We start from the raw sequence: 55,226 nt of genomic DNA, 5'->3' as shown, positions 1-55,226 counted from the left end.
TGCCGTCGATGACGCCGCGCTCGGTCAGGTATTCGACGATCCCTTGCGCATCTTTCTCCGCGAGTTCGTACGACACGTCGCGTTCGCTGCGCAGTTCCACCGTGACGGAAATCGCGCCGTTCGGGATCGGGAAGCGGTCGCCGAAGCGGTTGCGCAGGTCCGACCAGCAGAAGCTGTGGATCTCGTCGAACGGATTGCCGACCGAATTCAGCGCGAGCAGCGATGCCTGCGCGTCGAGATAGCGCGCCAGCGGCTCGACGTCTTCCCACAGGTCGGGGTTCGTGTAGAGGTGCATCACCGCGTCGCTGTCGCAATGCAGGTCGAGCACGATGTCCGCATCGAACGACAGCTTCTGCAGTGCGAGACGCTGCGAGTCGAGCTCGGTGCGCGGCTTCTGTTCGTGGAGCGCTTCGCGCATCGCGGCGCGTACCGCGGCGACGTTGCGCTGCGCGTCGTTCGTCAGGTGACCTTCGATGCGCGGCAGCACGAGCGCCGCGAGATCGTAGAAATTGCGGTTGAAATTCTGCATCGAGCCGAGCTCGAAGCGGCCGAGATGGTCGCCGAACACGTGCTGCGACAGGCCGATCGGGTTCGGCACGGGCACGATCACGACTTCGCCGCGCAGCTTGCCGGCCGTCTCGAGCGCGGCGATCTTGCGGCGCAGCAGCGCGGCGACCAGCATGCCCGGCAGTTCGTCCGCGTGCAGCGACGACTGGATGTAGACCTTCTTGCCGCCGCGCGGGCCGTAGTGGAAGCTCGTAATCTGGCGTTCGGTGCCGACGGCGGGGGAAATCAGCGGATGGGTCTGCGTTTGCATGATGAGGAGAGTGCGGCGCAGCCGCGAGGGATCCGGTATGCGTGGAAGATCGATTGTACGTTGCCTGCGTCGAACCGATCAAACCGCGCCCCGAACCCGCTCTTTTCCTTTTCGAATCATCAGGTTGGCGCGTAAAAAATAACGCCGTGGCGGCGCCTGCGCCAGGCGCTCTGCGCCATGTCCGCCCGCATGCGGGCAAAAAAAACGGGCTCCTTGCGGAGCCCGTCTGCGCGGACGCGAAGCGCGCCGTTACGCGCGATTACTTGCCGTAGACGTCGAAATCGAAGTACTTCTTCGCGATCTTGTCGTACGTGCCGTCCTTGCGCATGCCGGCGATCGCGCTGTCGATCTGCTGCTTCAGGTCGGTGTCTTCCTTGCGCAGGCCGATGCCGGCGCCGTTGCCGAGCGTCTTCGGATCGTCGATGTCCTTGCCGGCGAAATCGAAGTTCGCGCCGCGCGGCGTCTTCAGGAAGCCGATCTCAGCCTGTACCGCGTCCTGCAGCGCGCCGTCCAGACGGCCCGAGATCAGGTCGGCGTAGACCTGGTCCTGGTTCTGGTAAGGCACGACGTTCACGCCCTTCGGCGCCCAGTACGTCTTCGCGTAGGTTTCCTGAATCGTGCCCTGCTCGACACCGACCGACTTGCCCTTCAGCGATTCGGCCGTCGGCTGCAGGCCCGTGCCCTTCTTCGTGACGAGGCGCGTCGGCGTGTTGAACAGCTTCGACGAGAACGCGATCTGTTCCTGACGTGCCGGCGTCATCGACATCGACGACAGCACGCCGTCGAACTTGCGGGCCTTCAGCGCCGGGATCATCCCGTCGAAGTCGTTTTCGATCCACACGCACTTCGCGTGCATGCGGCGGCAGATTTCGTTGCCGAGATCGACGTCGAAGCCGACTACCTTGCCGCTTGCATCTTTCGATTCGAAAGGCGGGTAGCTCGCGTCGACGCCGAAGCGCACAGTCGTCCATTCCTTCGCGTAGGCGCTGCCGGCCGACACGGCGAGCACGGCAACGGTCACAGCCGCAAGAATCTTTTTCACTCGGTGACTCCTCGTTTTGTTCGATGGGTGCGCGGTTGTGCCGCGCCGTAAGCCTTCGGCCCGGCGCGGTTTCGCGTCGGACTGTCCGTTTCGCCTGCCCGATGCGGGCGCGCGACGTGCGCAAGATTATCAAGACAAAATCCCGGCGGGGCGCCTAGGACATGCCCCGATACCCGGACCCGACGGCCGTGCGGACCTGCGCGGCCGTTTCAGACGAAGGAACGGTTCAGCCGAGCGTTTCGTTGACCGCGCGCTGCAGGCACGTGACGAATTGCGAGACGGCGGGCGTCGGCAGCAGGTCGCGCCGCGCGATGATCGACAGGTCGAAGCGCGGCATGCTTTCGTCGAGTTCGGCCGTGCGGATGCCGAGCGGCGCCACCATCGCGGCCAGCGGGCGCGTGAAGCAGCCGATCACGTCGGAGTGCGCGACGAGGCCGAGCGTCACCGCGAACGACATCGGCGAGCGCAGCAGGCGCTTCGGCAGCGGCAGCCCGCGCGCATCGAACATCGCCATCATCACGCTGTGCGGAAACTGCTCGGCGCCGACCGTGACGATCCATTCGGCTTCGAGTAATTCCTCTAACCGGCGCGCGTGCGCGAGCGGATGCCCGTCGCGCATCACGACGGTGAACTCGGTCGACAGCAGCGGCACCTGCGTGAAATCGCGGTCGAGCGCCGGCACATGGTGCATTGCAGCGATGTCGAGCGTGCCGTTGCGCAGCTGCGCGAGCGCGTCGGGTACCGTCACTTCCTCGAGATGCAGGCTCACGTTCGGCATCGAGCGGCGGAATGCCATCACCGCACGCGGCAGCGCGGTCAGCGCGATCGACGGCATCGTGCCCACCGCGACGCGCCCCGACATTTCCCCTTTCACCTGCTCGACGGCTTCGACCGTGCGGCGCATGTCGCCGAGCAGTTGTTCGGCGCGCGGCAGCAGCGCATGGCCGCACGCGGTCAACTCGACGCCGCGCACGCTGCGCACGAGCAATTCCGCGTTCAGCGCGGTTTCGAGTTCGCGGATCGTATGCGTGATCGCGGGCTGCGTGACGCCGAGCTCGCGCGCGGCGGCGCGCAGGCTCTTGTGATGCGCGGCGGACACGAACGCCTGCAGCTGCGTGGTGTTCAGTTGGTTTCGGATGCGGGTCATCGAGCGGGTTCCGATCTGGCGGCGGGCCGGGGTGCCGGCGCGAAGATCGATAGGGTAGCGTGCTGCGGCGGCGCACGCCGGGCGCGGCAAAATTCCGGGCGCGACGCACGGCATGTCGTTGCCGCGATCGGTGGATAGCGGCTCAGGATTCGAATGACGGCGCGAGCGTGTGCGTGATGTCGTCGACGGATGTTGCCGACGAATGTTGTCTACGGACGTTGCGATACGGCGTATCGCGTTGCCGTTCGACGATTGACCGCGCGTATCAGGCGAGCGTCGACGCACGGCAGTGCCCGCCGCGCCGATGTGGCATGCTGAGCGCAACGATGTGCGGTTGGCATCGACACACGTCCCGTTTCCCCTGCGTTTTTCAATTCGCCATGTCCCGGAAAGCAGCCTCGTCGCGCGACGACTGGATGATGCATGCGACGCCGATCGACGGCATCGAGCGCATCGAAGCCTGGTTTCAAGGCAATGCGTATGCGATGCATCGGCACGATACGTACGCGATCGGCCGCACGCTCGCCGGCGTACAGAGTTTCAACTATCGCCGTTGTCGGCGCGATAGTCTCCCGGGAAATACGATGGTGCTGCATCCCGACGAGGCTCACGATGGCCAGGCCGGTACGGGCGAGGGCTTCCGCTACCGGATGATTTACGTCGAGCCCGCGCTGTTCCAGGCGGTGCTGGGCGGCCGCGCGTTGCCGTTCATCGAAGGCGGCGTGACGCGCGATCCGCGTATCGCGGCCGCGACGGAAAGCCTGCTGCAGCACGTCGGGCACGTGCTCGAGCCGCTCGAGCAGAGCGAAGCGCTGGTCGAACTCGCCCACGCGCTTGCCGCCGCCGCCGACATGCCGCGTTCGCGAGGGAAAGGCGATTATCTGGCGGCGCGCCGTGCGCGCGACTATCTGCATGCGAACTTCACGCGCGTCGTCACGCTCGACGAACTGGAAATCGTGACGGGACGAGACCGCTGGAGTCTCTCCCACGATTTCCGGACCTTCTACGGCACGAGCCCGTATCGCTATCTGACGATGCGCCGGCTGGGTGCCGTGCGCGGCTTGCTGCGGGCGGGCGCGTCGCTGGCGGGCGCGGCCGCCGACGCCGGCTTCGCCGATCAAAGCCACATGACACGCCACTTTCTGAAGGCGTTCGGTCACACGCCGGGCCACTGGCTCCAGGTCGCGGGCGTCATGCGCCGCGGGTGAGCGGCGTCCCACGATCGTTCAATACGGTCCGTGGGCCGCGGCCTATGCTCGCCAGTGCATCCCCACCCATACGGAGAGAACGATGTCGGCATCACCGCATTCCCATACGACTCCCGCCGCACGCGGCCAGGGCGAAACGATCGATCTGGCGGGCAAGATCGCGCGGATCGACGGCCATTGGCAACCGCGCGTGGTCGCGGAAATGAACGATTACCAATTCAAGGTCGTCAAGCTCGAAGGCGAATTCGTCTGGCACCGGCACGCCGATACCGACGAGACCTTCATCGTGCTGGACGGCATCCTGCGTATCGATGTTCGCGGCGGCCCGCACGGCGACGATTCGATCGAACTGCGTGCCGGGCAAATGGCCGTGGTGCCGAAAGGCGTCGAGCACAGGCCGTGTGCGCAGGGCGAAGTGAAACTGCTGCTGATCGAGCCGCGCGGCGTCGTGAATACCGGCGACAGCGCGACGAGCGAGCGCACGGTCGAGAACGATCAGTGGATTTGAGGCGTCGCGCCGTGCCGCGCGTCAACGGTTCGTAGTCCGTTTGGTCGTGTGTCGGAGATCGATGCCGCACCGACAAAAAAAGCCTGGAAACGTACGTTCCCAGGCTTGGAGACCATCAACGATGATGGTGGAGGAGACGGTATCGCCCCGATGCGCGCCGTCCTTCTGTCGGCGACGTCGCGCATGTTGCGCGGTCAGATTGCCCAGCCGCCGAGATAGAACGTGACGAGCACGGCGGCGATCAGCACCGTGCCGACGTTCAGCTTGCGTAATTCGCCGCTGGCGATGCGGCCGATCACGAGCGTCGAGAAGCCGAGCATGATGCCCGTCACGATGTTCGCGGTCAGCACGATGAACACCGCGCATACGAGCCCCGACATCGCGTCGACCATGTCGTCCATGTGCAGCTTGCTCACGCTGCCGAGCATCAGCAGGCCGACGTACATCAGCGCGGGGGCCGTGGCGTACGACGGCACGAGCGCCGCGAGCGGCGACAGGAACATCACGACCAGGAACAGCAGGCCGACCACGGCTGCCGCGAGGCCCGTCTTCGCGCCGGCGGCCACGCCGACGCTCGACTCGATGTAGGCCGCGGCCGGCGCACCGCCGAGGAAGCCGGAGAAGATCGAGCTGACCGAATCGGCGGTCAGCGCGCGGCCGCCGTTGATGATGCGGCCGTTCTCGTCGAGCTGGCCGGCCTGGCCCGCCACCGCGCGGATCGTGCCGGTCGCGTCGAACACGGCGGTCATCACGAGCGCCAGCACGCTCGGCAGCACGGACATCGACAGCGCGCCCTTGATGTCCATCGCGCCGATCAGCGACGCATGGCCCGGTGCGCTCAGCGACGGCAGCGCGAAGATGCCGCGGTACTTCACCGCCGGATCGAACACGAGGCCGATCAGCGAGATCGCGATCACGACGAGCAGGATGCCGCCCGGCACGCGACGCTTCTCGAGCCCGAAGATCGCGGCGAGGCCGACGACCGACATGATGACCGGGAACGCGGTGATCTGGCCGAGCGACACCGGCAGGCCGGCACCCGGGTTCTTGATCACGAGCCCGACGTCGTTCGACGCGATCAGCAGCAGGAACAGGCCGATGCCGATTCCGGTGCCGTGCGCGACGCCCGCGGGCAGGTTGCGCAGGATCCACGAACGCACGCCGGTGACCGAGATGCCCGTGAACACGAGGCCCATCAGGAACACCGCGCCGAGCGCGACGGTCGGATGCAGGCCCTTGCCGAGCACGAGGCCGAACGCGGTGAACGCGGTCAGCGAAATCGCGCAGCCGATCGCGATCGGCAGCTTCGCCCACAGGCCCATCAGCAGCGAACCGAACGCGGTGGTCAGGCAGACCGCGACGAACACGGCGCTCGTGTCGAAGCCGGCCTTGCCGAACATGCCGGGCACGACGAACACGGAATAGACCATCGCAAGGAAGGTGGTCACGCCCGCGACGATCTCGCGGCGCTGCGTGCTGCCGCGCGACGAAATGTCGAAATACCGGTCGACGACTCCCTTGGTGCCGAAGTCCGTTTCTTCCGCGCCGACGCCGACCGTTGGCTGCACCGGGGTATCACTCATGAGCTTGCTCCTTTATCAGCGTGCTGAAACGGCCGTAGCGGACCGTCGTCAGGGTGTCTCGAATCTGGTTGGAATGATCGGCAACGTCGCGGGGACGCATGACGCACGCCGTGTGATACGTGCCGCCGCACGCGCGTCGACGGGTGCGACCGTGTCGCGTCGGACGACGCGTGCCGCGGTTGATTTCGTCACGTGTGCTTTGCCGTAGCGAAGGTTAGGCGAACGGCCCATCACGTCCCATTGGGGGAAGAGCATGCAGCGCATGTGTCAGCGCTTATATCGGCGTGTAACGGGGCTTCGTCGTCGCGGAACGCGTGTATACGCCTAGTTCGAATCCGTTAAGGCGATTATTTGAATGCGGGGGCGGCGGGCAGGGCGGGAGAGGGAGATGCATCGAATCTTGCGAACGGCTTTCAGTCAGGCTGTGCAGGCGTGTGGAGACGGCACCGTGTGACGCAATGCGCGGCCACGCGCAACGTGCATTCGGATGATGCGGGGGCCGCGCCGGCTGCGCTGGCACTCATTTTGGCCGCTCGTTGCATCGATCCGCGGTGAACTGCACGAATTGCGTGAGATGCGTGAGATGCGCGAGATGTGCGAGATGTGCGAGATGCGCGAGCTACGCGAAGTCCGCGCGGAACATGTCGGCCATCGCGGTCGAACGGGTGTCGGTTTCCGGCGGCGTGCGGTCGGTTTCGGAGAACGCGTTGCTGCTCGTCGTCAGCATCGTCATGACCAACTCGCGCGCGAGCGCGCGCGAGCGCGTGCGCGTGCGTGGCGTCGGGCCTGCCGGGCAGCGCTTCGCGCATGAACGCGCTGCAAACCTGGTTGCCCTCGGCCTTCACCGCCTGCGCGTCCAGGGCGTCGCGATCGAGCGGCGCGGCGTCGTCGAGCGCGCCGCGCAACGTGCGGACGGTCGGGAACGCCCTGCGCCCCGCCCGATCCGTGCCGCCGGGCGAACCGGCGGCCTTGGCATCACAGGCGGTAGCCGCCGCTTGCGTCGATGACCTGGCCGGTCGTCCATTGCGACGCCGGGCTCGCGAGGAAGCCGATCACGCCGGCAATGTCTTCCGGCGTGCCGACGCGGCCGAGCGGGCTCGCCGACGTCATCGTCGCGCGGCCGTCGTCGGTGCGCAGCCAGCTCGCGTTCATGTCGGTATCGACCGGGCCGGGCGCGACCGCGTTGACCACGATGCCGCGCGGGCCGAGTTCGACTGCCCAGTGGCGCGTTAGTGTGTCGACGGCCGCCTTCGCGGCAGCGTACGCGGAAATCGCGTTGAAATTGCCGCCGGCCTCGAACACGCGGCTCGACAGCACGCTCGACAGATTGACGATCCGGCCGCCGCGCGGCATGCGCTTCACGGCCTGCTGCGTCGTGAAGAACACCGCCTTCACGTTCAGCGAGAACTGGCGGTCGAACAGCTCGACCGACGTGTCGTCCAGCGTGCCGCCGTCGGCGACGCCCGCGTTGTTCACGAGGACGTCGAGCGTGGCCGGCAGGTTCTGTTCGGCGACGGCGCGGTCGAGCGCGTCGAACAGCGTCGCGACGCCGTTCGGCGCGTCGAGGTCTGCCTGGATCGCGAAGCCGCGCCCGCCGAGCTCACGGATGCCGGCGACCGTGTGTTCCGCCGCGGCGCGGTCCGCACGATAGTGGACCGCGACGATGTAACCCTGTCGTGCGAGTTCGTACGCGGTCGCGCGGCCGATGCCGCGCGAGCCGCCGGTGACGAGGGCGAGTTTCGATGCTTGCGTGCTCATTCTGAATTCCTGCAATCGCTGCAAAAAGAACGGCGCCATCGGCCGAGGCTGGCGGCGCCGGAAAGGGAAATCGTTGCTTGCTGCGGGCCATTCGTCGCGCATCGCCATGTGGACGCGCTGGCGAGCGATTCGCGACCGGCCGTGGCCGCGCGTCGCCGCCACAGGCGACGCCGCGCGCCCCGGGCCTGCGTGTCGAACCGGTTGAGCGCGCGACGCGTGCCGGCGACACGGACGTCGCACGGTTCAGCCGCCCGCTCAGCCCGCGCCGGCCGGCGTCGGTGCGTGCGCGGCGATCACGCGTTCCGCCTTCAGCGCGTCCCACAGCGCGGCCGGAATCTGCGCCGACGCGAGCCGCAGGTTCTCGTCGATGCGATCGGGCCGGCTCGCGCCGGGGATCACGGCCGCGACGGCCGGATGCGCAAGCGCGAACTGCAGCGCCACCGCGCGCACGTCGACGCCGAACCGTTCGCTGATCTGCCGGATGCGCGCGACGCGATCGAGCATCTCCTGCGTGGCCGGCTGATATTCGAAGTGAGTGCCGCCGGCGAGCACGCCGGAGTTGTACGGGCCGCCGACGATGATGCCGAGCCCGCGCGCCGCACTTTCCGGCATCAGCCGTTCGAGCGCGTCCGCATGGTCGAGCAGCGTGTAGCGGCCGGCCAGCAGGAAGCCGTCCGGGTCCGAGCGCTCGAGCGCGAGCTCGCACGGCTCGATCCGGTTCACGCCGAGGCCCCAGCCCTTGATGACCTTCTCGTCGCGCAGCCGCGTGAGCGCCTTCGCGGCGCCCGACATCGCGACGTCGAACACGTCGAGCCAGCGCTCGCCGTGGAAGTCGATCGCCGGATCGTGAATCCACACGGTGTCGAGACGGTCGGTGCGCAGCCGTTTCAGGCTCGCGTCGATCGAGCGCAGCGTGCCGTCTTCGGTGTAGTCGTAGACGATCTTGTTCGGCAGGCCGTGCTGGAACAGCCCGCCCTTCTCGCCGAGGTCGCGCTGCGATGCATCCTCGTGCTCGTCGAGCACGAGGCGGCCGACCTTGGTGCCGAGCGAATATTCGTCGCGAGGACGCCCGGCGAGTGCCTCGCCCAGGCGCAGTTCGGCGAGGCCGGCGCCATACAGCGGCGCCGCGTCGAAATAGCGGATACCGCTTTCCCAGGCCGCATCGACCGTGGCCAGTGCTTCTTCGTTCGGGATGTCCCGATACATGTTGCCCAGCGGCGCAGTGCCGAAACCGAGGCGGGACGGGAGCGTGATTCTCATGTGAACTCTCGGATAACCGGTTGACGAACGGCGCGCGCGATCAGCGGATCGCGACCGGGTTGATGTTGACCTGCGTCGAGCCGACGTACAGCGGCTGGCCGAGCACGAACAGGAATTCCCATGCCTGGTCGCGCACCAGCGCGCGGCTGTCGATCAGCTCCAGGTTGTAGATGCCGCGCTTCGCGAGCATGTACTGGTTGATCGGGAATTCGTCTTGCGTATGCGGATTCGGATAGACCTCCGACGCCCATGTGTCGCCGCCGAACGCGACGATGCCCTGGTCGGCCAGCCACTTCGCGGCTTCCATGCCGATACCCGGCTCGACTTCGAGGAACTGTTTGTTGTCGTTGCCGATCAGCTCGAGCCAGCCGGTGTTGAACAGCACGACGTCGCCCTTGCGCAGCGTCAGCCCTTCCTTCTTCAGCACGGCCTGGATGTCGGCAACGGTGAACTCGGTGCCGCCCGGCACGATCGGCTTGCCGTAGTACGCGGTCATGTCGAGCACGACGCCGCGCGTGACGATCGGCGGCACCTTCTCGACGCCGAGCTTCTTCACGCCGTCGACCGTCACGAAATCGGCCGCCTGGTTGCCGTTGTAGTAGACGTTGTCGATGCCGATGTGGCCGATGCCGTTCAGCTGCGTGCCGACGCCGGTCCACGCGTTCACGAGTTCGTCGTTGAACGTGAACTTGTTCGGGCCGAGGCTCTTGCCGGCCTGCTGGCCGACCTGCACGTTGTACAGCCGGAAGCTGCGGTGGCGGAACGCCGGCAGGTTCTTGTCCACCGGCACGGCGAGCGGATAGGTCTTGCCGGCCTTCACGAGGCCGACCGCCTGTCTGACGACGTCGGGCGTCAGCAGGTTGGCCGCGCCGATTTCGTCGTTCGCGCCGTAGACGGATGGATACCAGTCGGCCGCGGGCGCGGCCGGCGAAGCGTGCGCCGCCTGCGCTGCCGCGAGCGGCAGGAGCGCGGCGAGCGCGACCCGGGCGAGCGTGGCTTTCATTCGGGACTCCTTTGAGTGGTTCAGGCCGCGGCTTGCGCGAGCGTCGGATAGTCGGTCAGGCCCTGTGCGCCGCCGCCGAACAGCGTGTTGCGGTCGTGCGGCGTGAGCGCGGCGCCGGTGCGCAGGCGCTCGGGCAGGTCCGGGTTCGCGACGAACGGGCGGCCGAACGCGACGAGGTCGGCCCAGCCGGCGGCGATCGCTTCACGGGCGCGCTCGGCGGTGTACGCGCCGGCGTAGATCAGCACGCCGGGGTACGCGGCGCGCAGCTGTTGCTTGAACTCGACCGGCATCAGCGGCGCGTCGTCCCAGTCGGCTTCCGCGATGTGCAGGTAGCCGACGCCGAGTTCGCCGAGCAGCTTCGCGGCGGCGAGGTAGGTCGTTTGCGGATCGTCGTCGACGCAGCCGTTCAGCGTGGTCAGCGGCGCGAGGCGGATGCCGACGCGCGATGCGTCGCCGGTGCCTTCGATCAGCGCCTGCGTGACTTCGCGCAGGAAGCGCAGCCGGTTTTCGAGCGAGCCGCCGTACGCGTCGGTGCGCGTGTTCGCGTTCGAGTCGATGAACTGGTTCACGAGGTAGCCGTTCGCGCCGTGCAACTCGACGCCGTCGAAACCGGCTTCGATCGCGTTGCGGGCGGCGGCGCGGTACTGGTCGACGATCTCGCGGATCTCGTCGACGGACAGCGCGCGCGGCTCGGATGCCTGCACGAAGCCCGGCGTGCTGCCGTCTTCACCGGCGATGAACACGTTCACGCCCTGCGCCTGAAGCGGCGACGACGACACGGGTTGCTGGCCGCCGAGCAGGCTCGTGTGGCTCAGCCGGCCGACGTGCCACAGCTGCGCGAAGATGCGGCCGTGCGCGGCATGCACGGCGTCCGTCACCTTGCGCCAGCCGGCGACCTGCGACGGCGTGTGAATGCCGGGCGTCCATGCGTAACCCTTGCCGAGCGGCGCGATGTAGGTGCCTTCGCTGACGATCAGGCCCGCACTCGCGCGCTGCGCGTAATACGCGGCCATCAGTTCGTTGGCTTCGTCGCCGGGCTGGCTGGCGCGCGAACGCGTCATCGGCGGCATCACGATACGGTTCGGCAGCGTCAGCGCGCCGAATTGCAGCGGTTGGAAAAGCGGGTCCTGGGTCATGATGGTGTCCTGTCGGTGCCGCGGCCAGTTGGCCGCGGACGGGTCGATTGAGGGGGCGGTGCGCTTAGTCCCACTTCGGCGCGAGGCCGGCCGGGTCGACCTCGCGGCCGTTGCGCTCGAGCGCGGCGATTTGCGCCATGTCTTCGTCGGTCAGGCGCAGCGTCTGCGCGAGCAGATTGCTCGCGAGGTTCTCGCGCTTCGTCGACGACGGAATCACCGAGTAGCCGAGCTGCAGCGCCCATGCGAGCGCGACTTGCGCCGGCGTCGCGTTGTGGCGCTGCGCGATCGCGCCGATCACCGGATCGCCGAGCACCTTGCCGTACGCGAGCGTCATGTACGACGTCACGTGGATGCCTTCGGCGTTCAGGAACTCGACCAGCTTGCGGTTCTGCAGGTACGGGCTCAGCTCGATCTGGTTCGTCGCGATCGCGTCCTTGCCGACGGCCGCGATCGCTTCCTTCGTCAGTTCGATGTTGAAGTTCGAGATGCCGATCTGGCGCGTGAGGCCCTTCGCCTTCGCGTCGGCCAGCGCGGTCATGAATGCCTGGATCGACACGCCGTTGCCCGGGGCCGGCCAGTGGATCAGCGTCAGGTCGACGTAGTCGGTGCGCAGCTTGCGCAGGCTTTCCTCGAGGCTGGCGACCAGCTTTTCCGGTGCGTAGTTGTCGACCCAGATCTTCGTCGTGACGAACAGGTCGTCGCGGCGCACGCCCGACGCGGCGACCGCTTCGCCGACTTCGGCTTCGTTGCCGTAGATCTGCGCGGTGTCGATCGCGCGGTAGCCGACTTCGAGGCCGTTGCGGACCGAGTCGATGACGACCTGGCCTTGCAGGCGGAACGTACCGAGGCCGAATGCGGGAATGTTGCTCATGAGGTGCTCCTGAAAAGGGGTGAACCGTTGCGGTATGGAAGCCATTCTGGCGCGTCGGACTGATGAGATAAACGCCTTTAGAGGTCAAAAATATTTGATTTAAAGTCAAATATTGGCCGTGCATCCGGCCAGCTGATGCGGCGCCGGCCTCAGGCGGTGCGCGCCTGCGCGTTCGCCGCGGTGTTCGCGTGGAACGCCGGCAGCACGTCCGCCGCGATCTCCGACATCGTCTCGTCGAGCGGGCGCCGGTTGCGGCGGAAATGCAGGCCGATGTGCTGCACGCCCGCGTCGCGCATCGCCGCGAGTTCTTCCGTCAGCGCGATGCGTCCGGCGCGGGCGCCGAAGCGGTGGCGTTGCAGCGGCTCGTGCGGATCTTCCGCGAGGTCGAGGTGGATGAAGCTCACGTACGGCTTGTCGCCGGCCACCGCGCGCCAGTTCGCCGCGCGCTGCAGGTGATCGGCCGGCGTGCCCGGATACGCGAGGCAGCCGTCCATGTGTTCGCCGATCCACGCGGGCGTCTGCTGTGCGAGCCCTGCGACGAGCAGCGGCGCCGGCGAGCGCGCGGCCGGCAGCACTTCGAGACCCGGCGGCAGATGCCCGCGCGCGCCGTCGCGCAGCAGCGCGATCTGGTCGCGGAAGTTCGCGCCGCGCGACGCGAAGTCGCGGCCGAACAGCGGATATTCGACCGGCCGATCGCCGCTCGCGACGCCGAGCAGCAGGCGCCCGCGGCTCAGTTCCTGGATCGTCGCGGCCGATTTCAGCGTCAGCAGCGGCTCGCGCAGCGGCAGCACCACGGCCGCCGTGCCGAGCAGGATGTCGCGCGTGATGCCGGCGAGGTAGCCGAGATACGAGAACGTTTCGAACACTTGCGCGGCGTCGCCGAACGACGGGTCGTACAGCGGCACGTCGCGCACCCAGAGTGCGCGGAAGCCGAGCGTGTCGGCCAGTTGCGCGAGTTCCGCGTGGATCTCCAGGTCCGGCACACCGGGGTGGCGGTTGTCGTGCCGGCGTTTCGCGTTGCCGGACGGCGTCCAGTCGTTATCGAGCGGAAGCTCGACGCCGATGCTGAAGCCGCCGTCGGCAAGCTTGTCGAGTGAGGTTCGCATGGTCGGGATCTCCGTCGGTTCAGACCGCGCGCAGGCTGCCGTCGAGCCGGTAGAAATCCAGCGACGACGCGGTGAAGAACGAGCGCGACGTGCCGGCGGCGAAATCGTCGATGTGCACGACGGTTGCGCGATCGGCTTCCTGCCACGAGATCGCGTAGGTGTCGCCGGCGACGCGCTGCCACGTGTATTCGACTTCACCCTTCGCGCCCGCATACGGGCCTTCGGTGATCTCGTAGCGCATGTGGAGGCCGTCCTCGTCGTACGCGTTGAGCGCGGTGAGGCCGTCGTAACGGACTTCGAAAGTCTTGCCGGCGAACGGCGGACGTTGGGTCGATGCGTTCATGCTGATGGCTCCTGTGAAAAGGTGACGTTCAATGGGCGAGTTCGACGGGTTCGGCCGTGCGTGCCGGCAGGCCCTCGCGGCTGTCGAGACGGCCGCTCAATGCGGTGAGCGCAAACGCGCCGAGCGTGACGACGGCGGCGATCCACGGCGTATGACCGAGGCCGACGTTCGCGACGATCAGGCCACCGAGCGACGAGCCGCCGGCCACGCCGAGGTTGAAGGCGGCGATGTTGAAGCCCGATGCGACGTCGGTGGCGTCCGGCGCGAAGTGGCGCGCCTGCTTGACGACGTACACCTGCAGCCCCGGCACGTTGCCGAACGCGACCGCGCCCCACGCGAGCATCGTCAGCACCGCGAGCCACTTCACGTGCACCGTGAAGGTCAGCGCGAACAGCACGATCGCGAGCAGCAGGAAGATCCGCTTGAGCGCCTTGACCGGGCCGACGTGGTCGGCGAGCTTGCCGCCCCACACGTTGCCGAACGCCACCGACACGCCGTAGCCGACGAGCACGAGGCTGACCTGCGACGGCGTGAAGCCGGCGATCTGTTCGAGCAGCGGCGCCATGTACGTGAACGCGATCAGCGAGCCGCCGTAGCCGACCGCCGTCATCGCATAGACGAGCAGCAGCCGAGGCTGGGTGAACACGCGCAACTGGCGGGCGAGCGGCGCGGGCGGCGTCTGCGGGAGGCCGCGCGGCACGAACGCCACCGCGCCGACGAATGCGACGAGGCCGAACAGCGCGACGATCAGGAACGTCGCGCGCCAGCCGAAGTGCTGGCCGATGAAGGTGCCGAGCGGAATGCCGGCGACGAACGCGACCGTCATCCCGCTGAACATCGTCGCGATCGCGCTGGCGGCTTTCTCCTTCGGCACGAGCGTGGTCGCGATGATCGAGCCGACCGAGAAGAACACCCCGTGCGCGAGGCCGGTGAGCACGCGGGCGACGATCAGCGATTCGTAGCTCGGCGCCTGCCACGCGACGAGGTTGCCGACGGTGAACAGCGCCATCAGCGCGGCGAGCAGCGTCTTGCGCGGCACGCGGCCGGTGAGCGCGGTGAGGAGCGGCGCGCCGATCGCGACGCTCAGCGCGTAGAGGCTGACGAGCAGGCCGGCCGACGGCACGCTGACGCCGAGATCGGCGCCGATCGTCGGGATCAGCCCGACGATCACGAACTCGGTCGTGCCGATGGCAAACGCGCTGATGGTCAGCGCAAGCAGGGCGAGTGGCATGATGGGATCCAGGTTCCAGTAAGGATGGATCGCAGTGTGCCGGCTTTACTTTTGCGGAAAAACTGGTCTATAAACCAAATTGTTTTGATTTCAAATCAACAATGAAAATCACGCTCGACGAACTCCAGGCCTTTGCGGCCGTGGTCGACACCGGTTCGATCACCGCCGCCGCGCAGCAGCTCGACCTCACCGTGTCGGCCACCAGCCGCACGCTCGCGCGGCTCGAGGAGAAGCTGAAGACCACGCTGCTGCGCCGGACCACGCGCCGGCTCGAACTGACGGAGGAAGGGCGCGCGTTCCTGCAGAACGCGCGCGCGATCATCGAATCGGTCGAGAACGCCGAGGAGCAGATGCTCGCGCGGCGCGAGATGCCGTCGGGGCGGCTGCGCGTCGACGCCGCGACGCCGTTCATGCTGCACGTGATCGTGCCGCTCGTGCGCGGCTACCGCGAACGCTTCCCGAAGGTCGATCTGGAGCTGAACAGCAACGAAGGGATCATCGACCTGCTCGAGCGGCGCACCGACGTCGCGATCCGGATCGGCCGGCTCAAGGATTCGACGCTGCACAGCCGGCGCATCGGCAACAGCCGGCTGCGCATCCTCGCGAGCCCCGCGTATATCGAAGCGCACGGCCAGCCGCGCAAGGTCGAGGATCTCCACAAGCACACGCTGCTCGGCTTCACGCTGCCCGAATCGCTGAACGTGTGGCCGATCCTCGGCACGGACGGCGAGCCGTTGCGCATCGAGCCCGACATCTGGTCGTCGAGTGGCGAGACGCTGCGGCAGCTCGCGCTGGAGGGTGCGGGCATCGTGTGCCTGTCGGATTTCATGACCGCGCAGGATCGCGAGGCCGGGCGGCTCGTGCAGGTGCTTGCGCGGCACACGCTCGACGTCGAACAGCCGATCAACGCGGTGTATTACCGGAACACGGCGATTTCGTCGCGGATCGCGTCGTTCGTCGATTACATGATCGAGGTGCTGGGCGGCACCGGCGATGCGCCGACGCGGCGCAAGGCCGCGTGGATGGGGACGGTGTAGCGGGGGGGCACTGAGTTGCGGAAGCGGAAGCGGGAGCTGGTACCGACGCGGGGCGGCTCACCCGACTTCCTCGCGCCGAAGGTAACGGCGACGCGCGCGTGGGCGGGCACCGCGAGGTGACCCGGCATGCCAACGGCGCTCGGGCCGCCGGCCTGCCATCGTCGGTCGGGCGTCCCGCGCCGCTTGCTGCCGTTATGCCTCTTCCGACCACGACATGTTGTCGCGCGCGAGCAGCGCCGACGAGGCCGCCGGCCCGAACGTGCCGGACGTGTAGAGGCGCGGCCGGTCGCCGAGCTGCTTCCAGCCGTCGAGGATCGGCTCGACCCACGACCAGGCGGCTTCGAGCTCGTCGCGGCGCATGAAGTGCGTGAGCCGCCCGCGGATCACGTCGATCAGCAGCCGTTCGTACGCTTCCGCGCGCCGTTCCGGAATCGCCTGCTGCAGGTCGAGGTTCAGGCTCACCGGCACCATCTTCATCCCGCTGCCCGGCTCCTTCGCGAGCATCTGGAGCTGGATCGACTCTTCCGGCTGAAGCTGGATCACGAGTCGGTTGCTGTAGTGGCGCGGGCCGCTCGGGATGATCGAGAACGGCATGTCGGCGAACTCGATCACGATTTCCGACTGGCGGCGCTGCAGCCGCTTGCCGGTGCGCAGGAAGAACGGCACGTTCGCCCAGCGCCAGTTGTTGATGTATGCGCGCAGCGCGACGAAGGTTTCCGCGTGGCTGTCCGCCGGCACGTTCTCCTCGTCGAGATAGCCCTTGACCGGCTGGCCGTCGACCGCGCCGGCCGTGTACTGCCCGCGCACCGTGTCGCGCGCGACGTCCGACAGCGACATCGGCCGCAGCGAGCGCAGCACCTTGAGCTTCTCGTCGCGCACCGCGTCCGGATCGAGCGACACGGGCGGCTCCATCGCGACGATGCACAGCAGCTGCAGCAGGTGGTTCTGCACCATGTCGCGCAGCGCGCCGGTGTGGTCGTAGAAGCCCGCGCGGCTGCCCACGCCGACCGTCTCCGCGACCGTGATCTGCACGCTGCGGATGCTCGGCGCCTGCCACAGCGGCCCGAAGATCGGGTTGCCGAAGCGCAGCACCATCAGGTTCTGCACGGTTTCCTTGCCGAGATAGTGGTCGATCCGATAGATCTGCGATTCCTCGAAATGCCTGCCGACGTCGTTGTTGATCGCTTTCGCCGACGCGAGATCGTGGCCCAGCGGCTTTTCGAGCACGACGCGCGAGCGCGCGTCGACGAGGTGCGCGGCCGACAGGTTGTCGCAGATCGTCGTGAACAGCTCCGGCGACGTCGACAGGTAGAACACGCGGATCGCGTCGCCGCGCGCCGCTTCGGCGAGCCGCGCGTAGTCTGCCGGCGCGTTCACGTCGATCAGCACGTACTTGAACAGGTCGAGAAAGCGGGCCCACGCGTCGGCGTCGAAGGCCTTGTCGTCGATGAACGGGCGCGACTGCTCGTCCATGAACTTGCGGTAGCCGTCGATGCCCCAGTCGCGGCGGCCGACCGCGATGATGCGCGTCTCGGGCGGCAGGTTGCAGTGCAGGTGCGCCATGTACAGCGCGGGCAACAGCTTGCGGGCGGCCAGGTCGCCGCCGCCGCCGAAGATGATCATGTCGACCGGCCGGTCGGCCGCGGTCTGGGAAGGCTGATTCGTCATGGGAGGTTCGCGGTTTGAAACGGGGAACGTGAAACGAACGTCGAGGCAATCAGGCGCCGGATGCGCCGGCGCCGGTACGGCAAAACGCAATAGTGCACCGTTTTGACGGATTGCGTATGTGTTCCGCCGGATGTAACAGCGCTTGCATTCCTGATACTGGCTTGATTATGATTGAGCGCTCACTCATTAAAGGAATCGAACGTGGCCCGACCGCGCAGTCCCGACAAGCACGAAGCCATCCTGGCGGCGGCCGCGCGCGCGCTCGCCGAGGACGGCGCGACCGCGACGACCGCGCGCATCGCGCGGCTCGCCGGCGTGGCGGAAGGCACGGTGTTCACGTACTTCGAAACCAAGGATGCATTGCTGAACGCGCTGTACCTGAGCCTGAAGGCCGACATGCGCGAAGCGATGATGACCGGGTTTCCGGAACACGCGCCGGCCGAGCAGGCTCTGCGGCATGCGTGGAACGGCCATGTGGCGTGGGGCGTCGCGAATCCGGACGGTCGGCGCGCGCTCGAGCAGCTCCGCGTGAGCGGCCGCATCGACGACACGCATCGCGCGGCCGGCGCCGAAGGCTTCGGCGCGATCGGCACGCTGCTGCGCGAGCAGATCGCCGCGTCGGGCGCGCTGAACCGCGACGACGCACATGCGTTCTGCTCGGCGTTGTTCACGTCGATCGCGGAAACGGCGATGGAATCGATCGCACGCGATCCGGCGCGCGCCGCCGCGTACCGGGAAGCCGGGTTTCGCGCGCTGTGGGCGGTGTTGCACGCGGTGTGAGTCAAGGAGTTCCGCCGCGCGTGCGATTGCGCACGTGACGCCGGCGGCAGTGAGCTGTTTTTTCAGGAAGGGCGACGCGGGTCATGAAGGATCAGTTCATCGCCCATATTAATGAGTGAGTAATCATTCATTCTCATCGTTTCATCGCGATCAAGGAGCAGAAAATGTCGAAAGTCTGGTTGGTAACGGGGGCCGCACGCGGCCTCGGGCGAGCGATTTCGGAAGCCGTGCTTGCGGCGGGCGACCGGCTGGTGGCCGGCGCGCGCGATCCGGCGCGACTGGCCGATCTGGCCGAACGGTATGGCGACCGGTTGCTGCCGGTCGCGCTCGACGTCACCGACGAAGCGGCGGCCGCGCAGGCCGTCGCGGCGGCACGTGCCGCGTTCGGTCGCATCGACGTGCTGGTGAACAACGCGGGCTACGGCCATACGGCGCCGTTCGAGCAGATGGGCGCCGACGTGTTCCGCGACCAGATCGAAACGAACCTGTTCGGCGTGATCAACCTGACGCGCGCGGTGCTGCCGACGATGCGCGCGCAGCGCGCGGGGCACATCTTTCAGGTGTCGTCGGTCGGCGGGCGTACGTCGACGCCCGGACTGTCCGCCTACCAGGCCGCGAAGTGGGCGGTCGGCGGATTCAGCGACGTGCTCGCGAAGGAAGTCGCGCCGTTCGGCGTACGCGTGTGCACGCTCGAACCGGGCGGGATGCGGACCGAATGGGCCGCGCAGGCGAAGCGCGACGTCGACGCGCTGCTGCCCGATTACCAGCCGTCGGTCGGGAAGATCCTCGACCTGCTCGGCACGTATGGTGGCCACGAGATCGGCGATCCCGCGCGGATCGCGGCGCTGATCGTCGAACTATCGCGCCGCGACGACGTGCCGATGCGCTTGCTGCTCGGCGGCGATGCGCTGTTCGTGTGCGAGCAGGCCGAGCAGCAGCGCGCGGAAGACGCGGCGCGGTGGCGGGACGCGACGCTGTCCACGATGTTTCCGGACGCGAAGCTGCCGGACGGGCTCGATGCGCTGAAGGACATCGGGTAAGCGCTGCCGCCCGACGCGCACGGAAGGCAGGCGCGCCGACGCGTGCCGCCTTTCCGCGCCGATCACGTCACGATTTCCGCTGCCGGGCGTTCAGCGGCCCAGCGCGTAAAACTCCGCGTTCGGCCGCATGTTCGTCACGTTCGCGATGCGATTCGACATCCCGAAGAATGCCGAGATCGCCGCGATGTCCCACGCGTCCTCTTCGGTGAAGCCATGCGACTTCAGCGTGTCGAAGTCCGCTTCGCCGACCTGCTGAGCACTCTGCGACACCTTGATCGCGAAGTCGAGCATCGCCTTCTGCCGCGCGGTGATGTCGGCCTTGCGGTAGTTGGTCGCGACTTGATCGGCGATCAGCGGATCCTTCGCGCGAATGCGCAGGATCGCGCCGTGCGCGATCACGCAGTATTGGCACTGGTTCACGCTGCTGGTCGCCACGACGATCATTTCGCGTTCGGCCTTCGTGAGATTGCCAGGCTTGTCCATCAGCGCGTCGTGATACGCGATGAACGCGCGAAACTCGTCCGGGCGATGCGCGAGTGTGAGGAACACGTTGGGGATGAAGCCCGACTTTTCCTGCACGGCCGCGATTCGCTCGCGAATGTCGTCGGGCAGCGCTTCCAGTGCGGGCACCGGGAAGCGGCTGATGGGAGCGTTGTCTGCAGAAGTCATGAGGATTCCTGGATGAAGTGGCCCGGCCGGTCACGATGCACGAGCCGCCGGCCTGAAAAGAGACGACGGGTTGCCGCGGCGCGCGTCACGCGTTGACGTCCACGATGATGCGCCCGCGCACGTTGCCGCCGATCAGTTCGCCGGCGAGCGCAAGGGCGTCGGCGAGGCCGACCTGATGACCGATCGCGCCCAGCTTCTCGACGTCGAGATCGGTCGCGAGCCGGCGCCACGCGTCGAGCCTCTCGGCGCGCGGGCACATCACGCTGTCGATGCCGACGAGCGTGACGCCGCGCAGGATGAACGGCGCGACGGTGGCCGGGAAATCCATGCCGGCCGCGAGGCCGCAGGCCGTCACGACGCCGCGATAGCGCGTCGTCGCGCAGACGTTCGCGAGCACGTGGCTGCCCGCCACGTCGACCGCGCCGGCCCAGCGTTCCTTGCCGAGCGGCTTGCCGGGTTCGCTGAATTGCGCGCGATCGAGAATCTCGGCGGCGCCGAGCTGCCGCAGATAGTCCGCGTCCGCCGGTCGACCGGTCACGGCGACCACGCGATACCCGAGCCGCGCGAGGATCGCCGTGGCGACGCTGCCCACGCCGCCTGCCGCGCCGGTCACGACGATGTCGCCGTCGCCGGGGCGCACGCCGTGCCGTTCCAGCGCCATCACGCACAGCATCGCGGTGTAGCCGGCCGTGCCGATGGCCATCGCCTGTTGCGGCGAAAACGCCGCCGGCAGCGGCACGAGCCAGTCGCCGTCGACGCGCGCCTTCTGCGCGAGGCCGCCCCAGTGCGTTTCACCCACGCCCCAGCCGTTGAGCACGACGCGGTCGCCCGCGCGGTAATCCGGATGCGTGCTGTGCTCGACTTCGCCGACCAGATCGATGCCCGGCACCATCGGGAACTTGCGGACCACCGGGCTCTTGCCGGTGATCGCGAGCCCGTCCTTGTAGTTCAGTGTCGAATAGCCGACGCGGATCGTCACGTTGCCCGCGGGCAGCTGCGCGTCGTCCAGCGTTTGCAGCCGCGCGTGCTGGCCGGTTTCGTCCTTGTCGATCACGATGCCCTGGAACATGCGTTTCTCCTTTTTAGACCGATCGTCTAGTTAATGGCAAAAAAACTCAGTGGCGCGGCAGGCCATTGAAGAAAAACTGCGCGAACAGCTTGAGCGGCGCGTCGCTGCGTTCGAGCTTCGCGCGCAGCACGGCGCCTTCCCAGCCGATCCAGAAAAACGCGGCCAGCTCGGCGACGTCGGCCGAGGCCGCCAGCTCGCCCGCCTGTTGCGCGGCGGCCAGGCAGTCGGCCAGACGGCGCTGCCAGTCCTCGAACGTGGCGTGCAGCCGCGCGCGGAAGCTCTCGGGCAGCGCGCCCATTTCCTGGCCGAGGTTGCCGATCAGGCAGCCGCGGCTGTATGCGTAGCGGGCCATTCCTTCGCATGCATCGTCGACGAACGCGCGCACGCGCTGCAGCGGCGTGCGCTCGAGCTGGCTGAAATGGCGATCCAGTTTGCGGGCGAAGAATTCGGCGTAGCGGTCGATCAGCTCGAGGCCGAACGCCTCCTTGCTGTCGAAGTAGTGATAGAACGAGCCCTTCGGCACGCCGGCGCGGCCGAGAATCTCGTCGAGCCCGGTGGCCGAAAAGCCTTTTTCGGTGAGCACCTCCAGCCCGGTGCGCAACAGCATGTCACGCGTGGCGACGAGGTCCTCGTGTTGTCTGGGGGGCCTGCCGCGGCGGCGAGGCGGGTCGGTTCGAGCGTCCATGGGCGAATAATAGACCGTTCGTCTCGGAAATCAATAGGTGATGTGGTGACGGGAGTCGAGGGGCACATCGGGCGATGCCGGGCGACGGCAGCTTGCCCGTACTAACCCTGATTAAAAAACCTTATCACGGTGAAAAATTCCGCATCTTATTGAACCGGTATCGGCTCGATATAGTGGCTTGCTTTCCCGCACGCAATCGCCCGCGTGCGGCTGACACGCTGACAAACAGCAGGAGCCGCTTGATGACCACCGACGTCCGCTTCACCGAAATCGAAGACCTGATGCCCGCCGCCGGCGGGCTGCGCGAAATTCGCCACCACATCCACCATCACCCCGAACTCGCGTACGAGGAGCACGCAACCGCCGCGCTCGTCGCGGACAAGCTCGAGCAATGGGGCTGGCAAGTGACGCGCGGGGTCGGCAAGACGGGCGTGGTCGGCACGCTGCGCGTGGGCGACGGCAAGCGCAGCATCGGCATCCGCGCGGACATGGACGCGCTGCCGATCCTCGAAGCGACCGGCCTGCCGTACGCGAGCGGCACGCACGGCAAGATGCACGCGTGCGGCCACGACGGCCACACGACGATGCTGCTCGGCGCCGCGCAGCATCTCGCGAAGACGCGCAACTTCTCCGGCACCGTGCACCTGTATTTCCAGCCGGCGGAAGAGCACGGCGTCGACAGCGGCGCGAAGAAGATGATCGACGACGGCCTGTTCGAGCGCTTTCCGTGCGATGCCGTGTACGGCATGCACAACCATCCGGGCGCGGCGCCCGGCGTGTTCCTCACGCGGCGCGGCCCGTTCATGTCGGCCGGCGACAAGGCGATCATCTCGATCGAAGGCGTCGGCGGCCACGCGGCGCGCCCGCATCTGACGGTCGACCCGGTGGTCGTCGCGGCGAGCATCGTGATGGCGCTGCAGACGATCGTCGCGCGCAACGTCGACCCGTCGCAGCCGGCGGTCGTCACGGTCGGCTCGATGCACGCAGGCACCGCGAACAATGTGATCCCGAACGGCGCGCGCCTCGAACTGAGCGTGCGCTCGTTCAGCCCGGAAGTGCGCGCGCTGCTCAAGCGCCGCATCGTCGAGCTCGCCGAGTCGCAGGCCGCAAGTTACGGCGCGACGGCGAACGTCGAGTACATCGAAGGCTATCCGGTCGTCGTCAATACGGATGCCGAAACGGATTTCGCCGCGCAGGTCGCGCGCGAGCTCGTCGGCGACGCGCACGTGGTCGAGCAGGCCGACCTGCTGATGGGCAGCGAGGACTTCGCGTTCATGCTGCAGCAGCGGCCGGGCTCGTTCGTGCGGCTCGGCAACGGCGAAGGCGAGGACGGCTGCATGGTGCACAACCCGAAGTACGACTTCAACGACCGCAACCTGCCGATCGGCGCGGCGTTCTGGACGCGTCTCGTCGAGCGCTACCTGGAGCAGTGAGCGCGGCCGGATGCGCGGGCGGCCGGCGCTTCCGGCCGCATTGACAGGAGACACGAACGATGCAGAAAGACCAACTCGCGCTGCACCCGGCATCGACGGGGGCCGCCGGAACCGATGCGCGCGGCGCACCGGTCGCCACGAAGCGCGGCGCGATCGCCGCGGCCGTGATCGGCAACTGGCTGGAATTCTTCGACTTCACCGTGTACGGCTTCTTCGCGGTGCTGATCGGCAGGCTGTTCTTCCCGTCGAGCGATCCGACCACGTCGCTGCTGCTGTCGGTCGCGACGTTCGCGGCCGGCTTCTTCACGCGGCCGCTCGGCAGCGTCGTGCTCGGCGTCTATGCGGACCGCAAGGGCCGCAAGGCCGCGCTGAACCTGACGATCATGCTGATGGCGCTCGGCACCGGCCTGATCGCGATCGCGCCAACCTACGCGCAGGTCGGCGTGGCCGCGCCGCTGCTCGTCGTGTTCGCGCGGTTGCTGCAGGGCTTCTCGCAGGGCGGCGAGTTCGGCGCGGCGACGTCCACGCTGATCGAGCAGGGCGGCACGTCGCGCCGCGCGTTTCGCGCGAGCTGGCAGCTCGCGACGCAAGGCGGCGCCGCGCTGATGGGCTCGGGCTTCGCGGCGCTGCTGTCGAACACGCTGACGAAGGACGCACTCGAAGGCTGGGGCTGGCGCCTGCCGTTCTTCGCGGGCCTGCTGATCGCGCCGGTCGGCATGTACCTGCGCCGCCGGCTCGCGGACGACGCGCCCGGCGACAGCCATCACGGGATCGAACGCGGCGTGCTGCGCGAACTGTTCTCGCGGCACACGCGCACGGTGGTGCTGCTGATGCTGACGGTGATGGGCGGCACGGTGTCGACCTACATCCTGACCTTCTACATGCCCACCTATGCGATCCATACGCTCGGTCTGCCGATGAAGCTGTCGATGTTCGTCGGTGTCGCATCGGGGTGCGTGATGCTGGTCACGTGTCCGCTGTTCGGCTGGCTGTCGGATCGCCTGGGCAGCCGGCGCATGCCGATCTTCGTCGGGCGCGGCGTGCTTGTGCTGCTGCTGTTCCCCGCGTTCTGGCTGATGAACCATCATCCGACGCTGTCGGTGATCCTGCCGCTGACCGCGCTGATGCTGCTGTTCTATTCGCTCGGGTCGGCATCGGAAATGGCGCTGATGTGCGAGTCGCTGCCGCGCCACGTGCGCGCGACGGGCATCTCGATCGCGTATGCGCTCGCGGTAACGATTTTCGGCGGCACCGCGCAGTTGATCGCGACGTGGCTCGTGAAGACGACGGGCAGCAAGCTCGCGCCGGCCGGCTATGTGGCCGCGTGCGTGGTGCTGTCGCTGATCGCGGTCGCGATGCTGCGCGAGACGGCGCGCGAGTCGTCGATGGACTGACGAGACGTGATGTGATGTGACGCGACGCGACGCGGGCGGCGCGCGGCACGCCGCGCTTACCGCCCGCGCACGGTTCTCAAGTACGACGCGAGCATCGTCGCGAGTGCCTGCGCGGCCGGCGCCAACGGCACGGTCGCGCGCCGCAGCACGCAGATCTCCTGCGATTCCGCCTGGTCGCGCACCGGCACCTTCGCGAGCGCGCCGGCGAACGGCCCGTGCCGCGTGACGGGCACGGTGCCGGTGCGCAACGGGATGCTGCTCGGCGCGTGAGCGGCGGCCGCACCGCGGCGCCTTGGTGTACGAAAGACGCCGGCCAATTTCGTTCTTGTCAAATTGACCGGCTTGAGCCGCGTGACTAAATTGAGCGGTGCGGAGTTTGCTCCGTGTTCCGTGAGAAGAAGTTGCAATAGAGTCAGAGAGTTGAGCGGGCGGCGCATGCCGCCCGTCTTTTTTTGTCCGCGATTTGCCGCATCGCGGAGCCTGGCCGGCCGCTCAGCCGCGCCGCGCCACCAGATCCGACACCGTTTGTGCGGCCTGCTGCAGCGGCCCGAGAAACTCCTTCACCATCTGCTTCGCGGTGTGCCGCTGTGCGTTGCCGCTGATGTTCATCGCGGCGATTACCTGCCCGCGGCGGTTGCGGATCGGCGCGGAAATCGACATCAGTCCCACTTCGAGTTCCTGGTCGACCACGGCCCAGCCCTGCTGGCGCACCTGCGCGATCGTCGCCTTCAGTTCGCCGAGATCGGTGATCGTGCGCGGCGTGTGCGCGCGAATGCCGCTTTGCGCGAGCGTCTCGTCGAGCGTCGCGTCGTCGAGCGCGGCCAGCAGCACGCGGCCCATCGACGTGCAGTACGCGGGCAGGCGGCTGCCGATCGACAGGTTGATCGTCATGATCTTGTGGGTGGGCACGCGCAGTACGTAGACGATTTCGGTGCGGTCGAGCACGGCCGCCGAGCAGCTTTCGTGGATCTGCGCGGACAATTGCTCCATCACCGGATCGGCGAGATTCCAGAACGGCATCGACGTGAGATACGCGAAGCCGAGCTCGAGGATCTTCGGCGTGAGCCGGAACAGCCGGCCGTCGGCCTCGACGTAGCCGAGCGTCTGCAGCGTGAGCAGGATCCGGCGCGCGCCTGCGCGCGTGAGGCCGGTGGCCGACGCGACCTCGGTGAGCGTCTGCTCCGGACGCTGCGCGTCGAACGCGCGGATCACGGCGAGGCCGCGCGCGAACGACTGCACATAGGAGTCGCCGGGTTTCTGGATGTCTTCGGTTGTCATGAACGGTGGATTTGTCGTGCAGCCGAGAAGATAGCGCATGGGGCCTGACACGCCAACCGCACGGCGGCCGGGGCGCTTGACAGGTCGTCCCCGCACTCCCTATGATGCGTTGAACGTTCGATACACGATCTTATGTTCGTATATAGAACATTTAAGCGCATCCCGGCGGGCAATGCAAGGGGCGCGTTTCATTCACTTCCCAGCGTTGCATGAGACCGGAGACACTGATGACTGAAGCTTTTCTGTGTGATGCGATTCGTACCCCGATCGGCCGTTACGGCGGTGCCCTGTCCGGCGTGCGCGCCGACGACCTCGGCGCGGTGCCGCTCAAGGCGCTCGTCGAGCGCAACCGCGACGTCGACTGGACGGTCATCGACGACGTGATCTACGGCTGCGCGAACCAGGCCGGCGAGGACAACCGCAACGTCGCGCGCATGTCCGCGCTGCTCGCGGGCCTGCCGGAGGGCGTGCCGGGTTCGACGATCAACCGCCTGTGCGGTTCCGGGATGGACGCGGTCGGCGTGGCCGCGCGCGCGATCAAGTCGGGCGAAGCCGCGCTGATGGTGGCCGGCGGCGTCGAAAGCATGACGCGCGCGCCGTTCGTGATGGGCAAGGCCGCGAGCGCGTTCGCGCGCCAGGCCGACATCTACGACACGACGATCGGCTGGCGCTTCGTCAATCCGCTGATGAAAAAGCTGCATGGCGTCGATTCGATGCCGGAGACGGCCGAGAACGTCGCGGTCGACTACAACATCACCCGCGCCGATCAGGATCTGTTCGCGCTGCGCAGCCAGCAGAAGGCCGCGCGTGCGCAACAGGACGGCACGCTCGCCGAAGAAATCGTGTCCGTCACGATTCCACAGAAGAAAGGCGACGCCGTCGTCTTTTCGCGTGACGAGCATCCGCGCGAAACGTCGCTCGAGACGCTCGCGAAGCTGAAGGGCGTCGTGCGCCCCGACGGCTCGGTCACGGCCGGCAACGCGTCGGGCGTGAACGACGGCGCCGCCGCGCTGCTGCTCGCGAACGAAGCCACCGCGAAGCGCTTTGGCCTCACGCCGCGCGCGCGCGTGCTCGGCATCGCGACGGCCGGCGTCGCCCCGCGCGTGATGGGCATCGGCCCGGCACCCGCCACGCAGAAGCTGCTCGCGCGACTCGGGATGACGATCGACCAGTTCGACGTGATCGAGCTGAACGAAGCGTTCGCATCGCAGGGCCTCGCGGTGCTGCGCATGCTCGGCGTCGCCGACGACGATCCTCGCGTGAACCCTAACGGCGGCGCGATCGCGCTCGGCCATCCGCTCGGCGCATCGGGCGCGCGTCTCGTGACGACCGCGATGTACCAGCTTCATCGCACCAACGGCCGTTTCGCGCTGTGCACGATGTGCATCGGCGTCGGCCAGGGTATCGCGATCGCGATCGAACGCGTCTGATCGCGTCACGCGGCGGCAGCGGCAGGATCGGGATCCGCGCCGCTGCGCCGCTGCTCCAGTGCCAATGAAGTGGCCGTCACGAGATCGTCGTGACGGCCACTTCGTCATTCAGCCTTCCGCTTGTTGCGCGACGCGCGCCAGGCGGGCGACGAGCGCGTCGATCTCGGTGTCCGCGAACACCTCGACGCCATGCTCGCGCAGCAACGCCGCGGTGACGCCGGCGCCGGCATGCCGCCGGCCCGCGAAACTCCCGTCGTAGATGAAGCTGCTTCCGCACGACGGACTGCCGTCCGCGAGGATCGCGAAGCGGCAATCGTGCGCGCGTGCGAGCGCCAGCGCGGTGTGCGCGCCGTCGACGAATGCTGCGGTGACGTCCGCGCCATGCACGTCGACGATGCGCGCGGCACCGTTCAGCACGCGTTGCCCGGATTCCCCGCCCGCGATCTCGGCGGCCGGGCGCGGCACGCTCAATCCGCCTGCCAGTTCCGGGCAGACCGGCACCAGGCGCCCTTCGCGTTGCCACCGCTCGAGCGCTGCGTGAGCGGCGGTTCGGGCCGAGCCGTTGTAGCGGACCGGGTGACCGAGCACGCACATGCTGACGAGGATCTTCGGCTGGGCCGGGTGTGGCGGCGCGTTCTGCAAGGTCGTTCTCCGTGTTGGCGGCGTGGGGCGAGCGGAAATTCCACGCGCGGCTCGCATTCGCTGGCCGGCGGCTCCCTGGCTGGCGTCAGGTGGTCGGTGCTTCCATATGGACGTCTTCGGGCTCGAGCGCATGCAGCGCCGGGTCGGGCGACGCGCTGACGGTGAAGCCGAGCCGCAGATAGAAGTCGATCGTGTGCTGCGACGGCGTCGCGGACACGTACAGGCGTTTCGCGCCCATCGCGAGCGCCTGCGCGCGGGCCGCGCGGTAGAGCCGTGCGCCGAGCCCGCAGCCGCGCCAGTCGTGGCTCACGTGCAGGAACTTCAGTTGCAGCATGTCGCGTTGCGCGCCGAGCGGATCGCTGTCGACGATGACCGCCGCGACGAGCCGCGCGCCGTCGAACATCCCGAGGCACCAGCCGCCGCGATCGTGACAGTCGAGCAGGATCGGCGTGTAGTGTTCGGCTTCGCCGTCGGGCCAGCCTTGCACGTCGTAGAAGTCCGGGACCAGACGCAGTTCGCCGTCGCGCAGCGCATACAGATGGTGGATGATCTCGCGCCGGTCGATGGTCCACACGAGCGGCAGTTCGTCGCGTGCGAGCAGGCGCGCAGACAGCGCGTCGCGTTCGGTGGCGGTGCGGTGCGTCATCCGCTTGCCCGATCGCTGGCGGGTTGCGGGCGGCATGTCATATGCGTGCATGGCCGATTCAGTTCATGCCGAATCTTTTTCATCGAATTTTTCGAATGGCGGTTGAATTGGGCGAAATGGGGCGGATCGTTTCGCTGCGCGCAGCGGTTGCCGGCATCGGCTTGCCGGCCGGCGTTCTCGGCGTTCTCCGATAACGCATCGAGCCGCGGCAGCGAAGCGCGCATCGATTATCGCGAGATTATTTGATCCAGGTCATATTGATAAACGAATTCGGTATTTTTTCGCATTCGAGGGGTAAGGTTTTTGCCGAAATTGCCGACAGTAAGGGCGAGACCGTCGTCAAGCGATAAACCGTTTTTCGGCTACTGAGCGTGATTTCCGCGCCGCCGATCGTGCCTCGCGATCCGCCTTTCGGAGCCCTGCATGCGCAACAACCAGCCTGTCACCCAACAAGAATTCGAATTTCCCGACGACGTCACGTTGATGTCGACCACCGATGCGGACAGCACCATCACGTACGCGAACACGACGTTCGCGCAGGTGAGCGGCTTCTCGAACGATGAGCTCGTCGGCCAGCCGCACAACGTCGTCCGGCATCCGGACATGCCGAAAGAGGCGTTCGCCGACATGTGGGCGACGCTGAAGAACGGCGAGCCGTGGACCGCGCTCGTGAAGAACCGCCGCAAGAACGGCGACCACTACTGGGTGCGCGCGAACGCGGTGCCGGTGATGCGCAACGGCGCGCCGCACGGCTACATGTCGGTGCGCACCAAGGCGCCGCGCGACGAGATCGAGGCCGCCGACGCGCTGTATCGCGCATTTCGCGACGGCAAGGCCGGCCCGCGCAAGTTCCACAAAGGGCTGATCGTCCGCACCGGGCTGCTGCGCATCGCGTCGCTGCCGCAGACGATGTCGGTGCGCGCGCGCGTTCATTCGGCGCTGTGCGTGCTGGCGCCGGCCGTGGTCGGCGCGGGCTGGGCATGCGGGCTGACCGGGGCCGAACTCGCGGCGTTTGCTGCGGCGACGGCCGGCGTGTCGATTGCGGCCGGGCTGTGGCTCGACGCGCAGATCGTGCGCCCGCTGAAGCGGCTGCACGACCAGGCGCTGAACGTCGCGACCGGCGAAAGCCGCCGCGGCGTGCGGATGAACCGCGTCGACGAGATCGGCATGACGCTGCGCACGATCAACCAGCTCGGGCTGATGTTCCGCTGGCTCGTCGACGACGTCAGCGAACAGGTGCACAACGTGCAGCGCGCGAGCAACGAGATCGCGCAGGGCAACAACGATTTGAGCGCGCGCACCGAGCAGGCCGCGTCCAGCGTGCAGCAGACGGCCGCCTCGATGGCCGAGATGACGACCACCGTCGACAGCAATGCGGAGAGCGCGCTGCAGGCGAACCGGCTCGCGGTGTCGGCGAGCGACGCGGCCGAGCGCGGCGGGCAGGCGATGGGCGAAGTCGTCGCGACGATGAGCGACATCACCGACAGCTCGCGCAGGATCGCCGACATCATCGGCGTGATCGACGGGATCGCGTTCCAGACCAACATCCTCGCGTTGAACGCGGCGGTCGAAGCCGCGCGAGCGGGCGAGCAGGGGCGGGGTTTCGCGGTGGTCGCGGGCGAAGTGCGCGCGCTCGCGCAGCGTAGTGCGAATGCGGCGAAGGAGATCAAGACGCTGATCGGCGCGAGCGTCGAGCGGGTCGAATCGGGCGCGCGGCGCGTCGACGACGCGGGCAGGACGATGGAGGACGTGGTCGCACAGGTGAAGCGCGTGTCGGACCTGATCGCGGAGATCAGCTCGTCGACGGCCGAGCAGAGCACCGGCGTCGCGCAGGTCGATCAGGCGGTCGTGCATCTGGACAACATCACGCAGCAGAACGCGGCGCTGGTCGAGCAGAGCGCGGCTGCGTCGGAAAGCCTGAAGCAGCAGGCGACGCGGCTCGTCGATGCGGTGAACGTGTTTCGTTGAGCGGAGCAGGCAGGTGACGCGGGCGCGACGGAGAGGGGCACCGGCCCGCGTCGTGACCGCCCGGTTCCGGCCGGGCGGTCAGGGCCTGTCACGGATGCGACAGGCCCGGAACCGTCAGACGGCCAGGCAGAGGTACTTGATCACGACGTAGTCGTCGATACCGTAGTGCGAGCCTTCGCGGCCGAGGCCCGACTGCTTGACGCCGCCGAACGGCGCGACTTCGTTCGAGATCAGGCCCGTGTTCACGCCGACCATCCCGTATTCGAGCGCTTCCGCCACCTTCCACACGCGGCCGATGTCGCGGCTGTAGAAGTACGCGGCCAAGCCGAACTCGGTGTCGTTCGCGAGGCGGATCACCTCGTCGTCGCTGCCGAACTTGAACAGCGGCGCGAGCGGCCCGAACGTCTCTTCCTTCGCGACCTTCATCGCCGGCGTGACGCCCGTCAGCACGGTCGGCTCGAAGAAGCCGTGGCCGAGCGCGTGGCGCTTGCCGCCCGTCACGACGGTCGCGCCCTTCGCGAGCGCGTCCTCGATGTGCGCCTCGACCTTCAGCACCGCTGCTTCGTTGATCAGCGGGCCCTGCGTGACGCCCGGCTCCGTGCCGCGACCGACCTTCAGCTCGCCGACGGCCGCCGCGAGCTTCTGCGCGAACTGGTCGTACACGGCTTCATGCACGTAGAAGCGGTTCGTGCACACGCACGTCTGGCCGCTGTTGCGGTACTTCGACGCGATCGCGCCCTGCACGGCCGCGTCGAGATCGGCATCGTCGAACACGATGAACGGCGCGTTGCCGCCGAGTTCCAGCGACACCTTCTTGACCGTCGCCGCGCATTGCGACATCAGCAGGCGGCCGACCGGCGTCGAGCCGGTGAACGACAGCTTCCGCACGATCGGGTTCGACGTCAGTTCGCCGCCGATCGCCTTCGGGTCGCCCGTGACGACGCTGAACACGCCGGCCGGCACGCCCGCGCGCTCGGCCAGCACGGCCATCGCGAGCGCCGAGAACGGCGTCGCTTCGGCCGGCTTCACGACGATCGGGCAGCCTGCGGCGAGCGCCGGGCCGACCTTGCGGGTGATCATCGCCGCCGGGAAGTTCCACGGCGTGATCGCCGCGCACACGCCGATCGCTTCCTTCGTCACGACGATGCGCTTGTCGCTCGCCGGCGTCGGGATCGTGTCGCCGTACACGCGCTTGCCTTCTTCCGCGAACCACTCGAGGAACGACGCCGCGTAGCCGATCTCGCCCTTCGCTTCGGCGAGCGACTTGCCCTGCTCGGTCGTGAGGATCAGCGCGAGGTCGTCGGCGTTTTCCATCATCAGGTCGTGCCACTTGCGCAGGATCGCCGCGCGTTCCTTCGCGGTCTTCTTGCGCCACGCCGGCCATGCGGCGTTCGCGGCTTCGATCGCGTGACGCGTCTCGGCCGTGCCCATCGCCGGCACGGTGCCGAGCAGGCCGCCGGTGGCCGGGTTGCGGACTTCGAACGACTCGCCGTTCGCCGCGCCTTGCCATTCGCCGTTGACGTACGCCTGCTGGCGGAACAGCGACGGATCTTTCAGTGCCAGGGTTTCCTGAACAGTGCTCATGTGAATCACCTGCTTTGAAAAGGACGGATGAAAACGGCCGCCGCCGTCTTCATGACGGCGGCGGCACATTCAGTCGAAGTGAGCGGAAACTCAGGCCGGCACGCCGACCGTTTCCTTCAGCACTTCCTCGAGGATCACGAGCGCTTCGTCGAACACGGCTTGCGGGATCGTCAGCGGGAACAGGAAGCGCACGACGTTCGAGTACACGCCGCACACGAGCAGCAGCAGCCCGCGCTCGAGCGCACGCGTCTGCACGCGCTTCGTGAATTCGGCATCCGGCTCGCCCGAACCCGGCTTCAGGAATTCGACCGCGATCATCGCACCCGGGCCGCGCACGTCGCCGATCTGCGGCACGTCGGCCTGCAGCGCGTTCAGCTTCGCCTTCAGCACGTCGCCGAGCTGGGTCGCGCGCTCGCACAGCTTCTCTTCTTCGATGATCTCGAGCACCGCGTGCGCCGATGCGACGGCCAGCGGGTTGCCCGCGTAGGTGCCGCCGAGGCCGCCGGGCGCGGCCGCGTCCATCACGTCCGCACGGCCGACGACGCCCGACAGCGGCATGCCGCCCGCGAGGCTCTTCGCCATCGTGATCAGGTCGGCCAGCACGTCGTAGTGCTGCATCGCGAACAGCTTGCCGGTACGCGCGAAGCCCGTCTGCACTTCGTCGGCGATCAGCAGGATGCCGTGCTCGTTACAGATCTTGCGCAGCGCACGCACGAATTCGGCCGGCGCCGCGTAGAAACCGCCTTCGCCCTGGACCGGCTCGAAGATGATTGCGGCGACGCGCTTCGGATCGATGTCGGCCTTGAACAGCATCTCGATCGCCTTGATCGAGTCGGCCGTCGTCACGCCGTGCACGGCGTTCGGGTACGGCGCGTGGAACACGTCGCCCGGGAACGGGCCGAAGTTCAGCTTGTACGGCGCGACCTTGCCCGTCAGCGCCATGCCCATCATCGTGCGGCCGTGGAAGCCGCCCGAGAATGCGATGACGCCCGGACGGCCGGTTGCCGCGCGCGCGATCTTGATCGCGTTCTCGACGGCTTCGGCGCCGGTCGTGAAGAACGCCGTCTTCTTCGGGAAGTCGCCCGGCGCGCGTTCGTTGATCTTTTCCGCCAGCTCGACGTACGACGCGTACGGGACGATCTGGTAGGCGGTGTGCGTGAAGTTGTTCAGCTGGTCGGCGATCGCCTTGACGATCTTCGGGTGACGGTGGCCCGTGTTCAGCACCGCGATGCCGGCGGCGAAATCGATGAAGCGGCGGCCTTCGACATCCCACAGCTCCGCGTTCTCGGCGCGGGCTGCGTAGAAATCGCACATCACGCCGACGCCGCGCGGGGTGGCGGCGTTCTTGCGGGCCTGCAGGTCGGCATTCTTCACGGTCATCTCCTTGATGTTCTGTCCGGTGGGTAGGAAATCGGGCGCCTGGGCAGCCCATGGAGGCGACTATAATCACATTTGGCTCTGGCAATCAGAGCCATTTCAATAAATATTCAGGAGCCAATCATGCGCGCAAGCGTGTTGTCGGACTGGCTGGCGCAGCGCCTCGTGCGCGGCGGCGAACAGCCGATCTACCGGCAGTTGCACCGGTTGCTGCAGCAGGCGATCCTGTCGCGCGAACTGCCGGCCGGCACGCGCGTGCCGTCGTCGCGGCTGCTCGCGGCCGAGCTCGGGATCGCCCGCAACACGGTCACGCAGGTTTACGAACAGCTTGCGCTCGAAGGCTATGTGAACTCGGCGACGGGGCGCGGCACGTTCGTCGCCGACAGCGCGCCGGACGAGATCGTCGGCGCACCGCCCGACGCGGCGGCCGGCCCGGCCGTCGTGACGCCGTCCGCGCGCCGGCTGTCCGCGCGCGGCACGCGGCTCGTCGAAGGGGCCGGCGTGTCGAAGCGCCAGGGCGGCGCGTTCATGCCGGGCGTGCCCGATGTGTCGCGCTTTCCGGCGCGCGTGTGGACGCGGCTGCACAACAAGTACTGGCGGCGCCTGCGCCCGGACCTGCTGACCTACGCGCCCGGCGGCGGGCTCGCGCTGCTGCGCGAGGCGCTGGCCGATTACCTGCGCACGTCGCGCTCGGTGCGCTGTACGCCCGAGCAGATCGTGATCACGACCGGCATCCACCAGTCGATCGAGCTCGCGGTGCGCCTGCTGACCGACCCGGGCGACGCGATCTGGACCGAGGATCCGTGCTACTGGGGCGTGCGCAGCGTGCTGAACGTGTCGGGGCTCACCACGCGGCCGATTCCGGTCGACGACGAAGGCATCGCGCCGTCGGCGGCCGATCTGGCCGAGCCGCCGAAACTGATGCTCGTCACGCCGTCGCACCAGTATCCGCTCGGGATGGTGATGAGCCTCGCGCGGCGGCGGATGCTGCTCGAATACGCGCGCCAGCACGGCTGCTGGATTATCGAGGACGACTACGACAGCGAATTCCGCTACGGCAGCCGGCCGCTCGCGTCGCTGCAGGGGCTCGATACGGCCGGGCAGGTGATCTACGTCGGCAGTTTCGGCAAGACGCTGTTTCCGGGGCTGCGGGTCGGTTATCTCGTCGCGCCGGAGCCGCTCGCGGAAAGCTTCGCGACCGCGAGCGCCGAGCTGTATCGCGAAGGGCAACTGCTGCAGCAGGCCGTGCTCGCCGAATTCATCGCGGAAGGGCATTTCGTGTCGCATATCCGCAAGATGCGCACGCTGTACGGGCAACGCCGCGAGGTGCTGCTCGACGCGGTCGCGCGCCGCTACGGCGATACGCTGCAGGCGCTTGGCAGCGACGCGGGGCTGCATCTGGTCACGCAATTGCCCGATGGCGTCGACGATCGCGCGGTCGCGCAGGCGGCGCTGGAGCGCAACATCGTCGTGCGGCCGCTGTCCGGCTATTACGCGGATCGCGAACGTGCGGCGTCGGGGTTGCTGCTCGGTTATGCGTGCGTGCCGGAGGATGAGATCGCGACGGCATTCGCGACGTTGGCCGAAGCGATCGACGAGCGGGCGTTCGGCGGGATGATTGAAGTGGCTTGATGAGCATGCATAGCCGGATTGCTTCGTTGCGATTCCGTCGGAGACCGATCGATGCGTGAATGCCGATCCGTGGATCTCGCCTCGACCGCCAGAGGACGAATTCTCTCGGTAGTGCGGAGAGAATTTCCGCGCGCGACTGGCCTGCCTGCTCATACGTCATCGAACACGAATCACCAACTGATTCATGCCTCTTTCCCTTAGGACAAAAGAGTACGAACGGCATTGCAAAAAGTGGTGGAGCGGGATGGCCCTCCCTGCCGAAACTATCGTGAACGCCGGCACCGACCGCGGAGGCGGGCGCATGCGTCAAAGCCGGATCAGCGCCGCGCCCGCGACCACCAGCGCGCACGCGCTGAATGACGGCACGGACTATGCGTGTGGGCGCATGCGTCAGAGCCGGATCAGCGCCGCACCCGCGACCACCAGCGCGCACGCGACGAGCCGCTGCGGGCCGGGCCGCTCGCGCATCACGAACCAGCCGATCGCGACCGCGAAGATCGAGCTCGTTTCGCGCAGCGCCGACACCGTCGCGACCGGCAGATGCCGGTACGCGAGGATCACGATCCCGTATGCGGCGAGCGAGATCGTGCCGGCGATCGCGCCCTGCGAGAGCGCGGCGCGCGAGCCGAGCACCGAGCGCGACCCGCGCACCGCGCAGACCAGCACGAGCTGCGGCACGCTCCACAGCAAATACACCCATGCGATATAGCCGAGCGCGCTGCCGGACACGCGCGAGCCGATCCCGTCGCAGATCGAATACGACGCGATGAACACGCCGGTGAGTAGCGCGTACGGCACGCCTTCGCCCGCTAACCGGAAGCCGCGCCGCAGCGCGAGCGACATGATCCCGCACGACACGAGCGCGATGCCGGCGAAGCCGAATGGCGTGGGTTGCTCGTGCAGCACGGCGAGCGCGAGCACCGACACGAGCAGCGGCGAGATTCCGCGCGCGATCGGATAGATCTGGCCGAATTCGCCGTTGCGATACGCGCGCGCCAGCGTGAAACAGTACGCGACCTCGAGCACCGCCGATGCCGCGACATACGGCCATGCTGCCCGTGCCGGCGCGGGCAGCAGCACGGCGCCGGCGATGCCGAACGCGAGATACGGCAGCGACATCGTGCCGAGCTGGACGAGCCGGTCCTCGCTGACGTGAAGGAATGCATTCCAGACCGCATGCAGCAATGCGGAGCACAGCACGAGGCCGATGAAGAGGTGATCCATGAACGGGGAGAGGGAACGGGAGGGCCGGCGCCGTCAATTATGTGGGTATCGGGCGCGCTCGCGCCGAATTGTCGATAATAGAACGTTGTTATTCACCGGATGCCGACGATGACCGAAGCCACCCTCACCCCGCCCGCCGTTCCGCGCCTCACGAGCCTGTCGCACGGGGGCGGCTGCGGCTGCAAGATCGCGCCGGGCGTGCTGTCCGAGCTGCTGAAGCGGGCGACGCCGCCGGCGCTGTTCCCCGATCTGCTCGTGGGCACCGAGACCGCCGACGACGCGGCCGTCTACCGGCTGAACGACGAGCAGGCGATCGTCGCGACCACCGATTTCTTCATGCCGATTGTCGACGATCCGTTCGACTTCGGCCGTATCGCGGCCACCAACGCGCTGTCGGACGTCTACGCGATGGGCGGCAAGCCGATCCTCGCGCTCGCGCTGGTCGGCATGCCGATCAACGTGCTGCCGCACGAGACGATCGCGGCCGTGCTGCGCGGCGGCGAATCGGTGTGCGCGGAGGCCGGCATCCCGGTCGCGGGCGGCCATTCGATCGATTCGGTCGAGCCGATCTACGGGCTGGCGGCGATCGGCGTCGTGCATCCGTCGCGCGTGAAGCGCAACGCGGCCGCGCGCGCGGGCGACGTGCTCGTGCTCGGCAAGCCGCTCGGCGTCGGCGTGCTGTCGGCCGCGCTGAAGAAGAACCAGCTCGACGATGCCGGCTATGCGCAGATGGTCGCGACGACCACCAAACTGAACCGTCCCGGCGCCGAACTTGCCGCGCTGCCGGGCGTGCATGCGCTGACCGACGTCACGGGCTTCGGGCTGCTCGGTCACACGCTCGAACTCGCACGCGGCGCGAGCCTCACCGCGCGCGTGCACTACGCGTCGCTGCCGTGGCTGACGGGCGTCGAGGCGTTCGTCGCCGACGGCGTGTTCACCGGTGCATCGGGCCGCAACTGGGCGGCATACGGCAGCGACGTGCGGCTTGCCGACGGGCTGCCGCCGGTCGCGCAGGCGCTGCTGACCGATCCGCAGACGTCCGGCGGCCTGCTGGTCGCGTGTGCACCGGAAGCAGTCGACAACGTGCTCGCCTGCTTCCGTGCCGACGGTTTCGACCGCGCGGCCGTGATCGGCGAGATGGTCGACGGGCCTTCGCGCGTCGACGTCGCCTGACCCGGCTGACGCGGCCTGATGCGTTTTTGTCCCGTCGGTTCGCCGACGGTCGGTAGAATCGATGCCTTGCGTCGACGGCATCGATGAACCGATGAGCGATTTCCTGTTCGGGCTGATGATCGCGCTGTCGGTCGGGTCCGTCGCGCTGATGATCGTGACTTACGGCATGCGCGCCGGCACCGCGAGCGGCGTGCGCGCGGCGGTGGGCGTGGCTGCTGCCGACGGCTGCTATGCGGTCGTTGCGTTCACGATCGGCGCGATGCTTGCGGGCACGCTCGCATCGCATCTGCCGCTGTTCCGTATCGTCGGCGCATGCGTGCTGCTCGCAATGGGTGCGCGCATGATGTGGCGGGCATTGAAGGATCGGCGCCGCACGCTGGACGGCGCTGCGCCGCCGCCGGGCACCCGCCCGTTCACGTCGATGTTCTTCGTCACGCTCGCGAATCCGCTGACCATCCTGCTGTTCTACGGCTACGCCACCGCTGCCGCCGGTGCGCAGCGGCACTGGCTCGCCGGTGCCGCATGCGTGTTTGCCGGCAGCCTCGTCGGACAACTCGTGTTCGCCTTCGGCGGCAGCATGATCGGGCGCATCGTGAAGTCGCCGCGATGGCTCGCGGCGAGCCATGTGGCCGCCGCGCTCGTCGTGCTCGGTTATGGCGTGGCGGCGATCGTGCGCGTATAGCGGTTCGCGGCAGCGAACGCCGATGACGGATGTTCCTCGCTGTGCGAACGAACCGGATAGCATTCCTGATCTTTTATCGCATCGGCCGGGATGCGACGCAACTCATGTACGTCGCGTCGGCAAGTGCCGCAGGCCGTTTCGTAGTCGGGTTCCGCATCGCGCAAGCGCGTTCTATACTCCGTCGCGCAGTCTCCGACAGCCGTTCTCACCCAAACATCACCGAAACAAGGAACGCCGATGCTGACTCGCTCCATTCTTTCCGCCGCTGCATTCTCGCTTGCGGCCTGTGCGACCGCACCGTCGATCGCGCAGAACAACCAGGGCAACGATGCGGGCCACACTGCATTCGCCGAGACCGGTGCACCGGGCCGCCCGGTCAAGGTCATGATCATCACGATGTTCGGGCCGGAGGGCCAGGCGTGGCTCGACCGGCTCGGCCCGTGGCGCGACGTCACCGTGCCGGGCCTGTCGCCCGACTATCCGGCCGTCCACTGCAACAAGCAGGACGTATGTGTGGTCACGACCGGGATGGGCTATGCGAACGCGTCGGCGACCATCATGGCGCTCACGTTCTCGCAACGCTTCGATCTGCGCCGCACGTATTTCCTGGTGTCGGGTATCGCGGGCGTCGACCCCGCACAGGGCACGGTCGGATCGGCCGCGTGGTCGAAATACCTCGTCGATTTCAGCCTGCAGTGGGAGCTCGATGCCCGCGAGATTCCGGCCGGCTGGAACACGGGCTATCTCGGCATCAACACGAAGAGCCCAAACGACAAGCCGCCGCTCGACTATCGCACCGAAGTGTTCCAGCTCAACCCGCAGCTGACCGACGCCGCGTACGCGCTGTCGCGCAACGTCGTGCTCGCCGACAGCGCACAGGCGCAGGCCGCGCGCGCGAAGTTCACGTATGCGCCGGCGAACCAGCCGCCGACGGTGATCCAGTGCGATACGTCATCGGGCAACACGTGGTTCTCGGGCACGCTGATCGGCGAGCGCGCGCGCCAGTGGACCAAGATCCTGACGGACGGCAAGGGCACCTATTGCATGACCGCGCAGGAAGACAACGCGACATTCGAAGCGCTCAAGCGCGCGGCGAGCGTGAAGCGCGTCGACCTGTCGCGCGTTGCCGTGCTGCGTACGGGGTCCGATTTCGATCGGCCGTACGCAGGGCAGACGAGCGCCGACAACCTGCTGAACTACGCGGATCAAGGCGGCTTCGCCCCGGCGACCGAAAACCTGTACCGCGCGGGCAATCCGCTGGTGCAGGACATCGTCGCGCACTGGGGCGAATGGCGCGACGGTGTGCCGCGCCGTTGATGGCCGGACGCTCGCGTCGAAGGGTCGGCGCACGGATCAACGCACGGGTCAACGCGCGGATCAGCGGACGGGTCAGTGCGATTGCGGCGCGGAACGGAACGGCGTCCAGACGGGCGTCGTGTCGTCCCAATGATCGAGCGGCGAAGGAAGTTGATCGTTCATCACAGACTCCTGCAACTAACTGACTAATTGAATAGGCGGTATCGCGACGCCGCGCAGCGGATCATCCGCTGCGCGGCGTTGTACGTTGATCGGCGTTCAGCGGGCCCCGCCGGCGAGTTGGTTGCTTTCCGGCATCGAGCGATACGGGCCTTGCGCGAGTTCGAGCCCTTGCGGATACGAGGTCGCCTTGCGCAGGTACGCGAGCGTGCCGTCCTTGCGTGCCTGCACGACTTCCGCGCTGACTTCGGCGCGGGTGCGCGGGCCGTTGTTGTGCTGCGCGTACCACGACGTGTTGCCGTAGTCGCCGGCATGCGCGGTGTCCGTATCGGCGAAGGCCGGTGCGGACACGGCCAGTGCGAGGGCAACGGCGGAGAGAAGATGGCGGCGGTTCATGGCATAACTCCTGTGTTGGTCGGAGTTGGCGCGCGAGCGCTTGCTCCGGTCCCGTCTAGCGGGGCTGTTCCATGCGCAACAGGTGCGCGACAGGGTTTACTCTAGGTATCTGTTCCGGCGCGATAAATGCGGCAGACGCGAATTGAATTGTCGCTGTACAGGAACAATCGGAATCCGTACGCGCAGTGAGGACATGCGCACAGCCTTGCCCCGCGGCGCCGAGAGCCGGATATAGCAGATCGGACGGAGCGCGTCGCGCCGATCGGTGCGAGTAAAGCAATAGTCCTTTGCGCACGGTGGCAGGATGCCGCCGCGCGTGCCGTTCATCGCGCGCCGTGCCGGCGGGAACGGCCGGCTACGCCGCCCGATGGTGGGCGGCGGGTCAGATCGCTTCGAGCCGGTAGCCCAGCGTATAGACCGCGCTGAGGCGTACGCCGTTCGACGGCTGCAGCGCGAGCTTCATGCGCAGCCGGTAGATATGCGTGTCGAGGCTGCGCGACACGCCGGCCATGTCGCGGCCCCACAGCGAGCGAATCAGCGCGTCGCGCGGCATGATCCGGTCCGGATTGCGGAACAGCAGCACGGCGAGATCGAATTCCCGCGGCGTCAGCTTGATCGGTGCGCCATGCAGCAGCACGGTTCGCGTTCGCGTGTCGATCAGGTAGCAGCCCAGCCTGAGCGCGTCGTGCCGGCCGCCGCCGTGATACGCGCGCCTGAGCAGTGCGTTGGCGCGCGCCAGCAGCTCGGATTGATTGATCGGCTTGACCATGTAGTCGTCGGCGCCCGCGTTGATCGCCCAGAAGACTTCATCGTCGCGCGGGTTGGGTCAAGAACAGGATCGGCAGACGGCCCCCGATCCGTTCGCGGGTCCATTGGAGGACTTCGAATCCGGACATGTCGGGCACCCGCCAGTCGAGAATCAGCAGATCGACCACCGAGCTCTCCAGATGACGAATCGCCTGGTTTCCATTGCTGACCGCATGCACGCGATAGCCGGACGTTTCCAGTATCGAGGTGATCAGTTCGACATAGGCGGGATCATCCTCGAGATAGAGAACGTTCATGTTACGTACTCCTTCGATATCGATCGTGACGATCAGCACATATCGAACGTCCAGCCGGGAACGGACACGTCGACGCAGGAACGCGGCGATCGGCGTCACGCAATGTGTTGCCATGTTCGCATCGATGCGTCGCAAAAATTGTCAACGATTTTGAACGCAAGACATCCACGAAATTAGAGATATTGATCAACTTTGCGGCAGTGATGGAAAACAGGAGAGGCGTTTTTGTTGACAAAAGTTGTCAATCTGCGCGAGCCGCGCGACTACGCTTGGGTCATGGTGTCGGCGAGTCGGCGCAACGACATAAACGAGCGGTTCGGGGAGCATGTCATGTTGATTTACAAGGCGCTCATCGTGGTGGAGTCGGCCGGCGGGTCCGAATGCGAGGTGGCGTGCGTGCTGCAGGCGCTGGGATTGCCGCTGGCCATCACCAGGCCGCATCACGCGCGGGACTGCATCCCGCGCCGAGCCGGCGGCCCGCTCGAAGCGAAGGGCACGCGGGCGCGCCTGCTGGTGGCGCTGGCCGAGGCGCTGGATCGGCATCCGTGTAGCGGGCGTCTCGTCGAGCCGCTGCCCGATCTGCAACTCCGGCATGTGCAGGCGCTGGTGCAGCGCCGCCGCCAGCTGATGCGCATGCAAATCGCGGAATATCAACTATTGACGTGGTGCCACGGGAGCGTGCGCGACGGCATCGTCCGCACGATCGACTTCCTGAAAGAGCAGATCGCGGCGGTCGATCGCCATTGCGCGCGGCATGTGAATCTGCAGCGCAGCGAGTGTGCACGGATGCTGGCGCGCGGGCCGCAGCCCGGCCGCGGCGTGCGGCGGGGCCAGGTCGCGGAGTTCATTCGCGGTTGGCGGCCGAAGTGACCGCGCCGGGCCGCGCTTCAGACGATTACGCGACCCACTCGTTGATGACCGGCGTATCGAGCATCGGCGCGCGCTCGGCTTCCTCGAACGTGCGCTTGCTGCACGTCGCATCGAGGCTGCCCTTGCCGCTCAGCAGCGGGCAGCGGTCGAACACTTCGGCAATCCAGTCGACGAACACGCGCACCTTCGGCGACAGATGCCGGCTGTGCGGATACACGACCGAGATCGGCATCGGCAGCGGCTTGACGCCGGGCAGCACTTCCTTGAGCCGGCCTTCGCGCAGGTGCGGCAGAACCATGAAGAGCGGCGGCTGGATCAGCCCGAAGCCCTCGATCCCGCAGGTCACGTACGCATCCGCGTCGTTCACCGACACGATGCCCTCCATCTTCATCTCGACTTCCTTGCCTTCGATCAGGAACGTCCAGTCGATCGTGCGGCCCGTGCGGCTCGAGAAGTAGTTGACGGCCTTGTGCTGGCTCAGGTCGTCGATCGTCTGCGGCTCGCCGTAGCGCTCGAGATAGTCGGGCGACGCGACCGTCACGCATTCGAACAGGCCAACGCGGCGCGCGACGAGCGACGAATCCTGCAGCGCGCCGACGCGGATCACGCAGTCGACGCCTTCCTGCAGCAGATCGACCGGACGATCCGACAGGCCGAGCTGCAGATCGATGTCCGGATAGCGCGTATGGAATTCGCACAGCGACGGGATCACGAGCAGCCGCCCGATCGAGCCCGGCATGTCGATACGCAACTTTCCGTGCGGCTTCCGGTTGTTGGCCTGGAAGCTTGCTTCGGTTTCCTCGACATCGGCGAGGATCCGCACGCATCGCTCGTAGTACGCGGCGCCGTCCGGCGTCAGCGACAGCCGGCGCGTGGTCCGGTGCATCAGACGCACGCCGAGGAAGGCTTCGAGATTCTGGATGATCGTCGTGACGGACGCCCGCGGCAGGCTGAGCGTTTCTGCTGCCTTGGTGAAGCTGCTTGTATCGACGACGCGAGTAAACACCTGCATGGCCTGAAGCCGGTCCATCACAACCTCCACGATCTAATGAGCCTCAGGAACAAAGAGGCTGCGCCGCTTTGTAGGCGACGCAGCCTGGGATTGTTCGGGGGCGTTGAATTGTGTTGCCGGATTATAGGCATTTATCCCGATGTCTGCCGGACTCAGAATTCGTTCCATCTCGAAATGGATGCCGCATCGTCATGGACGCTTCTGAATTCAGCAAATTCCTGCAAGCCGCATTGCCCGCCGAAGCCAGAGCCGGCGGGGCACTGACGGTCGCGGAGGTGGAAATCCCCGGCTACGCGCAGGACATCGTGCTGCGCCTCTATCGGCGCGCCGACAAGACCGGATTGCCGGTAGTGCTTTATTTCCACGGCGGCGGCTTCGTGCGCGGCACGCTCGACGACGCGGATTTCGCCGCGCGTTTTTTAGCAGAACGCTTACCAGCTCTCGTAGTGTCGGTCGATTATTCGCTCGCGCCGGCGTTTCCTTTTCCGGCCGCGCCGGAGGATGCGTATCGCGCCGCCGTGTGGGCCGCGACGCGTGCCCGCGCGTTCGGCGGCAATCCGAAGAAGATCGGGGTCGCGGGGCATGACGCGGGCGGCCAGCTCGCGAACTGTCTGGCATTCATCGCACGCGATCGCGGCGAAGTGTCGATCGCCGCGCAGGCGCTGTTCGGGCCGATGCTCGATCCGAGCATGACGCGCATCGGCGACGCCGAACGTCTCGCGTCCGACATCACCGCGCGCGAATGCGCGGCCTGTTATCGCGCGTATCTGCCGCAGGCGGCGCAGCGCATGCATCCGTACGCGGCGCCGCTCGAATCGGTGCGCCTCGCGGGCCTGCCGCCAACACTGGTCGTCACCGCGCAGAACGACGTGCTGCACGTCGAAGCGGAGAAATATGCGGGCTGCCTGATTTCATCGGGCGTGCTCACGCAGGTGATCCGCTATCCGGACGTCACCCACGCGGCGCTCGCGACGCACGAAGCCGCGCTGGAGGAAGCCGTGCGCTTCTTCCAGTGCCGCTTCCAAGTGCGCCAGCCGAACCGTTCCGAATAACCAGACCAATCCACGCTTACTGGAGATCCACATGGCCATCCTACGTACCTCCCGTTCCCGAATCGCGACCGCGGCGATCGTGACGCTCGCCGTCGTCGGTCTCGGCACGTTCGGCGCGATGCGCGTGAACGCCAACGCGCCCGAAAAAGCGGCGGCGCCGCTGCCCGAAGTCGACGTCGCGACCGTCGTGCCGCAGACCGTCACCGACTGGCAAAGCTATTCGGGCCGTCTCGAAGCGGTCGAGAAAGTCGACGTGCGCCCGCAGGTGTCGGGCACGATCGTCGCAGTGAACTTCAAGGACGGCGCGCTCGTGAAGAAGGGCGACGTGCTGTTCGTGATCGATCCGCGCCCGTACCAGGCGGAAGTCGATCGCGCCGCCGCGCAGCTCGCGGCCGCGCAGGCGCGCAACGGCTACGCGCAGAGCGACTGGCAGCGCGCGCAGCGGCTGATCGGCGACAACGCGATCGCGAAGCGCGACTACGACGAGAAGCAGAACGCCGCGCGCGAAGCGAACGCGAACCTGAAGGCCGCCGAAGCCGCGCTGGAAACGGCGCGCATCAACCTCGGCTATACGCGCATCACCGCGCCGGTGTCGGGGCGCGTGTCGCGGGCGGAAATCACGCTCGGCAACGTCGTGTCGGCCGGCGCGTCGGCCGCGCCGCTGACGACGCTGGTGTCGGTGTCGCCGATCTACGCATCGTTCGACGCGGACGAACAGACCTACCTGCAATACATCAACGGCGCGCGCAGCGGCCGCAAGGTGCCGGTCGAGCTCGGCCTCGCGAACGAATCCGGCTACTCGCGCAGCGGCGAGATCGATTCGGTCGACAACCGGCTCGATACGTCGTCCGGCACGATCCGCGTGCGCGCACGCTTCGACAACGCGGACGGCACGCTCGTCCCGGGCCTGTACGCACGCGTGAAGGTCGGCGGCAGCGCGCCGCACGAGGCGCTGCTCGTCGACGACGCGGCGATCAACACCGACCAGGACAAGAAGTTCGTGTTCGTCGTCGACCAGCAGGGCCGCGTGTCGTACCGCGAAGTGCAGCAAGGCAACCAGCACGGCAACCGGCGCGTGATCGTGAGCGGCTTGTCGGCCGGCGACCGCGTAATCGTGAACGGCACGCAGCGCGTGCGCCCCGGCGCACAGGTGAAGCCGCACATGGTCCCGATGACGGGCGGCGATGCGCCGTCCGCGCCGCTCGCGAACAACGCGAAACCGGCCGCACCGGCGAAGGCGGATTCGTAAGCGGCACGCCGCTACGTTTTCCGCGTTCAACCAGACAGAGCAACCCATGAACATCTCCAAATTCTTTATCGACCGGCCGATCTTTGCAGGAGTCCTATCGGTGATCATCCTGCTTGGCGGGGTGATCGCGATGTTCCTGCTTCCGATTTCGGAATATCCGGAAGTCGTGCCGCCTTCCGTGATCGTGAAGGCGCAGTACCCGGGCGCGAACCCGAAAGTGATCGCCGAGACGGTCGCGTCGCCGCTGGAAGAGCAGATCAACGGCGTCGAGGACATGCTGTACATGCAGTCGCAGGCGAACAGCGACGGCAACATGACGATCACCGTCACGTTCAAGCTCGGCACCGATCCGGACAAGGCCACGCAGCTCGTGCAGAACCGCGTGAACCAGGCGCTGCCGCGCCTGCCGGAAGACGTGCAGCGGCTCGGCATCACGACGGTGAAGAGCTCGCCGACGCTGACGATGGTGGTCCACCTGATCTCGCCGGACAACCGCTACGACATGACCTACCTGCGCAACTACGCGCTGATCAACGTGAAGGATCGCCTGTCGCGGATCCAGGGCGTCGGCCAGGTGCAGCTGTGGGGTTCGGGCGACTACGCGATGCGCGTGTGGCTCGATCCGCAGAAGGTCGCGCAGCGCGGGCTGTCGGCCGAGGACGTCGTGCAGGCGATCCGCGAGCAGAACGTGCAGGTCGCGGCCGGCGTGATCGGTGCGTCGCCGTCGCTGCCCGGCACGCCGCTGCAGCTGTCGGTGAACGCGCGCGGCCGTCTGCAGACGGAAGACGAATTCGGCGACATCGTCGTGAAGACGACGCCGGACGGCGGCGTCACGCACCTGCGCGACATCGCGCGGATCGAGCTCGACGCATCCGAGTACGGGCTGCGCTCGCTGCTCGACAACAAGCCGGCCGTCGCGATGGCGATCAACCAGTCGCCGGGCGCGAACTCGCTGCAGATCTCGGACGAAGTGCGCAAGACGATGGCCGAGCTGAAGCAGGACATGCCGGCGGGCGTCGACTACAAGATCGTCTATGACCCGACGCAGTTCGTGCGCTCGTCGATCAAGGCCGTCGTGCACACGCTGCTCGAAGCGATCGCGCTGGTCGTGATCGTCGTGATCGTGTTCCTGCAGACCTGGCGAGCGTCGCTGATTCCGCTGATCGCGGTGCCGGTGTCGATCATCGGCACGTTCTCGCTGCTGCTCGCGTTCGGGTATTCGATCAACGCGCTGTCGTTGTTCGGGATGGTGCTCGCGATCGGGATCGTGGTCGACGATGCGATCGTCGTCGTCGAGAACGTCGAGCGCAACATCGAGAGCGGGATGAACGCGCGGCAGGCGACCTACAAGGCGATGCAGGAAGTGAGCGGGCCGATCATCGCGATCGCGCTGACGCTCGTCGCCGTGTTCGTGCCGCTCGCGTTCATGTCGGGCCTGACCGGCCAGTTCTACAAGCAGTTCGCGATGACCATCGCGATCTCGACGGTGATCTCGGCGTTCAACTCGCTGACGCTGTCGCCGGCGTTGTCCGCGATCCTGCTGAAGGGTCACGGCGACAAGGAAGACTGGCTCACGCGCGTGATGAACCGCGTGCTCGGCGGCTTCTTCCGCGGCTTCAACAAGGTGTTCCATCGCGGCGCGGAGAATTACGGCCGCGGCGTGCGCGGCGTGCTGTCGCGCAAGACGCTGATGCTCGGCGTGTACCTCGTGCTGGTGGGGGCGACCGTGCTCGTGTCGAAGGTCGTGCCGGGCGGCTTCGTGCCCGCGCAGGACAAGGAATACCTGATCGCGTTCGCGCAGCTGCCGAACGGTGCATCGCTCGACCGCACCGAGAAGGTGATCCGCGACATGGGCTCGATCGCGCTGAAGCAGCCGGGCGTCGAGAGCGCGGTCGCGTTCCCGGGGCTGTCGGTGAACGGCTTCACCAACAGCTCGAGCGCGGGCATCGTGTTCGTCACGCTGAAGCCGTTCTCGGAGCGGCACGGCAAGGCGCTGTCGGCGGGTGCGATCGCCGGTGCGCTGAACCAGCAGTACGGTGCGATCAAGGATTCGTTCGTCGCGGTGTTCCCGCCGCCGCCGGTGCTCGGCCTCGGTACGCTCGGCGGGTTCAAGATGCAGATCGAGGATCGCGGCGCGGTCGGTTACGCGAAGCTGTCGGATGCGACCAACGACTTCATCAAGCGCGCGCAGCAGGCGCCTGAACTCGGCCCGCTGTTCACGAGCTACCAGATCAACGTGCCGCAGCTCAACGTCGATCTCGACCGCGTGAAGGCGAAGCAGCTCGGCGTGCCGGTCACCGACGTGTTCAACACGATGCAGGTGTATCTCGGTTCGCTGTACGTGAACGACTTCAACCGCTTCGGGCGCGTGTACCAGGTGCGCGTGCAGGCCGACGCGCCGTTCCGCCAGCGCGCGGACGACATCCTGCAACTGAAGACGCGCAACGACAAGGGCGAGATGGTGCCGCTGTCGTCGCTGGTGACGGTGACGCCGACGTTCGGCCCGGAAATGGTCGTGCGCTACAACGGCTACACGGCGGCCGACATCAACGGCGGCCCGGCGCCCGGCTTCTCGTCGGGGCAGGCGCAGGCTGCGGTCGAGCGCATCGCGCACGAGACGCTGCCGCGCGGCGTGCGCTTCGAGTGGACCGACCTCACGTACCAGCAGATCCTCGCGGGCGATTCGGCGATGTACGTGTTCCCGATCAGCGTGCTGCTCGTGTTCCTCGTGCTCGCCGCGCTGTATGAAAGCCTGACGCTGCCGCTCGCGGTGATCCTGATCGTGCCGATGAGCATTCTGTCGGCGCTGACGGGCGTGTGGCTCACGCAGGGCGACAACAACATCTTCACGCAGATCGGCCTGATGGTGCTGGTGGGGCTGTCGGCGAAGAACGCGATCCTGATCGTCGAATTCGCGCGCGAGCTCGAACACGACGGCAGGACGCCGCTCGAGGCCGCGATCGAGGCGAGCCGGCTGCGGTTGCGCCCGATCCTGATGACGTCGATCGCTTTCATCATGGGCGTCGTGCCGCTCGTCACGTCGACCGGCGCCGGTTCGGAAATGCGCCATGCGATGGGTGTCGCGGTGTTCTTCGGGATGCTAGGCGTGACGCTGTTCGGGCTGATGCTGACGCCGGTGTTCTACGTCGTGCTGCGTACGCTCGCGGGCGGCAAGATCCATGTCGCGGGCAAGGACTCGGCGGGTTACGGCGTGCCGCCGTCGGGTGCGTCGGCTTCCGATGCTTGAGGGAAACAAGATGGACAACATGCACAACTCGAATGGCCTGATGCGTTTCGCGAAGGTGGCGGCCGCGAGCACCCTGCTCGCGACGCTGCTCGCCGCGTGCGCGGTGGGGCCTGACTACAAGCGCCCCGACGTGTCGACGCCCGCGGCGTTCAAGGAAGCGCCGACGCTCGCGGCCGGTGAACAGGCCGGCACGTGGAAGACCGCGGAACCCGCGGACGGCGAGCATCGCGGCGAATGGTGGAAGGTGTTCGGCGACCCGGTGCTCGATTCGCTCGAGACGCAGGCGCTCGCCGCGAACCAGAACCTGAAGGCGGCGGCGGCGCGCGTCGAGGAAGCGCGCGCGGCGACCCGCACCGCGCGCTCGCAGTGGTTTCCGCAGATCGGCGCCGGGTTCGGGCCGACGCGCGAGGGGCTGTCGTCGGCGTCGCAGTTCCAGCCGCAGGGCACCGGCCCGACCACCGCGACGCTGTGGCGCGCGCAGGGCACGGTGTCGTACGAAGCCGACCTGTTCGGTCGCGTGGGCCGCAACGTCGAGGCGTCGCGTGCCGACCAGGCGCAGAGCGAAGCGCTGTTCCGCTCGGTGCAGCTCGCGCTGCAGGCGGACGTCGCGCAGAACTACTTCGAACTGCGCCAGCTCGACTCGGATCAGGATCTGTACCGTCGCACGGTCGAACTGCGCGATCAGGCGCTGAAGCTCGTGCAGCGCCGCTTCAACGAAGGCGACATCAGCGAGCTCGACGTGTCGCGCGCGAAGAATGAACTGGCGACGGCGCAGGCCGATGCGGTCGGCGTCGCGCGCCGGCGCGCGGCATCCGAGCATGCGCTGGCCATTCTGCTCGGCAAGGCGCCCGCGGATTTCGCATTCAAGGAAACGCCGATCGCGCCGGTCGCGGTGAAGATTCCGCCGGGCCTGCCGTCCGCGCTGCTCGAACGCCGTCCGGACGTGTCGGCGGCCGAGCGTGCGATGGCAGCGGCGAACGCGCGGATCGGGCTGGCGAAAGCGGCGTATTTCCCGAAGCTCGATATCACGGGGGCGTTCGGGTATGAAGCGTCGACACTCGGCAACCTGTTCCTGTGGTCGAGCCGCACGTTCCTGCTCGGGCCGTTCGCCGGCACCGCGCTGACGCTGCCGCTGTTCGACGGCGGGCGGCGTGCGGCCGGCGTGCAGCAGGCGCGCGCGCAGTACGACGAGCAGGTCGCGAACTACCGGCAGCAGGTGCTCGTCGCGTTCCGCGAGGTCGAGGATAATCTCGCCGACCTGCGTCTGCTCGACGATCAGATCCGCGCGCAGGATGCGGCCGTCAACGCGTCGCGTCGGGCGGCGACGTTGTCGCGCACGCAATACCAGGAAGGCGAGGTCGCGTATCTCGACGTGATCGACAGCGAGCGGTCGGTGTTGCAGTCGCAGTTGCAGGCGAACCAGTTGACGGGCGCGCAGGCGGTGTCGACCGTCAATCTGATCCGCGCGTTGGGCGGCGGCTGGGGGAATGCGCCGGCGCCGACGGCGGTGGGTGATGCGGCGTCCGTCAAGGCGGAAGTGGCTGCGCGTTGAGCGCGAGCGGTGGGCGCTTCGTCGCTCGCCGGCCGTGAAGCGAAAAACCCCGGCATGCAGGCTCAGGTCTGCATGCCGGGGTTTTTGTATGGTTCATCGCAAATTTGTACCGCGTATGCGCGAGCGTGGCGTTGTGCGAAGGCGTCCGCAGCCGGGCGACGAACGGCCCGTCGACCTGAACGCGGCCTTTGCCAAAGCGGCGATCAGGTGCCGTAGATGTTCTCGCAGAGCGCGACACTCGCGCCCAGCTTCCGGGATAGATCGGCCGCCGCGTCCAGTTGCGGTCGATCCAGCTCGCCCGACTCGTGCGCGACGCTCAGTCGAGACGCGGGACCGGAAAGCGTCAGCGCCGCCATGAACTTGTCGCCGGCGCCGAAGACCGGCACCGCGAACGCTGCCGTGTGCACGTCGCGCGCACCCGCGGTGAAGAGGGGCAGTGGCGGCGGCTCGTCATAGATCGGCTCGCCGAGCCCCCAGAAACGGATCACCTGGCTGATGGCCGTGTCATCGAGCGGCAGTATCGTCCCCGCGAGCCGCGTTTCACGCAGACCTTCGGACGGCTCGGCCCGAAACAGGCAAAGCCGCTGCCCGTTGTCGTGCACGTAGTACGATGCGCTTTCTTTCGTCAGCGCGGCCAGCGCGTGAAGCGCCGGTTCAACCACCGTGGACAGATGGAAGGACTGCTCGTACAGCTTGCCCAGATACAGCACGCGATGCCCAAGCGAATAGTTGCCGGATTGCGCGCGCACGACATAGCCCATTCGCTCCAGTGAGTTCATCAGCCGATAGACCGTCGTCTTGTGCATGCCGGATGCCTGCGACAGCATCGCGAGCGACTGCGATTCCGCGCCGGGCTTGAAGCAGTCCAGCAGCGAAAGCGCCTTTTCCACGGCAACGACCCCTTCATTTCCCATTGCTCGTCTCCCGTCGATATTCGCCAGAGATTGTACAGAGTAAAACGCAGGTTTACCACGTAAAAGGGTAAACGCCAGTGTCATGAAGCGTCTCGTCTGGCTATAGTGGTTTCACCACGTACACCAGTGTTGTACAGAGTACAACGATCAACCCGAGGTCGAATCATGAGCAAGCCATCCGTCAGCACTTCCCCGATCAATCGCGACATCGAGCGCGTGTCGCCCGAACTCGTTCAGGCCGCCGCGCGCTATCAGGCCGCGATCCTGGCCGACGTCGCCGGCCGCCGCGGCACGGTGCATGGCCGCGTGCGCCCGTTGTCGCCGACGATGAAGGTCGCCGGCCCCGCGGTCACGGTCGAAGTCCGTGCGGGCGACAACCTCGCGATCCATGCGGCGCTCGCCGTCGCGCAACCCGGCGACGTCATCGTGGTCGACGGCAAGGGCGACATCTCGTGCGCACTGCTCGGCGAAATCATGGCGGCGCAGGCGAAGGCGAGCGGCATCGCCGGCATCGTCATCGACGGCGCGGTACGCGACGCGCATGAACTGGCCAACGGCGACTATCCGATCTTCTCGGCCGGCCTCAATCCGTGCGGCCCGACCAAGAGCATCGCGGGGCGCGTGAATGCGCCGATCTCGCTGGGCGGCACGACGGTCAATCCGGGTGACCTGGTGGTCGGCGACACCGACGGCGTCGTCGTCATTCCGCGCGCCGACGTCGCGCGCATCGTCGATCTCGCGCAGAAAAAGCTCGACTTCGAAACCGCACGTATCGCGGCGATCCACAAGGGCGACCTTCGTCCGGGCTGGATCGAGAAGGAGCTGCGCGCAGCCGGCATGCTGGCCGAAGGCGAGGCACTGTGATGCAGATCGATTCGCCCAAACCCGTGGTCCTCGTGACCGCCGCCGACCTTGCACCGCAAGCGCTCGACATGCTCGCGCAGTTCGACGTCGTGTTCGCCGGCAAGCAACCGACCGAAGACGACATCGTGGCGCTCTGCACCCGGCACAAGCCGGTCGCGATCATCGTCCGGTACGGCAAGATCAACGCCCGCATCATGGACGCGGCCGAAAACCTGCAGGTGATTTCGAAGCACGGCAGCGGCATCGACGTGATCGACCAGGACGCGGCTGCCGCGCGCGGCATCGCGGTGCGCGCCGCGGTCGGCGCGAATGCGGCCGCCGTCGCCGAGCACGCATGGGCGCTGCTGCTCGCATGCGCGAAGTCGGTTCCGCAGCTCGATGTCCGCATGCGCGAAGGCCATTGGGACAAGTCGACGCACAAGTCCGTCGAACTCGACGGGCGCACGCTCGGCCTCGTCGGGCTCGGTGCGATCGGCCGGCGCGTGGCCGCGATCGGCGCCGCGTTCGGGATGAAGGTGCTCGCGTTCGATCCGTTCGCGAAGGAAGCGCCGGCCGGTGTGAAGCTGGTGCCGCTCGACACGCTGTACGCGGAGTCGGACGTCGTGTCGCTGCATTGTCCGTTGACGGCCGACAACCGCCGGATGCTCAACCGCGACACGCTTGCGCGTTTCAAGCGCGGGACGATTCTCGTCAATACCGCACGCGGCGGCTTGATCGACGAAGCCGCGCTTGCCGACGCGCTGGCGAGCGGCCAGTTGCGTGCGGCGGGCCTCGACAGCTTCGACGTCGAGCCGATGACGGTGCCGCACCCGTTCCAGCAGATCCCCAACGTGATTCTGTCGCCGCATATCGGCGGCGTCAGCGATGCCGCGTACGTGAACATGGGCAAGGGCGCGGCCGCCAACATCCTCGCGGTGCTGGACGAACGCGCGCACAGCGCGGCTTGAACCCTGAACATCGAGGTACGCATGTTTTATCTGACGAACCCTGAAGTGCGCGAAGCCGACGTGTTCACGCGCATGCCGGAGAAGTTTCGCAAGCCGGATGTCCGCACGGAATGGGCGCGCGCGAATCGCGGCGGCATGGTCACGGATTCCTTTCTCGAAGGGCCGGTCTGGGATCCGGACGGCTATCTGTTCGTGACCGACATTCCGCACGGGCGCATCTTCCGCATTGCGCCGTCGGGCGACTGGGATCTCGTCGTCGAATACGACGGCGAGCCCAACGGGATGAAGCGCTTCGACGCATCGCACCTGATCATCACCGACTACCGGAACGGGCTGATGCTGCTCGATATCGAGCGCGGTGAAATTCGCCCGTATCTCGAGCGCCGCAACACCGAGCGCTTCAAGGGCGTGAACGACCTGACGTTCGACTCGGCCGGCAACATCTATTTCACCGACCAGGGGCAGACCGGGCTGCACGATCCGACGGGCCGCGTGTATCGGCTGTCGCCCGACGGCAAGCTCGACATGCTGCTCGACACCTGCCCGAGCCCGAACGGGCTCGTTCTGTCGCGCGACGAGAAGGTGCTGTTCGTCGCGATGACGCGCGGCAATGCCGTGTGGCGCATGCCGTTGCAGGCCGACGGATCGGTCAGCAAGGTCAGCCAGTTCTTCACGTCCTACGGACCGAGCGGCCCCGACGGCCTCACCGTCGATCTCGAAGGCCGCCTGTTCGTCGCGAATCCGGGCCTCGGGCGCGTGTGGGTACTCAACCACTGCGCGGAGCCCGTCGAGATCCTGACCGGGCCGAAAGGGGCGTCGCTCACGAGCGTGTGCTTCGGCGGCGCCGACATGAAGACGCTTTTCATCACCGAATCGACGTCCGGCTCCGTGCTGAAAGCGGACATGAGCATTGCCGGCCCGCTGCCGAAACAGGCAGCGAAGCAGGACTGAGACCCACGAGCCGGGAAGCCGCGCTGTCGGCTTCCCGCCCGTATGCCGAAAGATCGCGCCGCAAGCCGCGCGATGGAGGAGACAAGCATGACCATTTCGCACGCGCTGCATGCCGGCGATGACGCACCGCGCGCCGACGCGCAATCCGCAGCGCAGCTTGCCGGCGACGATTACGCGGCCAGCGAGCGCACGCTCGCCAAGGCATTCCGGCGCATTCTGCCGTTCATCTTCGTCTGCTACGTAATCAGTTATCTCGACAGAACCAACGTCGGTTTTGCCGCGCTGACGATGAACAAGGATCTCGGTCTGACGGCCGAGCAGTTCGGCGTCGGTGCCGGCCTGTTCTTCATCGGCTACTTCCTGTTCGAGATTCCGAGCAACCTGATCATGCAGAAGGTCGGCGCGCGCGTGTGGATCGCGAGAATCATGATCACGTGGGGCCTGTTCTCGATGGCCACGGCGTTCGTCGTCGGGCCGAAGAGCTTTGCGGCCGCGCGCTTTCTGCTCGGGCTCGCCGAGGCGGGCTTCACGCCCGGCATCTATCTGTATTTCACGCACTGGTTTCCCGGCAAGTGGCGCGCGAAGGTGACGGCCGCCTTCCTTGTCGGCATTCCCGTCGCGAACATGATCGGCTCGCCGATTTCCGGTGCGCTGCTCGAATTCGGCGGCCTGCATGGGCTGCGCAGCTGGCAGTGGCTGCTGCTGATCGAAGGCGTACCGGCGGTGCTGCTCGGCATCGCATGCCTGTTCGTGCTGGCCGACCGTCCCGAGAAAGCCGCGTGGCTCAGTGACGAAGAAAAGGCGTCGCTCGCGAAGCGCCTCGCGTTCGAGCAGCGCGACATCGGTGCGAAGCACGGCAGCAAACTGCGCGACGCGATGACGAACTGGCGCGTGTTCGTGCTCGCGTTCATCAACTTCTGCGGGATCGTCGGCTCGCTCGGCGTCGGCTTGTGGATGCCGCAGATCATCAAGCAGTTCGGCGTCGAACACGCGGTGGTCGGCTGGCTGACCGCCATTCCGTACGCGCTCGGCGCCGGCGTGATGCTCTGGTGGGCGCGTCTCGCCAATCGCGCGGCCAACCGCATTCCGTATGTCGCCGGTGCATTGGCCGTCGCCGCCGTCGCGTTGTGCGCGAGCGCCTTCATTCATGCGCCGGTTCTCAAGCTGATCGCACTGTGCGTCACGGTGAGCGGGATCCTCGCGTTCCA

52 protein-coding genes (2 of these 52 cut by a window edge) are annotated in these 55,226 nt (G+C 67.2%); 24 read left to right on the top strand and 28 right to left on the bottom strand.

Annotated features, from left to right (window positions below):
- The 3 genes from O1Q03_RS16790 to O1Q03_RS16780 all read right to left on the bottom strand — a co-directional run.
- Window positions 1-817, bottom strand: the 5' portion of a protein-coding gene (locus O1Q03_RS16790) for a succinylglutamate desuccinylase/aspartoacylase family protein (protein ID WP_269504830.1). 299 nt of this gene lie to the left of the window's left edge; 817 of the gene's 1,116 nt are visible here — the first part of the coding sequence; the start codon lies at window positions 815-817; its stop codon lies beyond the left edge, outside the window.
- 259 nt (window positions 818-1,076) lie between these two features.
- Window positions 1,077-1,859 (bottom strand): ABC transporter substrate-binding protein, encoded by a 783-nt coding sequence (locus O1Q03_RS16785; protein WP_269504829.1) that lies wholly within the window; start codon window positions 1,857-1,859, stop codon window positions 1,077-1,079.
- A 226-nt stretch (window positions 1,860-2,085) separates the two neighbouring features.
- A complete protein-coding gene (locus tag O1Q03_RS16780) occupies window positions 2,086-3,006 on the bottom strand; it encodes a LysR family transcriptional regulator (protein WP_269504826.1) in 921 nt (306 codons plus the stop codon).
- Window positions 3,007-3,386: 380 nt separating this feature from the next.
- Between O1Q03_RS16780 and O1Q03_RS16775 the strand changes: the two genes are divergently transcribed.
- Both O1Q03_RS16775 and O1Q03_RS16770 read left to right on the top strand, forming a co-directional pair.
- On the top strand, window positions 3,387-4,214 hold the full coding sequence (locus O1Q03_RS16775) for an AraC family transcriptional regulator (RefSeq protein ID WP_269504824.1): 828 nt from the start codon (window positions 3,387-3,389) through the stop codon (window positions 4,212-4,214).
- Between the two features lie 82 nt (window positions 4,215-4,296).
- Window positions 4,297-4,722 carry a cupin domain-containing protein gene (locus tag O1Q03_RS16770; protein WP_269504823.1) on the top strand — a complete coding sequence of 142 codons (426 nt, stop codon included), beginning with the start codon at window positions 4,297-4,299 and terminating at the stop codon, window positions 4,720-4,722.
- Between the two features lie 194 nt (window positions 4,723-4,916).
- On the opposite strand, the gene O1Q03_RS16765 is transcribed toward O1Q03_RS16770, so the two are convergent.
- Window positions 4,917-6,305, bottom strand: coding sequence for an NCS2 family permease (locus tag O1Q03_RS16765; protein ID WP_269504822.1), 1,389 nt, complete (start codon window positions 6,303-6,305; stop codon window positions 4,917-4,919).
- 641 nt (window positions 6,306-6,946) lie between these two features.
- On the opposite strand from O1Q03_RS16765, the gene O1Q03_RS40200 reads away from it, so the two are divergent.
- Window positions 6,947-7,312 (top strand): hypothetical protein, encoded by a 366-nt coding sequence (locus tag O1Q03_RS40200; protein WP_442865806.1) that lies wholly within the window; start codon window positions 6,947-6,949, stop codon window positions 7,310-7,312.
- Here the strand turns inward: O1Q03_RS40200 and O1Q03_RS16755 are convergent.
- From O1Q03_RS16755 to O1Q03_RS16720, 8 genes are all read right to left on the bottom strand, one after another.
- Window positions 7,281-8,063: an SDR family oxidoreductase gene (locus O1Q03_RS16755; protein WP_269504820.1), complete on the bottom strand. Its 783-nt coding sequence runs from the start codon at window positions 8,061-8,063 to the stop codon at window positions 7,281-7,283. The genes O1Q03_RS40200 and O1Q03_RS16755 overlap by 32 nt on opposite strands.
- 255 nt (window positions 8,064-8,318) lie before the next feature.
- Entirely contained in the window at window positions 8,319-9,323 is a 1,005-nt protein-coding gene (locus tag O1Q03_RS16750) for an aldo/keto reductase (protein WP_269504819.1), read from the bottom strand.
- A 40-nt stretch (window positions 9,324-9,363) separates the two neighbouring features.
- Window positions 9,364-10,326, bottom strand: a complete 963-nt coding sequence (locus tag O1Q03_RS16745) for a cyclase family protein (RefSeq protein ID WP_269504818.1) — start codon at window positions 10,324-10,326, stop codon at window positions 9,364-9,366.
- A gap of 20 nt (window positions 10,327-10,346) precedes the next feature.
- Window positions 10,347-11,462: an alkene reductase gene (locus O1Q03_RS16740; protein WP_269504817.1), complete on the bottom strand. Its 1,116-nt coding sequence runs from the start codon at window positions 11,460-11,462 to the stop codon at window positions 10,347-10,349.
- Between the two features lie 64 nt (window positions 11,463-11,526).
- On the bottom strand, window positions 11,527-12,333 hold the full coding sequence (gene dkgB, locus O1Q03_RS16735; protein WP_269504816.1) for a 2,5-didehydrogluconate reductase DkgB: 807 nt from the start codon (window positions 12,331-12,333) through the stop codon (window positions 11,527-11,529).
- Window positions 12,334-12,482: 149 nt separating this feature from the next.
- A complete protein-coding gene (locus tag O1Q03_RS16730; RefSeq protein WP_269504815.1) occupies window positions 12,483-13,439 on the bottom strand; it encodes an LLM class oxidoreductase in 957 nt (318 codons plus the stop codon).
- 19 nt (window positions 13,440-13,458) lie between these two features.
- A complete protein-coding gene (locus O1Q03_RS16725; RefSeq protein WP_269504814.1) occupies window positions 13,459-13,782 on the bottom strand; it encodes a MoaF-related domain-containing protein in 324 nt (107 codons plus the stop codon).
- 28 nt (window positions 13,783-13,810) lie between these two features.
- Window positions 13,811-15,013, bottom strand: a complete 1,203-nt coding sequence (locus O1Q03_RS16720; RefSeq protein ID WP_269504813.1) for an MFS transporter — start codon at window positions 15,011-15,013, stop codon at window positions 13,811-13,813.
- A 101-nt stretch (window positions 15,014-15,114) separates the two neighbouring features.
- Here O1Q03_RS16720 and O1Q03_RS16715 point away from each other — a divergent pair, with 101 nt between their 5' ends.
- Window positions 15,115-16,050, top strand: a complete 936-nt coding sequence (locus O1Q03_RS16715; RefSeq protein ID WP_269504812.1) for a LysR family transcriptional regulator — start codon at window positions 15,115-15,117, stop codon at window positions 16,048-16,050.
- A gap of 192 nt (window positions 16,051-16,242) precedes the next feature.
- Here O1Q03_RS16715 and zwf read toward each other — a convergent pair whose 3' ends face one another.
- Complete coding sequence (gene zwf / locus O1Q03_RS16710; protein ID WP_269504811.1) at window positions 16,243-17,718, bottom strand: glucose-6-phosphate dehydrogenase; 1,476 nt, start codon at window positions 17,716-17,718, stop codon at window positions 16,243-16,245.
- Window positions 17,719-17,919: 201 nt separating this feature from the next.
- On the opposite strand from zwf, the gene O1Q03_RS16705 reads away from it, so the two are divergent.
- Together O1Q03_RS16705 and O1Q03_RS16700 are read left to right on the top strand one after the other, a co-directional pair.
- Window positions 17,920-18,498: a TetR/AcrR family transcriptional regulator gene (locus O1Q03_RS16705; protein WP_269504810.1), complete on the top strand. Its 579-nt coding sequence runs from the start codon at window positions 17,920-17,922 to the stop codon at window positions 18,496-18,498.
- Window positions 18,499-18,662: 164 nt separating this feature from the next.
- The gene (locus tag O1Q03_RS16700) at window positions 18,663-19,538 is read left to right on the top strand and encodes an SDR family NAD(P)-dependent oxidoreductase (RefSeq protein ID WP_269504809.1); all 876 of its coding nucleotides are present in this window, start codon (window positions 18,663-18,665) and stop codon (window positions 19,536-19,538) included.
- Between the two features lie 90 nt (window positions 19,539-19,628).
- Here the strand turns inward: O1Q03_RS16700 and O1Q03_RS16695 are convergent, their stop codons facing one another.
- The 3 genes from O1Q03_RS16695 to acuR form a co-directional block, all read right to left on the bottom strand.
- Window positions 19,629-20,207: a peroxidase-related enzyme gene (locus O1Q03_RS16695; RefSeq protein ID WP_269504807.1), complete on the bottom strand. Its 579-nt coding sequence runs from the start codon at window positions 20,205-20,207 to the stop codon at window positions 19,629-19,631.
- A gap of 85 nt (window positions 20,208-20,292) precedes the next feature.
- Entirely contained in the window at window positions 20,293-21,276 is a 984-nt protein-coding gene (acuI, locus tag O1Q03_RS16690) for an acrylyl-CoA reductase (NADPH) (protein WP_269504806.1), read from the bottom strand.
- Window positions 21,277-21,322: 46 nt separating this feature from the next.
- The gene (gene acuR / locus O1Q03_RS16685; protein WP_269504805.1) at window positions 21,323-21,961 is read right to left on the bottom strand and encodes an acrylate utilization transcriptional regulator AcuR; all 639 of its coding nucleotides are present in this window, start codon (window positions 21,959-21,961) and stop codon (window positions 21,323-21,325) included.
- Window positions 21,962-22,203: 242 nt separating this feature from the next.
- Here acuR and O1Q03_RS16680 point away from each other — a divergent pair, with 242 nt between their 5' ends.
- On the top strand, window positions 22,204-23,394 hold the full coding sequence (locus O1Q03_RS16680) for a M20 aminoacylase family protein (RefSeq protein ID WP_269504804.1): 1,191 nt from the start codon (window positions 22,204-22,206) through the stop codon (window positions 23,392-23,394).
- 59 nt (window positions 23,395-23,453) lie between these two features.
- Entirely contained in the window at window positions 23,454-24,788 is a 1,335-nt protein-coding gene (locus tag O1Q03_RS16675) for an MFS transporter (RefSeq protein ID WP_269504802.1), read from the top strand.
- 56 nt (window positions 24,789-24,844) lie between these two features.
- Here O1Q03_RS16675 and O1Q03_RS16670 read toward each other — a convergent pair whose 3' ends face one another.
- Together O1Q03_RS16670 and O1Q03_RS16665 are read right to left on the bottom strand one after the other, a co-directional pair.
- A complete protein-coding gene (locus tag O1Q03_RS16670; RefSeq protein ID WP_269504800.1) occupies window positions 24,845-25,036 on the bottom strand; it encodes a hypothetical protein in 192 nt (63 codons plus the stop codon).
- 244 nt (window positions 25,037-25,280) lie between these two features.
- Window positions 25,281-26,066, bottom strand: a complete 786-nt coding sequence (locus O1Q03_RS16665; RefSeq protein ID WP_269504798.1) for an IclR family transcriptional regulator — start codon at window positions 26,064-26,066, stop codon at window positions 25,281-25,283.
- 227 nt (window positions 26,067-26,293) lie between these two features.
- On the opposite strand from O1Q03_RS16665, the gene pcaF reads away from it, so the two are divergent.
- Entirely contained in the window at window positions 26,294-27,496 is a 1,203-nt protein-coding gene (gene pcaF, locus O1Q03_RS16660) for a 3-oxoadipyl-CoA thiolase (RefSeq protein WP_269504797.1), read from the top strand.
- Between the two features lie 108 nt (window positions 27,497-27,604).
- On the opposite strand, the gene O1Q03_RS16655 is transcribed toward pcaF, so the two are convergent.
- Both O1Q03_RS16655 and O1Q03_RS16650 read right to left on the bottom strand, forming a co-directional pair.
- Window positions 27,605-28,090 (bottom strand): DUF523 domain-containing protein, encoded by a 486-nt coding sequence (locus O1Q03_RS16655; protein ID WP_442865808.1) that lies wholly within the window; start codon window positions 28,088-28,090, stop codon window positions 27,605-27,607.
- 133 nt (window positions 28,091-28,223) lie between these two features.
- Complete coding sequence (locus tag O1Q03_RS16650; RefSeq protein ID WP_332112536.1) at window positions 28,224-28,784, bottom strand: GNAT family N-acetyltransferase; 561 nt, start codon at window positions 28,782-28,784, stop codon at window positions 28,224-28,226.
- Between the two features lie 65 nt (window positions 28,785-28,849).
- Here O1Q03_RS16650 and O1Q03_RS16645 point away from each other — a divergent pair, with 65 nt between their 5' ends.
- Window positions 28,850-28,978, top strand: coding sequence for a hypothetical protein (locus O1Q03_RS16645; RefSeq protein WP_269504794.1), 129 nt, complete (start codon window positions 28,850-28,852; stop codon window positions 28,976-28,978).
- Between the two features lie 229 nt (window positions 28,979-29,207).
- Complete coding sequence (locus O1Q03_RS16640) at window positions 29,208-30,752, top strand: methyl-accepting chemotaxis protein (RefSeq protein WP_269504791.1); 1,545 nt, start codon at window positions 29,208-29,210, stop codon at window positions 30,750-30,752.
- Window positions 30,753-30,866: 114 nt separating this feature from the next.
- On the opposite strand, the gene gabD is transcribed toward O1Q03_RS16640, so the two are convergent.
- Window positions 30,867-32,336, bottom strand: coding sequence for an NADP-dependent succinate-semialdehyde dehydrogenase (gene gabD / locus O1Q03_RS16635; protein WP_269504789.1), 1,470 nt, complete (start codon window positions 32,334-32,336; stop codon window positions 30,867-30,869).
- A gap of 90 nt (window positions 32,337-32,426) precedes the next feature.
- The gene (locus O1Q03_RS16630; RefSeq protein ID WP_269504788.1) at window positions 32,427-33,716 is read right to left on the bottom strand and encodes a 4-aminobutyrate--2-oxoglutarate transaminase; all 1,290 of its coding nucleotides are present in this window, start codon (window positions 33,714-33,716) and stop codon (window positions 32,427-32,429) included.
- Between the two features lie 120 nt (window positions 33,717-33,836).
- On the opposite strand from O1Q03_RS16630, the gene pdxR reads away from it, so the two are divergent.
- Entirely contained in the window at window positions 33,837-35,345 is a 1,509-nt protein-coding gene (pdxR, locus tag O1Q03_RS16625) for a MocR-like pyridoxine biosynthesis transcription factor PdxR (RefSeq protein ID WP_269504786.1), read from the top strand.
- 390 nt (window positions 35,346-35,735) lie between these two features.
- Here the strand turns inward: pdxR and O1Q03_RS16620 are convergent, their stop codons facing one another.
- Window positions 35,736-36,569 (bottom strand): DMT family transporter, encoded by an 834-nt coding sequence (locus O1Q03_RS16620; RefSeq protein ID WP_269504784.1) that lies wholly within the window; start codon window positions 36,567-36,569, stop codon window positions 35,736-35,738.
- A gap of 108 nt (window positions 36,570-36,677) precedes the next feature.
- On the opposite strand from O1Q03_RS16620, the gene selD reads away from it, so the two are divergent.
- From selD to O1Q03_RS16605, 3 genes are all read left to right on the top strand, one after another.
- Window positions 36,678-37,742: a selenide, water dikinase SelD gene (gene selD, locus O1Q03_RS16615; protein WP_269504782.1), complete on the top strand. Its 1,065-nt coding sequence runs from the start codon at window positions 36,678-36,680 to the stop codon at window positions 37,740-37,742.
- A gap of 91 nt (window positions 37,743-37,833) precedes the next feature.
- Window positions 37,834-38,424 (top strand): LysE family translocator, encoded by a 591-nt coding sequence (locus O1Q03_RS16610; RefSeq protein WP_269504779.1) that lies wholly within the window; start codon window positions 37,834-37,836, stop codon window positions 38,422-38,424.
- Between the two features lie 237 nt (window positions 38,425-38,661).
- Entirely contained in the window at window positions 38,662-39,741 is a 1,080-nt protein-coding gene (locus O1Q03_RS16605) for a purine-nucleoside phosphorylase (RefSeq protein ID WP_269504777.1), read from the top strand.
- Window positions 39,742-39,999: 258 nt separating this feature from the next.
- Here the strand turns inward: O1Q03_RS16605 and O1Q03_RS16600 are convergent, their stop codons facing one another.
- The 3 genes from O1Q03_RS16600 to O1Q03_RS16590 all read right to left on the bottom strand — a co-directional run bounded on the left by O1Q03_RS16600 (window position 40,000) and on the right by O1Q03_RS16590 (window position 41,474).
- A complete protein-coding gene (locus O1Q03_RS16600; protein WP_269504776.1) occupies window positions 40,000-40,296 on the bottom strand; it encodes a DUF4148 domain-containing protein in 297 nt (98 codons plus the stop codon).
- Window positions 40,297-40,678: 382 nt separating this feature from the next.
- A complete protein-coding gene (locus O1Q03_RS16595; protein ID WP_269504774.1) occupies window positions 40,679-41,065 on the bottom strand; it encodes a response regulator transcription factor in 387 nt (128 codons plus the stop codon).
- A 37-nt stretch (window positions 41,066-41,102) separates the two neighbouring features.
- The gene (locus O1Q03_RS16590; protein WP_269504773.1) at window positions 41,103-41,474 is read right to left on the bottom strand and encodes a response regulator; all 372 of its coding nucleotides are present in this window, start codon (window positions 41,472-41,474) and stop codon (window positions 41,103-41,105) included.
- A 111-nt stretch (window positions 41,475-41,585) separates the two neighbouring features.
- Here O1Q03_RS16590 and O1Q03_RS16585 point away from each other — a divergent pair, with 111 nt between their 5' ends.
- Window positions 41,586-42,230: a hypothetical protein gene (locus O1Q03_RS16585; protein WP_269504772.1), complete on the top strand. Its 645-nt coding sequence runs from the start codon at window positions 41,586-41,588 to the stop codon at window positions 42,228-42,230.
- A gap of 25 nt (window positions 42,231-42,255) precedes the next feature.
- Here the strand turns inward: O1Q03_RS16585 and ceoR are convergent, their stop codons facing one another.
- Complete coding sequence (gene ceoR / locus O1Q03_RS16580) at window positions 42,256-43,260, bottom strand: putative multidrug efflux transcriptional regulator CeoR (RefSeq protein ID WP_269504770.1); 1,005 nt, start codon at window positions 43,258-43,260, stop codon at window positions 42,256-42,258.
- Window positions 43,261-43,433: 173 nt separating this feature from the next.
- On the opposite strand from ceoR, the gene O1Q03_RS16575 reads away from it, so the two are divergent.
- Genes O1Q03_RS16575 through opcM form a run of 4 tightly spaced genes read left to right on the top strand, consistent with a single transcriptional unit; the run spans window position 43,434 to window position 50,342 of the window.
- The gene (locus tag O1Q03_RS16575; RefSeq protein ID WP_269504768.1) at window positions 43,434-44,294 is read left to right on the top strand and encodes an alpha/beta hydrolase; all 861 of its coding nucleotides are present in this window, start codon (window positions 43,434-43,436) and stop codon (window positions 44,292-44,294) included.
- A gap of 31 nt (window positions 44,295-44,325) precedes the next feature.
- A complete protein-coding gene (gene ceoA, locus O1Q03_RS16570; protein WP_269504767.1) occupies window positions 44,326-45,543 on the top strand; it encodes a multidrug efflux RND transporter periplasmic adaptor subunit CeoA in 1,218 nt (405 codons plus the stop codon).
- 46 nt (window positions 45,544-45,589) lie between these two features.
- Window positions 45,590-48,790, top strand: a complete 3,201-nt coding sequence (gene ceoB / locus O1Q03_RS16565; protein ID WP_269504766.1) for a multidrug efflux RND transporter permease subunit CeoB — start codon at window positions 45,590-45,592, stop codon at window positions 48,788-48,790.
- A gap of 10 nt (window positions 48,791-48,800) precedes the next feature.
- On the top strand, window positions 48,801-50,342 hold the full coding sequence (gene opcM / locus O1Q03_RS16560; protein WP_269504765.1) for a multidrug efflux transporter outer membrane subunit OpcM: 1,542 nt from the start codon (window positions 48,801-48,803) through the stop codon (window positions 50,340-50,342).
- A gap of 203 nt (window positions 50,343-50,545) precedes the next feature.
- Here opcM and O1Q03_RS16555 read toward each other — a convergent pair whose 3' ends face one another.
- On the bottom strand, window positions 50,546-51,256 hold the full coding sequence (locus O1Q03_RS16555; RefSeq protein WP_269504847.1) for an IclR family transcriptional regulator: 711 nt from the start codon (window positions 51,254-51,256) through the stop codon (window positions 50,546-50,548).
- Between the two features lie 165 nt (window positions 51,257-51,421).
- Here O1Q03_RS16555 and O1Q03_RS16550 point away from each other — a divergent pair, with 165 nt between their 5' ends.
- The 4 genes from O1Q03_RS16550 to O1Q03_RS16535 all read left to right on the top strand — a co-directional run.
- Window positions 51,422-52,120, top strand: coding sequence for an RraA family protein (locus O1Q03_RS16550; protein WP_269504764.1), 699 nt, complete (start codon window positions 51,422-51,424; stop codon window positions 52,118-52,120).
- A complete protein-coding gene (locus tag O1Q03_RS16545) occupies window positions 52,120-53,067 on the top strand; it encodes an NAD(P)-dependent oxidoreductase (protein ID WP_269504761.1) in 948 nt (315 codons plus the stop codon). Before O1Q03_RS16550 ends, O1Q03_RS16545 begins: the two co-directional genes overlap by 1 nt.
- A gap of 21 nt (window positions 53,068-53,088) precedes the next feature.
- Window positions 53,089-54,018 (top strand): SMP-30/gluconolactonase/LRE family protein, encoded by a 930-nt coding sequence (locus O1Q03_RS16540; protein WP_269504760.1) that lies wholly within the window; start codon window positions 53,089-53,091, stop codon window positions 54,016-54,018.
- 87 nt (window positions 54,019-54,105) lie between these two features.
- Window positions 54,106-55,226: the 5' portion of an MFS transporter gene (locus O1Q03_RS16535; RefSeq protein ID WP_269504758.1), read on the top strand. The gene runs 259 nt beyond the window's last position; only the first 1,121 of its 1,380 coding nucleotides appear in the window; it begins with the start codon at window positions 54,106-54,108; its stop codon lies off the right edge, out of view.

This window comes from Burkholderia sp. IMCC1007 (assembly GCF_027257875.1).
Taxonomy (GTDB): Bacteria; Pseudomonadota; Gammaproteobacteria; order Burkholderiales; family Burkholderiaceae; genus Burkholderia.
This window is presented reverse-complemented; position numbering and strand designations above follow the sequence as displayed.

What these genes read in the sequence shown, in the direction of transcription:
- O1Q03_RS16630 (WP_269504788.1), bottom strand. Translation starts at nt 33,716, where the DNA reads ATGACCGTGAAGAATGCCGACCTGCAGGCCCGCAAGAACGCCGCCACC.
- O1Q03_RS16540 (WP_269504760.1), top strand. Translation starts at nt 53,089, where the DNA reads ATGTTTTATCTGACGAACCCTGAAGTGCGCGAAGCCGACGTGTTCACG.
- O1Q03_RS16745 (WP_269504818.1), bottom strand. Translation starts at nt 10,326, where the DNA reads ATGAAAGCCACGCTCGCCCGGGTCGCGCTCGCCGCGCTCCTGCCGCTC.
- O1Q03_RS16740 (WP_269504817.1), bottom strand. Translation starts at nt 11,462, where the DNA reads ATGACCCAGGACCCGCTTTTCCAACCGCTGCAATTCGGCGCGCTGACG.
- O1Q03_RS16555 (WP_269504847.1), bottom strand. Translation starts at nt 51,256, where the DNA reads ATGGGAAATGAAGGGGTCGTTGCCGTGGAAAAGGCGCTTTCGCTGCTG.
- O1Q03_RS16700 (WP_269504809.1), top strand. Translation starts at nt 18,663, where the DNA reads ATGTCGAAAGTCTGGTTGGTAACGGGGGCCGCACGCGGCCTCGGGCGA.
- O1Q03_RS16650 (WP_332112536.1), bottom strand. Translation starts at nt 28,784, where the DNA reads ATGACGCACCGCACCGCCACCGAACGCGACGCGCTGTCTGCGCGCCTG.
- O1Q03_RS16665 (WP_269504798.1), bottom strand. Translation starts at nt 26,066, where the DNA reads ATGACAACCGAAGACATCCAGAAACCCGGCGACTCCTATGTGCAGTCG.
- O1Q03_RS16595 (WP_269504774.1), bottom strand. Translation starts at nt 41,065, where the DNA reads ATGGTCAAGCCGATCAATCAATCCGAGCTGCTGGCGCGCGCCAACGCA.
- O1Q03_RS16675 (WP_269504802.1), top strand. Translation starts at nt 23,454, where the DNA reads ATGCAGAAAGACCAACTCGCGCTGCACCCGGCATCGACGGGGGCCGCC.
- gabD (WP_269504789.1), bottom strand. Translation starts at nt 32,336, where the DNA reads ATGAGCACTGTTCAGGAAACCCTGGCACTGAAAGATCCGTCGCTGTTC.
- O1Q03_RS16755 (WP_269504820.1), bottom strand. Translation starts at nt 8,063, where the DNA reads ATGAGCACGCAAGCATCGAAACTCGCCCTCGTCACCGGCGGCTCGCGC.
- O1Q03_RS16770 (WP_269504823.1), top strand. Translation starts at nt 4,297, where the DNA reads ATGTCGGCATCACCGCATTCCCATACGACTCCCGCCGCACGCGGCCAG.
- O1Q03_RS16750 (WP_269504819.1), bottom strand. Translation starts at nt 9,323, where the DNA reads ATGAGAATCACGCTCCCGTCCCGCCTCGGTTTCGGCACTGCGCCGCTG.
- O1Q03_RS16655 (WP_442865808.1), bottom strand. Translation starts at nt 28,090, where the DNA reads ATGTGCGTGCTCGGTCACCCGGTCCGCTACAACGGCTCGGCCCGAACC.
- O1Q03_RS16765 (WP_269504822.1), bottom strand. Translation starts at nt 6,305, where the DNA reads ATGAGTGATACCCCGGTGCAGCCAACGGTCGGCGTCGGCGCGGAAGAA.
- O1Q03_RS16610 (WP_269504779.1), top strand. Translation starts at nt 37,834, where the DNA reads ATGAGCGATTTCCTGTTCGGGCTGATGATCGCGCTGTCGGTCGGGTCC.
- O1Q03_RS16620 (WP_269504784.1), bottom strand. Translation starts at nt 36,569, where the DNA reads ATGGATCACCTCTTCATCGGCCTCGTGCTGTGCTCCGCATTGCTGCAT.
- zwf (WP_269504811.1), bottom strand. Translation starts at nt 17,718, where the DNA reads ATGACGAATCAGCCTTCCCAGACCGCGGCCGACCGGCCGGTCGACATG.
- O1Q03_RS16640 (WP_269504791.1), top strand. Translation starts at nt 29,208, where the DNA reads ATGCGCAACAACCAGCCTGTCACCCAACAAGAATTCGAATTTCCCGAC.
- O1Q03_RS16730 (WP_269504815.1), bottom strand. Translation starts at nt 13,439, where the DNA reads ATGCGAACCTCACTCGACAAGCTTGCCGACGGCGGCTTCAGCATCGGC.
- ceoR (WP_269504770.1), bottom strand. Translation starts at nt 43,260, where the DNA reads ATGGACCGGCTTCAGGCCATGCAGGTGTTTACTCGCGTCGTCGATACA.
- O1Q03_RS16605 (WP_269504777.1), top strand. Translation starts at nt 38,662, where the DNA reads ATGCTGACTCGCTCCATTCTTTCCGCCGCTGCATTCTCGCTTGCGGCC.
- O1Q03_RS16550 (WP_269504764.1), top strand. Translation starts at nt 51,422, where the DNA reads ATGAGCAAGCCATCCGTCAGCACTTCCCCGATCAATCGCGACATCGAG.
- O1Q03_RS16545 (WP_269504761.1), top strand. Translation starts at nt 52,120, where the DNA reads ATGCAGATCGATTCGCCCAAACCCGTGGTCCTCGTGACCGCCGCCGAC.
- O1Q03_RS40200 (WP_442865806.1), top strand. Translation starts at nt 6,947, where the DNA reads ATGTCGGCCATCGCGGTCGAACGGGTGTCGGTTTCCGGCGGCGTGCGG.
- O1Q03_RS16725 (WP_269504814.1), bottom strand. Translation starts at nt 13,782, where the DNA reads ATGAACGCATCGACCCAACGTCCGCCGTTCGCCGGCAAGACTTTCGAA.
- acuR (WP_269504805.1), bottom strand. Translation starts at nt 21,961, where the DNA reads ATGGACGCTCGAACCGACCCGCCTCGCCGCCGCGGCAGGCCCCCCAGA.
- O1Q03_RS16715 (WP_269504812.1), top strand. Translation starts at nt 15,115, where the DNA reads ATGAAAATCACGCTCGACGAACTCCAGGCCTTTGCGGCCGTGGTCGAC.
- O1Q03_RS16780 (WP_269504826.1), bottom strand. Translation starts at nt 3,006, where the DNA reads ATGACCCGCATCCGAAACCAACTGAACACCACGCAGCTGCAGGCGTTC.
- O1Q03_RS16575 (WP_269504768.1), top strand. Translation starts at nt 43,434, where the DNA reads ATGGACGCTTCTGAATTCAGCAAATTCCTGCAAGCCGCATTGCCCGCC.
- ceoB (WP_269504766.1), top strand. Translation starts at nt 45,590, where the DNA reads ATGAACATCTCCAAATTCTTTATCGACCGGCCGATCTTTGCAGGAGTC.
- O1Q03_RS16645 (WP_269504794.1), top strand. Translation starts at nt 28,850, where the DNA reads ATGCCGAATCTTTTTCATCGAATTTTTCGAATGGCGGTTGAATTGGGC.
- O1Q03_RS16695 (WP_269504807.1), bottom strand. Translation starts at nt 20,207, where the DNA reads ATGACTTCTGCAGACAACGCTCCCATCAGCCGCTTCCCGGTGCCCGCA.
- dkgB (WP_269504816.1), bottom strand. Translation starts at nt 12,333, where the DNA reads ATGAGCAACATTCCCGCATTCGGCCTCGGTACGTTCCGCCTGCAAGGC.
- opcM (WP_269504765.1), top strand. Translation starts at nt 48,801, where the DNA reads ATGGACAACATGCACAACTCGAATGGCCTGATGCGTTTCGCGAAGGTG.
- ceoA (WP_269504767.1), top strand. Translation starts at nt 44,326, where the DNA reads ATGGCCATCCTACGTACCTCCCGTTCCCGAATCGCGACCGCGGCGATC.
- selD (WP_269504782.1), top strand. Translation starts at nt 36,678, where the DNA reads ATGACCGAAGCCACCCTCACCCCGCCCGCCGTTCCGCGCCTCACGAGC.
- pcaF (WP_269504797.1), top strand. Translation starts at nt 26,294, where the DNA reads ATGACTGAAGCTTTTCTGTGTGATGCGATTCGTACCCCGATCGGCCGT.
- O1Q03_RS16775 (WP_269504824.1), top strand. Translation starts at nt 3,387, where the DNA reads ATGTCCCGGAAAGCAGCCTCGTCGCGCGACGACTGGATGATGCATGCG.
- acuI (WP_269504806.1), bottom strand. Translation starts at nt 21,276, where the DNA reads ATGTTCCAGGGCATCGTGATCGACAAGGACGAAACCGGCCAGCACGCG.
- O1Q03_RS16720 (WP_269504813.1), bottom strand. Translation starts at nt 15,013, where the DNA reads ATGCCACTCGCCCTGCTTGCGCTGACCATCAGCGCGTTTGCCATCGGC.
- O1Q03_RS16590 (WP_269504773.1), bottom strand. Translation starts at nt 41,474, where the DNA reads ATGGCAACACATTGCGTGACGCCGATCGCCGCGTTCCTGCGTCGACGT.
- O1Q03_RS16680 (WP_269504804.1), top strand. Translation starts at nt 22,204, where the DNA reads ATGACCACCGACGTCCGCTTCACCGAAATCGAAGACCTGATGCCCGCC.
- O1Q03_RS16600 (WP_269504776.1), bottom strand. Translation starts at nt 40,296, where the DNA reads ATGAACCGCCGCCATCTTCTCTCCGCCGTTGCCCTCGCACTGGCCGTG.
- pdxR (WP_269504786.1), top strand. Translation starts at nt 33,837, where the DNA reads ATGCGCGCAAGCGTGTTGTCGGACTGGCTGGCGCAGCGCCTCGTGCGC.